At 45.6% G+C, this 57,671-nt stretch carries 38 protein-coding genes (1 of these 38 running past the window's edge); 23 read left to right on the top strand and 15 right to left on the bottom strand.

Going from position 1 to position 57,671, the window contains the following annotated elements:
- Together RF007C_RS01595 and pfkB are read left to right on the top strand one after the other, a co-directional pair.
- Positions 1 to 2,303, top strand: partial view of a glycoside hydrolase family 9 protein gene (locus RF007C_RS01595; protein ID WP_037296598.1) — the 3' portion only. The gene continues 202 nt to the left of window position 1, outside the view; 2,303 of the gene's 2,505 nt are visible here — the last part of the coding sequence; its start codon lies beyond the left edge, outside the window; its stop codon occupies positions 2,301 to 2,303.
- Positions 2,304 to 2,482: 179 nt separating this feature from the next.
- Positions 2,483 to 3,382, top strand: coding sequence for a 1-phosphofructokinase (gene pfkB / locus RF007C_RS01590; RefSeq protein WP_037296597.1), 900 nt, complete (start codon positions 2,483 to 2,485; stop codon positions 3,380 to 3,382).
- A 47-nt stretch (positions 3,383 to 3,429) separates the two neighbouring features.
- On the opposite strand, the gene RF007C_RS01585 is transcribed toward pfkB, so the two are convergent.
- The 6 genes from RF007C_RS01585 to RF007C_RS01560 all read right to left on the bottom strand — a co-directional run bounded on the left by RF007C_RS01585 (position 3,430) and on the right by RF007C_RS01560 (position 12,765).
- Positions 3,430 to 6,183: an ABC transporter permease gene (locus tag RF007C_RS01585; protein ID WP_037296596.1), complete on the bottom strand. Its 2,754-nt coding sequence runs from the start codon at positions 6,181 to 6,183 to the stop codon at positions 3,430 to 3,432.
- A gap of 12 nt (positions 6,184 to 6,195) precedes the next feature.
- Positions 6,196 to 6,870: an ABC transporter ATP-binding protein gene (locus tag RF007C_RS01580; protein WP_019679381.1), complete on the bottom strand. Its 675-nt coding sequence runs from the start codon at positions 6,868 to 6,870 to the stop codon at positions 6,196 to 6,198.
- An 87-nt stretch (positions 6,871 to 6,957) separates the two neighbouring features.
- Entirely contained in the window at positions 6,958 to 8,163 is a 1,206-nt protein-coding gene (locus RF007C_RS01575) for a sensor histidine kinase (protein ID WP_037296595.1), read from the bottom strand.
- Positions 8,148 to 8,747, bottom strand: coding sequence for a response regulator transcription factor (locus RF007C_RS01570; protein ID WP_037296594.1), 600 nt, complete (start codon positions 8,745 to 8,747; stop codon positions 8,148 to 8,150). Before RF007C_RS01570 ends, RF007C_RS01575 begins: the two co-directional genes overlap by 16 nt.
- A 137-nt stretch (positions 8,748 to 8,884) precedes the next feature.
- A complete protein-coding gene (locus RF007C_RS01565) occupies positions 8,885 to 10,894 on the bottom strand; it encodes an Ig-like domain-containing protein (protein ID WP_037296593.1) in 2,010 nt (669 codons plus the stop codon).
- 107 nt (positions 10,895 to 11,001) lie between these two features.
- Positions 11,002 to 12,765, bottom strand: a complete 1,764-nt coding sequence (locus RF007C_RS01560) for a choice-of-anchor X domain-containing protein (protein ID WP_037296592.1) — start codon at positions 12,763 to 12,765, stop codon at positions 11,002 to 11,004.
- Positions 12,766 to 13,230: 465 nt separating this feature from the next.
- Here RF007C_RS01560 and RF007C_RS01555 point away from each other — a divergent pair, with 465 nt between their 5' ends.
- The 3 genes from RF007C_RS01555 (at position 13,231) to RF007C_RS01545 (ending at position 15,912) form a co-directional block, all read left to right on the top strand.
- Entirely contained in the window at positions 13,231 to 13,548 is a 318-nt protein-coding gene (locus RF007C_RS01555) for a WXG100 family type VII secretion target (protein ID WP_037296591.1), read from the top strand.
- Positions 13,549 to 13,584: 36 nt separating this feature from the next.
- Positions 13,585 to 13,899 (top strand): hypothetical protein, encoded by a 315-nt coding sequence (locus tag RF007C_RS01550; RefSeq protein ID WP_037296590.1) that lies wholly within the window; start codon positions 13,585 to 13,587, stop codon positions 13,897 to 13,899.
- Between the two features lie 72 nt (positions 13,900 to 13,971).
- Positions 13,972 to 15,912, top strand: a complete 1,941-nt coding sequence (locus tag RF007C_RS01545) for an Ig-like domain-containing protein (RefSeq protein WP_152537126.1) — start codon at positions 13,972 to 13,974, stop codon at positions 15,910 to 15,912.
- A gap of 55 nt (positions 15,913 to 15,967) precedes the next feature.
- Here RF007C_RS01545 and RF007C_RS01540 read toward each other — a convergent pair whose 3' ends face one another.
- Positions 15,968 to 16,573 (bottom strand): hypothetical protein, encoded by a 606-nt coding sequence (locus tag RF007C_RS01540; RefSeq protein WP_037296588.1) that lies wholly within the window; start codon positions 16,571 to 16,573, stop codon positions 15,968 to 15,970.
- A gap of 412 nt (positions 16,574 to 16,985) precedes the next feature.
- Here RF007C_RS01540 and RF007C_RS16190 point away from each other — a divergent pair, with 412 nt between their 5' ends.
- From RF007C_RS16190 to RF007C_RS01500, 9 genes are all read left to right on the top strand, one after another.
- Complete coding sequence (locus RF007C_RS16190; protein ID WP_051456469.1) at positions 16,986 to 18,377, top strand: FHA domain-containing protein; 1,392 nt, start codon at positions 16,986 to 16,988, stop codon at positions 18,375 to 18,377.
- A gap of 17 nt (positions 18,378 to 18,394) precedes the next feature.
- Positions 18,395 to 19,171: a PP2C family protein-serine/threonine phosphatase gene (locus tag RF007C_RS01530; RefSeq protein ID WP_037296587.1), complete on the top strand. Its 777-nt coding sequence runs from the start codon at positions 18,395 to 18,397 to the stop codon at positions 19,169 to 19,171.
- 24 nt (positions 19,172 to 19,195) lie between these two features.
- A complete protein-coding gene (locus RF007C_RS17400) occupies positions 19,196 to 19,342 on the top strand; it encodes a hypothetical protein (protein WP_019679390.1) in 147 nt (48 codons plus the stop codon).
- Positions 19,343 to 19,381: 39 nt separating this feature from the next.
- Positions 19,382 to 20,314 (top strand): hypothetical protein, encoded by a 933-nt coding sequence (locus RF007C_RS01525; RefSeq protein ID WP_037296586.1) that lies wholly within the window; start codon positions 19,382 to 19,384, stop codon positions 20,312 to 20,314.
- On the top strand, positions 20,314 to 21,288 hold the full coding sequence (locus tag RF007C_RS01520) for a RepB family plasmid replication initiator protein (RefSeq protein WP_019679391.1): 975 nt from the start codon (positions 20,314 to 20,316) through the stop codon (positions 21,286 to 21,288). The genes RF007C_RS01525 and RF007C_RS01520 overlap by 1 nt, the downstream gene beginning before the upstream one ends.
- 83 nt (positions 21,289 to 21,371) lie before the next feature.
- On the top strand, positions 21,372 to 21,623 hold the full coding sequence (locus RF007C_RS01515; RefSeq protein WP_026052911.1) for a hypothetical protein: 252 nt from the start codon (positions 21,372 to 21,374) through the stop codon (positions 21,621 to 21,623).
- A gap of 22 nt (positions 21,624 to 21,645) precedes the next feature.
- Complete coding sequence (gene essC / locus RF007C_RS01510; RefSeq protein WP_019679393.1) at positions 21,646 to 26,346, top strand: type VII secretion protein EssC; 4,701 nt, start codon at positions 21,646 to 21,648, stop codon at positions 26,344 to 26,346.
- A gap of 258 nt (positions 26,347 to 26,604) precedes the next feature.
- Positions 26,605 to 26,925, top strand: coding sequence for a WXG100 family type VII secretion target (locus RF007C_RS01505; protein WP_019679394.1), 321 nt, complete (start codon positions 26,605 to 26,607; stop codon positions 26,923 to 26,925).
- A gap of 38 nt (positions 26,926 to 26,963) precedes the next feature.
- On the top strand, positions 26,964 to 27,281 hold the full coding sequence (locus RF007C_RS01500; protein ID WP_019679395.1) for a WXG100 family type VII secretion target: 318 nt from the start codon (positions 26,964 to 26,966) through the stop codon (positions 27,279 to 27,281).
- Positions 27,282 to 27,690: 409 nt separating this feature from the next.
- Here the strand turns inward: RF007C_RS01500 and guaA are convergent, their stop codons facing one another.
- Together guaA and RF007C_RS01485 are read right to left on the bottom strand one after the other, a co-directional pair.
- Complete coding sequence (gene guaA / locus RF007C_RS01490; protein ID WP_343203226.1) at positions 27,691 to 28,644, bottom strand: glutamine-hydrolyzing GMP synthase; 954 nt, start codon at positions 28,642 to 28,644, stop codon at positions 27,691 to 27,693.
- Between the two features lie 182 nt (positions 28,645 to 28,826).
- Complete coding sequence (locus RF007C_RS01485) at positions 28,827 to 29,444, bottom strand: hypothetical protein (RefSeq protein ID WP_037296584.1); 618 nt, start codon at positions 29,442 to 29,444, stop codon at positions 28,827 to 28,829.
- A 286-nt stretch (positions 29,445 to 29,730) separates the two neighbouring features.
- On the opposite strand from RF007C_RS01485, the gene RF007C_RS01480 reads away from it, so the two are divergent.
- The 5 genes from RF007C_RS01480 (at position 29,731) to RF007C_RS01460 (ending at position 44,677) form a co-directional block, all read left to right on the top strand.
- On the top strand, positions 29,731 to 30,723 hold the full coding sequence (locus tag RF007C_RS01480; protein ID WP_037296583.1) for a hypothetical protein: 993 nt from the start codon (positions 29,731 to 29,733) through the stop codon (positions 30,721 to 30,723).
- Positions 30,716 to 40,510: a polymorphic toxin-type HINT domain-containing protein gene (locus RF007C_RS01475; protein ID WP_037296582.1), complete on the top strand. Its 9,795-nt coding sequence runs from the start codon at positions 30,716 to 30,718 to the stop codon at positions 40,508 to 40,510. Before RF007C_RS01480 ends, RF007C_RS01475 begins: the two co-directional genes overlap by 8 nt.
- Before the next feature lies 1 nt (position 40,511).
- Complete coding sequence (locus RF007C_RS01470; RefSeq protein ID WP_037296581.1) at positions 40,512 to 40,829, top strand: hypothetical protein; 318 nt, start codon at positions 40,512 to 40,514, stop codon at positions 40,827 to 40,829.
- Positions 40,830 to 40,977: 148 nt separating this feature from the next.
- Positions 40,978 to 41,757, top strand: a complete 780-nt coding sequence (locus tag RF007C_RS16185; protein WP_051456468.1) for a hypothetical protein — start codon at positions 40,978 to 40,980, stop codon at positions 41,755 to 41,757.
- A 280-nt stretch (positions 41,758 to 42,037) separates the two neighbouring features.
- Positions 42,038 to 44,677, top strand: coding sequence for a CotH kinase family protein (locus RF007C_RS01460; protein ID WP_037296580.1), 2,640 nt, complete (start codon positions 42,038 to 42,040; stop codon positions 44,675 to 44,677).
- Positions 44,678 to 44,870: 193 nt separating this feature from the next.
- Here RF007C_RS01460 and RF007C_RS01455 read toward each other — a convergent pair whose 3' ends face one another.
- Complete coding sequence (locus RF007C_RS01455) at positions 44,871 to 46,487, bottom strand: CotH kinase family protein (RefSeq protein WP_037296579.1); 1,617 nt, start codon at positions 46,485 to 46,487, stop codon at positions 44,871 to 44,873.
- Between the two features lie 28 nt (positions 46,488 to 46,515).
- Entirely contained in the window at positions 46,516 to 47,349 is an 834-nt protein-coding gene (gene nudC / locus RF007C_RS01450) for an NAD(+) diphosphatase (protein WP_037296578.1), read from the bottom strand.
- A 143-nt stretch (positions 47,350 to 47,492) separates the two neighbouring features.
- Here nudC and RF007C_RS01445 point away from each other — a divergent pair, with 143 nt between their 5' ends.
- Positions 47,493 to 47,762, top strand: coding sequence for an acylphosphatase (locus RF007C_RS01445; protein WP_037296577.1), 270 nt, complete (start codon positions 47,493 to 47,495; stop codon positions 47,760 to 47,762).
- 82 nt (positions 47,763 to 47,844) lie between these two features.
- Positions 47,845 to 48,858 (top strand): hypothetical protein, encoded by a 1,014-nt coding sequence (locus tag RF007C_RS01440; RefSeq protein ID WP_037296576.1) that lies wholly within the window; start codon positions 47,845 to 47,847, stop codon positions 48,856 to 48,858.
- A gap of 52 nt (positions 48,859 to 48,910) precedes the next feature.
- Here RF007C_RS01440 and RF007C_RS01435 read toward each other — a convergent pair whose 3' ends face one another.
- The 3 genes from RF007C_RS01435 to RF007C_RS01425 form a co-directional block, all read right to left on the bottom strand.
- The gene (locus RF007C_RS01435) at positions 48,911 to 49,360 is read right to left on the bottom strand and encodes a low molecular weight protein-tyrosine-phosphatase (protein ID WP_037296575.1); all 450 of its coding nucleotides are present in this window, start codon (positions 49,358 to 49,360) and stop codon (positions 48,911 to 48,913) included.
- Between the two features lie 318 nt (positions 49,361 to 49,678).
- Positions 49,679 to 50,062, bottom strand: coding sequence for a hypothetical protein (locus RF007C_RS01430; RefSeq protein ID WP_152537125.1), 384 nt, complete (start codon positions 50,060 to 50,062; stop codon positions 49,679 to 49,681).
- Between the two features lie 169 nt (positions 50,063 to 50,231).
- On the bottom strand, positions 50,232 to 50,708 hold the full coding sequence (locus tag RF007C_RS01425; RefSeq protein WP_343203225.1) for a tyrosine-type recombinase/integrase: 477 nt from the start codon (positions 50,706 to 50,708) through the stop codon (positions 50,232 to 50,234).
- 272 nt (positions 50,709 to 50,980) lie between these two features.
- Between RF007C_RS01425 and RF007C_RS01420 the strand changes: the two genes are divergently transcribed.
- On the top strand, positions 50,981 to 53,776 hold the full coding sequence (locus RF007C_RS01420; protein ID WP_037296573.1) for a CotH kinase family protein: 2,796 nt from the start codon (positions 50,981 to 50,983) through the stop codon (positions 53,774 to 53,776).
- Between the two features lie 198 nt (positions 53,777 to 53,974).
- Here RF007C_RS01420 and RF007C_RS01415 read toward each other — a convergent pair whose 3' ends face one another.
- A complete protein-coding gene (locus tag RF007C_RS01415) occupies positions 53,975 to 54,724 on the bottom strand; it encodes a site-specific integrase (protein WP_051456467.1) in 750 nt (249 codons plus the stop codon).
- A gap of 940 nt (positions 54,725 to 55,664) precedes the next feature.
- Between RF007C_RS01415 and RF007C_RS01410 the strand changes: the two genes are divergently transcribed.
- Positions 55,665 to 57,671: dockerin type I repeat-containing protein (locus RF007C_RS01410; RefSeq protein WP_037296572.1), on the top strand; the 2,007-nt coding region annotated here is incomplete at its 3' end.

Below are 57,671 nucleotides of genomic sequence, written 5' to 3'. Positions count from 1 at the left end.
TTGCCCTTACAGTAACAAATGTGGGCAAGGTAAACTATGCCGTACAGGTGTTCTATGATATAGTTCCCCTGTACAAGAACGGCGTGTATCGTCTGAAGTACGATATATCATCTACCGAGGACCGCTATATCGAGGCTATGATACAGCAGAACGGCGGTACATACCAGGCTTATACATGGAAGGGACTCAACCTCACCTCAGAGCCTCAGACTATTGATTATGAGTTCACCATGAAGCAGGATACCGACATCATGGCAAAGCTGGTATTCAACTGCGGTATCCAGGAAAAGTACGAGGGAGAGCTTCCTGAGCACAAGATCTATATCGACAATGTATCACTTGAGCTCGTTGACGACAGCAATGTGGACTATGCATCGAGCCGTCCCTATGCTCCTTCCATAAATATCAACCAGGTGGGCTACAGGACAGATGCCGAGAAGATAGCTGTATTCCGTGATGTTACAGATCAGACGGAGTTCAAGGTAGTAAATGCGGATACTAAAGAGGCAGTATATACAGGTAAGCTTGAGAACAAGAAGGAAAACAGCACTGCGGACGAGATAAACTGGACAGGTGATTTTTCTTCCGTAAAGACAGCGGGCAAGTACTATATTTCCTGCGAGGGGCTTGACGATTCCTATACCTTCGAGATCGGCGGCAAGGTATATTCAGACCTTATCGAGGACAGTGTAAGGATGCTTTATCTCCAGCGCTGCGGCGTAGAGATCGAGGACGAGAAATTCGGCCACGCAGCCTGCCATACCAAGGAGGCTACGATCTACGGCACAAGTGATAAGATAGACGTCTGCGGCGGCTGGCATGATGCAGGTGACTACGGAAGATACGTTGTTCCTGCCGCAAAGACCATTGCCGACCTGCTCTATGCATACCAGGCAGCTCCCGACCTTTACGGCGATAATACAAATATCCCCGAGAGCGGAAACGGCGTTCCCGATATTCTTGACGAAGCACGTTTCGAGCTCGAATGGATGATGAAGATGCAGGCTTCCGACGGCGGCGCTTACCATAAGGTATCCTGTGAGACCTTCCCGGGATACGTAATGCCTACAAAGGAAACAGCTCCTCTTATCGTTACTCCCGTAAGCTCAACAGCAACTGCCGATTTCTGTGCTTCAATGGCTCTTGCAGCTGAATTCTATGAGAAGTACGACAAGGACTTTGCAAAGAAGTGCATGGACGCAGCTGAAAAGTCATGGGCATGGCTTGAAGCAAATCCCGACTTCCTGTTCACTAATCCCAAGGACATCGTAACAGGCGATTACGGCGACAAGACTGACAAGGATGAGCGCTACTGGGCAGCTGTACAGATGTACCGCGCAACAGGCGATCAGAAGTATATCTCCGGCGTGAGCAAGGCTTACACAGGTCTTGACTGGTCAACAGTGGGAGATTACGGAAATATAGCTATCCTTACAATGAAGGGCGCAGACAAGAACTCCGATCTGTATAAGAAAGCTTATTCGGCTGTTATAAGTCAGGCCGATTCGATGGTAAAGACCATAAATGATTCAAGCTACGGTTCTGCTCTCACAAAGTATAACTGGGGAAGCAATATGACTATCGCCAACGCAGGTATAATCCTCGGACTGGCAAATGAGCTCACAGGACAGGAGAGCTACTTCAATGCAGCAAATTCTGAGCTTGGCTATCTCCTTGGCATAAATCCCGTAGGAACCTGCTTCGTATCAGGCTACGGTACAGTTTCACCCGAGCATCCTCATCACCGTCCTTCTATGGTGGTAGGCCATGCTATGAAGGGTATGCTGGCAGGCGGTGTCAACCAGAACCTTGAGGACAGTGCAGCAAAGGCTTACTGCCGTGATCTTCCCGCAGCAAAGTGCTATATCGACAACTCAGAGAGCTATTCCACAAACGAGATAACCATATACTGGAATTCACCTCTTACCTATCTCCTTTCTCTCACAGAGAAAGCTGCATCTTCGGGAGAGCAGGGCGGTACTACAACTACCACAACAACTGTCACCACTACGACAACATCAACTACAACAACTACTGTTGTTTCATCAGAGAGCGGTTATAAGATGCAGCTTCCCGGCGACTCCAACTGCGACGGCATAGTTGATCTGGCAGACGCTATCCTTATAATGCAATCACTTGCTAATCCCAATAAGTATGGTGTTACAGGAACCTATGAGCGCCATATCACAGAGCAGGGACGTGCAAATTCAGATGTTACAGGCAATAACGACGGTCTTACCAATGAAGACGCAGCAGCTATACAGAGATATCTGCTCAAGCTCGTTAACAAGCTCCCCGAGTGAGCCGAAGAAAGTTCTCATAAATTATCATAACAGAAAAGCTCCGATGTATATATTCATCGGAGCTTTTTTCAGTACAGCGCGGAGGAGTGCATAAAAAGAAAGCTTGATTTTTTTCTGTTCAGGTTATATAATTAGTATACAGGAAATCAAGATGTCAGAAAGCAGAAGGAGAAAATGAAATGATATATACAGTGACTTTTAATCCCGCTATCGACTATGTCGTTCATACAAACGGCATGAACTGGGGAAGCGTTAACCGTTCCTCCCGTGAGGAGATATACTTTGGCGGCAAGGGCATAAACGTATCCATAGTTTTAAGAGAGCTGGGAGTTACCTCAAAGACCATGGGCTTTACGGCAGGCTTTACGGGCAAGGCCATCGATCAGGGCGTATGTGCAATGGGTATCGAAGCGGATTTTGTAAGACTCGGACACGGCAATTCACGTATCAATGTCAAGATAAAGGCTGACGAGGAAACGGAGATAAACGGTCAGGGGCCCGATATTGACGCCGATGCTCTGGAAAAGCTGTTCGGCAAGCTGGACAGGCTTTCGGACGGTGATATACTAATACTTGCGGGAAGCATACCTCAGAGCCTTCCTTCGGATATTTACGAAAAGATACTGGAAAGGCTCTCGGGAAGGGACATTAAGACGGTGGTGGACGCCACGAACGACCTTCTCATCAATGTCCTGAAATATCATCCCTTCCTTATAAAGCCAAATAATCATGAGCTGGGCGAGATATTCGGAGTTTCCGTAAATACTCATGAGGAAGCCGCTGAATATGCTGCAAAGCTCAGGGAAATGGGGGCAAGGAACGTTCTGGTATCAATGGCGGAAAAAGGAGCAATACTTCTCGATGAGAACGGAAAGCTCTATGAGTGCGGCGTATGCAGGGGCTTAGTGAAGAATTCGGTAGGAGCAGGCGACTCTATGCTGGCAGGCTTTGTGGCGGGCTGTGAGAAAGGCGACTTCGGATATGCCCTGAAGCTTGGAACAGCCTGCGGAGGAGCTACCACATTTTCTGAAGGACTGGCAAAGAAGGAACTTATAGACGAGCTTATGAAGCAGCTCTGAAATAAAAAGCTCACGGAGTGGAGAACGTCCGTGAGCTTTTTGTTATATCATATGGAAGCCTGTGCAATGGATTCGACCTTTCCGAGACTTTTTACAGCCGGTAAGGCTGCTGCCAGAGCTATGATTATGTTGAGTACGACTGAGAGCACAGCTACTATGATGACAGTGCTTATTATCAGCAGTGAGCCCTGTTTTGTAAGAACGATTATAAAGAACAGGAAGCCTCCTACTCCTATGGCTGTTCCGAGTATGGCAGCTGCTGCGGAGAACATCAGCGTTTCGAGTATCACGCTGTTCCTGAGCTGTTTCCTTGTCATTCCCACACTTCTCAGCATCATCAGCTCGCGGCTCCTGTTGAGAACGCTGGTATTGACCGAGTTTATCATGGAGAGTATACCTACCAGCCATATGGATACAAGGAATACAAGAACTATCTTTATTATGGCTTTTATGAACTCGTTTACGCCGGTCCCGTTCATGTACATATTCTGATATGAAGAATAATAAGCATTATCCAGGAATTTGTCCATAATAGCCTGTGCTTCCTCATATTGCTCCCTGCCGTTTACCTGAAGTTCAATATCAAAGCCGAGGCTGAGAATACTCATGGCGTTTTCAGAGGGGATGACCACACAGCCGTCAAGCTGTATGGGGCTTGAAATAACTCCGATTATGTCAGCATCAAAGTCTGTCAGCGTATTCAGACGCAAAGCACGTTCAAACCGGTCAAATGAGCGCGGTCTTGCTTCATAGGGCTGCATTGTATCAATGTTATGGGCAATATTGCTTCTGCTGATAAATGCGAGCTTTTCGTCTCTGAACTGAGCATAGTCTATGCCTGTTATTTCTTCGATGAAGTATTTTTTGTACAGGTCTTCATTTATGGCGTATACATTGATATTATGTACGTTTTCGATCTGGTTGCGCAGAATTTCGTCATTTATCTGATCTGAATTTTCTGCTCCCATGATCGTTGTGGAATTATAGCAGCTGATATAGCAGAATGAGAATATCTCCTTGTTACCGAAGTATTCTTCGGCTTCACCGAGAAGATCGTCTGTGTCGGACGGGTAATAATAATCTATTCTGTAATCAAGGTAATCATTGTTTCTGTAGCGGTCAATGCCTGATTTGACAAAGCTGCTCAGCAGTATGGAAAGGGTAAACATGACCACGCCGAGAGTCATGGTTATTGTAGAGATTATGAAGCGGCTTTTTGAGGCCATTATGTTCTTCCGCGTATATCTGCGCAGGAACTTTCCTGAGCTGAGATCCAGCTTTGACCTGTATCTGCGGAGCTTCCGCTTTTTGCTCCTGGGCTTGCCGAAGTTGAGCGCTTCGGCAGGGGAAAGCTTCCTTGAAGCCCACATTGCCGAGGTGTAAGCAGAGATTATTATGGCAATAAAGCATAATGCTGCGGCAATACCTATGAAATAGGGATTTGCCGAGAATTCAAACATACTCAGTCCGACTCTGCGCAGGGAATTGAATGTGGTACGGCATATGATAACAGCCGTTATTATTCCCAGGGGTATGGCTGTAAAGCAGTAGAACAACGCTTCTGTGAGCACTACTGCCGCGATCTGTCCCTTGGATGCACCTATTATTCGCAGAGACGCAAAGTGAGTGCTTCTTTCCTGAACTGCCATCTCGAAGGCATTGTCGATGATAAAACGGGCAATGAACCATGCTACTATAAGTATGATGAGCATGGGGATTATATAAGAGGGGAGTATGCTGTATATCGCATACGGGCTCTTCCATTCAAGTCCGAGAAGGTCGTCATTTTCAGGATGAGGATAATCATAGCTGTCATAGAAGTCCTTGTCATAATCGTGGCCGAGGTCGGTGAACAGGAGCTTCAGTGCTTCGTCATAGTCGTAATTGTCTATGACACGGATAAAGAAGCGTTTTCCTTTGTCAGCGAAGATACCTGGATTTTTCTCATGAAGTTCTGACATATCGGCGGTTAAATTAGATATTACGAACCAGTCATACATAGATCGGTATGTGTTTGAAAAGCCTGCGATCTTAAAGGTATATTCCACAGGTTCGCCGTATTCTATATCCGTAAGAGGGTATTGTTCCAGAGTCAGACCTCTGAACCTGAGAAGCATATCGATTGACGTGCTTTGAGCTTTACTTTTTGTTTTTTCGTCCAGCTCATCAAAGCCTTCGTCGGTGCTTGTAAGCTCTGTACCGTTCTTTTCCTTGAGTTCTTTGCGGATGGACTTCATTATCTCGCTGTTCTCGTCCAGCTTTGCGGTGGCGGGACGAAAGGTGAGGGTTATGGTATCACCTTCGGAATAGCCCATATCCTTTATGCTGACGGGGAAATAGCAGCCTTCCGCGGCAGTGTTTTGGGGAAGTATGGTCGGGCCCGTAGTAAATTCATTTTCGAGCTCGGGATTTCCTTCCTTTCCCGATAATGTCAGTCCGTTTACTCTTAAAGTTTTTTTGCCGTCGGATATTTCAATCAGTCCCATCCCCGCCGGAGATTCCGATCTGACCTCATAGGTTGCCCATGTTTCCAGCAGGTAATCGTCAACTGAGGGATGGTTTTCAGCTTTATCTATGGCCTTTTCGGGATCCTTTGAACGCTCTATCCATGAGGTTATCTCTACCTCCCATGTACCTCGTTCGTAGACGAGATAGTTGTAAACGGTAGAATATATGCTGCTTCCGTAGGTGCATACCGTTGCCAGTATGAAAGCCGAGAGCATTATGCACGTGAAAGTGAGGAAGGTACGCAGCTTCTGGCGGCGTATATACTTCAGAGAAAGCGATATGAGATGTTTCATGCCCTCACCTCCTTATTCGCTGAGAACACCGTCGGTTATACGGCAGATACGGTCTGCCTGTGCAGCTATGCTGCCGTCATGGGTGATGAGTATGAGCGTCTGATCGTACTTCTTTATGGAGTTTTTAAGTATGGATATTATCTCGCGGCTGTTTTTGCTGTCGAGGTTTCCTGTGGGCTCGTCAGCCAGTATGATCTGCGGCTTGTGTATCAATGCACGGGCAAAGGCTACACGCTGCTGCTGACCGCCCGAAAGCTCATGGGGGAAGGAGGTACGCTTCTTGTCGAGCCCCGTAAGCTTCAGGAGCTCCTCAAGGTACTCCTTGTCGGGGGAAGTATTGTCAAGATTGAGCGGGAGAACGATGTTTTCTTCCACATTGAGTACGGGAATAAGGTTGAAAGCCTGGAAAATAAAGCCGATGCTCCTGCGGCGGTAAGCTGAGAGAGCATTGTCGTTCAGCTTTGTTATGTCCTTACTGCCGAAGAATATGCTTCCGCTGGTGGGGCGGTCAAGAGAGCCTATGCAGTTGAGCAGGGTGGTCTTGCCGCTGCCGCTTTCGCCTGTTATGGCTATGAACTCGCCCTTGCGCACTTCAAGGTCTATATTATTGATAGCAAGGAGCGCATTTTCGCCTTCGCCGTACTGCTTTGTCAGTTTTTCTGTTTTAAGTATGATTTCGTTTTCCATAATAAGACCTCCGTTCTTATCTACTGGCTATATGATAACAGGTCAATCTTACATTAAAGTTACAAAAAGAAAAACCGAGAAAAAATCTCAGTTTTTCAGAAATACAAGTTCAAATCTCGTACCCTTGCTCTCCTCGGAGTATACAAGTATCTCGCCGCCGTTGTCCGTTACTATCCTATGGGCAATGGACATACCCAGTCCCGAGCTGTACATGGTCCTGTCGTTTGAGCCCGATGAGAAGCGCTCGAAAAGCTTTGGTATATCGCTCTGAGGAATACCCTTGCCGTTGTCGGAGAGGGCAATAGTGATCATCAGGGGATCGTTCTTTGTTTCTGCTGAGATCTCTGTACATTCCGAATGATCGGCAGAATTTTTGATGATATTTTCAACTGCCTCGCAAAGCCAACCCTTGTCGCATATGAGCCTCACGCTGCTGTCAAGGTCGGTGCGGACAGATATATTATTCTTCCTCAGCATGGGAGCCAGACGTTTCAGCACAGTATTGCATATATCAGCAGGTGAGTTGTCCTCCATACGGTATTCTACCGCATCAGCATTCAGCTTGGCAAGCTTGATTGCTTCGATTACCAGCTGTTCCATAGCGTCAAGACTGATCTGTATCTCCTCGGAGAGTTGCTGACGTCTTTCCTCGGGGATATTGTCCAGCTCGCTGAGCATATCCGTATTAAGCCTGACTACTGCAAGTGATGTCTTTATCTGGTGTGAAAGGTCGGTGAGGAAAGTGCGCAGGAACCTCTGCTCCTGACTGAGCTTTGAGTTGAGATGGTTTATACGGCGCAGAAGCAGCTCTGCTCCCTCGGATACTCTTCTTACCGAATCGAGATCCCGTCCGTAAAGACCAATGTGGTGATCGCTGTTGTCAGACGCGGCTATGCAGTCGGTGCGGAGCCTTTCAAGATCGCGGCATATAGCCGCGAGTTCACGCAGGCTGACAACGAGCCATAAAACCGAGATAAGCGCCGTCAATGCGAATAAAGAGGTGAATACGGTCATTCTCACCGAGTTGTAGCAGCGCATTATCTTAGGTTCGAGCTCACGGTTTATGCCGTATTCCTTCATTATCTCCTCTCCTGCGGCGATTGACGCCTCATCGGGGAGAGCTGAGAATTTGCCCCCTCCTATGGCAGAGAGCTCCGCTTCTATCTGTGCGGAAACGATCTTTTCCGCGCATTTATCCGCAATAAGAAAAGACAGACCTGCCGACAGTGCAAGGAGTAATATGAATATCAGCAGCAGTCTTCGCATAGAGCCGTTTCTTACGAATCCGTCCATTTGTAGCCAATACCTCTTTTCGTTACTATCTTTCCGCAGCCCTCGGCCTCATTAAGCTTTTCACGGAGCCTGCTTATATTTACCGAAAGCGTATTGTCATTGACGAATATGCCCTTTGAGTCCCAGAGAAATTCCAGTATCTGTTCACGGGTGAGATACTGCTCACGGTTCTGCATGAGATAGCTGAGGAGCTTCTGTTCAACGGCTGTAAGATCAAGCTCGTGAGTATCGGGAATACGGCGGAGATTGGCGCGTATACGTGAAAACAGCTCCTTCAGGCGGAAGGGCTTTGTGATATAATCGTCACCGCCGCTGTCGAGACCGCGGATTATATCGGCTTCGTCATCGCAGGAGGTAAGGAATATTATGGGCGCCTTTATGATCCTGCGCAGCTTTCTGCAAAGCTCTACGCCGTTTCCGTCGGGAAGCATGACATCGAGAATTATAAGATCTGCCGAATTTGCAGAGGCCTCGGCTTCTGCTGCGGTACTGGCTGAAATTACATTGTAGCCCTCGGCTTCAAGGGATAGTGCTATGTTTTTTCTGAGAGTTGCGTCATCTTCGGCAAGAAGTATAGTGTTCATGGTCCACCTCGTTCGTTTTTTTATATTTTATCACATTACTTCGGATTTGACAATATAAAAAAACAGCTTTTAAATACAAACAGGCGGAGCTGCCTTTAGCAGTCCGCCTGTGAGTTTATCATCTATAATTTACTATATCATTCTTTCCTTACGTGTATAAAGCATTTCTGCGTATACAGACCGTCCTTCGTCACTGCTGATATTCGTGTGCTTCCGCCTTCCTGTATTCCAATGACGATGCCGTCTTTATTTATCACGGCTATATCTTCATCATCTGTAGTCCAGATTATGTCTTCGGGACCGTAGCCATCGGGGTAGGATGTGATCTCCACCTTTCTGGGCTTCCGGTAGTCTACGTTTATATATGTTGCTTCCAGACTCAGATAGCCAAGTCTTATTTCAGCGTCCTCACGGGCGTTGAAAAGGTCGTCCGCGATTGCCTCCGCAAATTTGTAATCCTTGTTTCCGAATGCTATCAATCTGGTCTTGAATGCAGGTCTTCTGTTTGTTGCGGCATGATAATCAGTTCCCCAACTATCTAAGAATTTGCTGACAGGCTGATAATCCGATGGTGTTCCCGAGGGTCTTGTACTGGGAGTACACATATAATCGACAAGAGTGGTTATCGTCTGTTCTGCAAAATCGATATGTACTGTATCATCAAAGCCGACTACGACATTGCAGTTCTTGTTTATGAAGCTTGCCGCCAGTACGGAATCCTTAAGGGGACTGCAGGCTGAGAGGAAAACAAAAGAATTTGTCATATCTCCGCAGTGTGCCGATATGTATTCTGCCGTTATGCAAGGGTGATATACCACACCCGGAGTCAGATAATCGCCGGGAGTCATAGTGCTGTCTGTTGGTTGAGTGCTGCCGAGCTGACGTATATAGCTTTCACATTCGTAAGGATCAGACATATTCTGCCTGTAAGACAAAAACGAAGGGCCTGTGGGAATTTCGGGCTTTGTAGGATCGATGCTATCCCTTATCAGATCGTCAAGATTGTCACCTGTACAGGCCTGAAGTATTATTCTGTCTTCAAAAATGTCATCGTCAGTGTATCTCGGTGCGCCATCATTGATATCATTGTTCGGATCATCATCATAGTTTTCGGCGTGAAGCTCCTCAACTGTGCATAAAAACGAATGTACTACACCGTCAAAACCGCCGTGGCTCGCCCAGAATATGACCTGGTCACGGCCGAAATCCATGACAGACTGGGGACTTACTTTTTTCCCTTTATCGACATCTTTATCGATGATACAGTTATGAAAATCAGGAGTTCCTGTTATCTTGCGGAAGCATCTCTCCAGTACTTCACCTATCTTATAGGAATAGTCGTCATTATCATAATCTGCAAAGGGACGGTAGCCCTTCAGCGTCAATTTCTTTACGGCATAATCGGGAGTATTCGGGGACTGAGCGCTTCCGCTGTCCAGATCTTCCCTGCCCGGAGTGGAATAAACCAGAGTAAAGCCGCTGTTCAGCTTCATAACGATATTATTGTACTGCTGGTTTACCCTGTATTCTAAAACAGCTCCGTTGTTGTAAAGCTCCTTGACGTATTCGCCTGCTTCGGTGAGTGCATCTGCTTTTTTGTCGTCGGGGATATAGCCTTCACTGTCAGTGTATGCAGACTGGATAACAGCTAAGCTGCGGCTTACATCGCCCATATCCTTAACGTCCTGAGTGGTGATCTTATCGAAATATCTTACGGAAGCAGGCTCTGTTGAGATATTGCCTATCCTGGCAGTATATGAAAAGCTTGCTTCGATTTTGGGATTGGGCTTGTAGCTGCAGGTGTAGATGCCATCGCCTGCGATCCTGTCCATGTGGGTTCCGTCATCGAACATCTTTGAGATCGTCTTGCCGCTGCTGTCAAGGAGCTCCACGGGAGTACCGTTACTTGCTTCCTCGGGGGTAACGGCAGTCTCAAAACGGAGAGCTTCCTTGTTATCCAGTGACTTGTAGCGATGATTCGTGATGAGCTCATGCACTCCGGGATCAAGCTCCGGAGCGTATACCATCTGCTCAGACTCTGGATTAATCCTTTTCTCGCCGTCTTCGGGAGGATCCAAAGTGCAGCTTGATGAAGCTGTAATTGCTGCTACCAGCAAAGAAGTGATAAGAAGTCGACCTTTTTTCATTTTTTCAGCCTCCCTGTATATCTTTTTCCCTTATATATTTACATCATTTTATATCGTATTCAGGCGGACATACTTTCAGCAGTCCGCCTGTTAATTTTTATTTTGGTTTATCTAACATATACAAAGCAAGCTTGTGTGTATAAACCATCGTCGGTTCTTACAACTACTCTTGTATGTTTCTGTGATTGAATTCCGTGAACAATACCATTATTTACTGTTGCAACTTTGTCATCATCGATGGTCCAGATAAGTCTTGATTTGTCATAACCATCAGGAAATGACTGAATTCCTATTGTGGCGTTTGAACCTGCATCAACATATAGCGCTACTGTGTCAATGGTAAATGAACCAAGAGTAAGTTCGGCTAAATCACTTGCGTTGCTGTTTGTACCAGCAATCGTTTCTGCAAACCTGTAGTTTCTGTTACCCATTATTACGGGTTCTGCTGGATCTCTAGGATTATCTCCAGCAAATAATACCATATCGTTCTCGCCACAAATCATTTTTGCTTTTTGCAGTGCTTCATCAATTGAATAGTAGTCTACAGGATAACCTGTTAGATTTGAAGTGCGTTTTTGACACATAAGAGATGTAAGAACTTCCATCATTAAATCAGTATAAGCAATTCTGACAGTATTTGAAAAACCAAAAACAACATTGCAGTCTTTGTTTATAAAACTTGCAGCAAGTACGGAATCCTGCAAGCTATGACAGCTTCCTAAATAGACATAACTATCAGTCATATTTGGGCAATGGGCGTTTATATATTCTGACGTAATACGAACAGTATTGGATTTTTTTAGTTCAACCAATAATCTGTCTTCAATAACATCATCTTCTGTATAATCATCCTTATTAAATTCACTTGTTGTACATAAGTAAGAATGAATATTACCATCATAACCACCATGTCCAGCCCAGAAAATAACTTGATTAGCACCAAATGTTTTGACGACTTGCGGACTGGCATCTTCACCTGAAGTGACACCATTGCTTTTAATATCTGAAGAAAACTCTGAAGTGATGTTATTTATAACATCAGGAAGATTGTCTCCAAAATGGGGGTCGGTTTCAGAAAAAGGTTGGTATCCTTTGACATTTAATTTTTGTACGGAATATATTCTGCCTCCTGAAGTGTCGCTTGTAGAGCTTTCACCACCGGCATCTTCTTTTGTTGGATTATCATAAACCATGGTTATACCGCTGCTGAGTTTGATTATAACATTATCATACTGTTTGTTTACTCTGTACTCGACAGCTTCGCCGCTTTGTTTGAGTTCTTCTGCGTAATTACCAATTTCATCGAGGACATCTTCCTTTTTATCCTCAGGAACATAGCCTTCGCTGTCAAGATACTTTGATTCTATATCAGAAGCTTTCTGGCTGATGCCCTGCATATCCTTAATATCCTGCTTGGTTATCTTGTCAAAGTATCTTACTGAGGCAGGCTTGGTTTCCTCGCCGCCGATATTGGCTGTATAAGAGAATGTCTCCTCGCCGTTGGGCTTGGGCTTGTAGCTGCAGGTGTAGATGCCGTCTCCTGCGATCCTGTCGCTGTGAGAACCGTCGTCGTACATCTTTGAGATAGTCTTGCCGTTGTTGTCGCGGAGCTCAACGGCAGTACCGTTTTCAGCCTCCTCGGGAGTAACGGCAGTCTCAAAACGGAGCGGTTCGTCGCTTTCCAGTGACTTGAAGCGCTGGTCTGTGATGAGCTCATGCACTCCGGGATCAAGCTCGGGAGCATATACCTGCTGTTTTGCACCGGCCTGCGGATTGTTTGTCTTCTTTGCGAAGAAGTCGGAGCTGCAGCCTGTTGAAGACGTAACAGAAGCTATAAGAAGAGTTGAGATTAGTATTCGTTTGAATTTCATTGAATTGACCTCCGTAAAAGAGCGGTATTATCTTGCGAGCATATTATATCATAATGTGAAAAAAGCAGGACCTGCATACAGCGAAACTTTATATTTTAAATATTATAGGCGCGGATACGGTACGTAAACGACGAAATAAAGGAGAAAAAATTTTTTGCTGCTGTTTCTTACCACTCAAAAAGCTGTATAATACCCTCTTGATTGCTGTTTTTTACTACCTTTTTTTAAAAAGAAAAAGTGGCTTTTTACAGCAAAAAGAGTGGAAAAAGTCAGCAAAACAAGTGGTAAAAAACAGCACAGTAAAGAAAAAACAGTTTTAAATGCCGCAGACAGGCTGTTTGAATAATTATTATCATTTTAAAATAACTAAAATTTTAACTCGTTGCTTTTTATGGTATCATAAAAGAGTTTTGTGATATAATGTATATGATTACAAGTGTTTTTAACACGGGGGAGGATATTAAAATGCCGGGGAATACTATTCGTTACAGCGAAGGTACCGAACAGATTATCAGGACGGCTGCTGAGATAGATATGCTCAGTGATGATTTCAACAGCGAATATACTCAGATGTACGCTATGATAGAAGGTGAGCTCTCTTCATGCTGGAAGGGCGAGGATTCTGAGGCTTTCAGGGGAAAAGTAGGGGATATGAAGCATTTCTTCGATACTATGCGTCTGGCCATGAGCGATTACGCATCATTTCTGAGGAATACCGCCAACGCACATGAAGCTCGTATGGAGGACAGCAGGGCGCAGGCGGATCAGAATTGCTGTTTTTGACCTGAAAGCTCATAGGTGGTGAAAGGAGCGGCGTATATGGCTAACCGTGAGATATTTGTTGATCCCGATGGGATAAGGGTATGTGCTGACAGACTCTGTCAGTATGCAGCGGGTATGAATGAGACTCTTGAAGATTTCCGAAAGAAGATCAGGAGCACGGAAAGTATCTACCAGTCACAGAGTGCTACGGATATGAGGGATAAATTTGCGGTTCTTGAGCCGGAGCTTGAGAAATTTACCGCATACCTTAGAAAAGTATCCGCATATCTTGTTCAGAACGTTGCAGAACCGGCAGCAGTAGTGGATCAGATAGCTTCACAGAATGTTGTAAACATCAGGAAGCCTCAGTAAAAGCTTGTTTTTCTCGCTTATTCTTTCATGTGAGGAATAAGCGAGAATTTATTAAATGTATAAAGGTGGTTTATGATGAAGATTAAGCGTATAATATCATCAGTAATCGGAGCAGCAGTGCTTGTTTCATCTCTGTCGTTAACGGCAGGCTGTTCACTTCAGGAGTTCTTCACGGGAGAAAAAATAGAGGAGCCGGCAAAAAAGGTACTGACTAACCGTGAATGGCTCAATATGGTAAATGACGCATACGGTACAGGCAGCGATGACGGCGATCCTGTTGATGAGGCGAAGGAATGGGGAATAATCGGAGAGGATGAAGAGATCGACCTTGATGCGCCTGTGAACGATAATTTCGTATCATCAACACTTGCAAGAGCCGCAGGCTACGCAGACGCCGATTCCTCTCAGGAGGAGATAGAGCGTGCTGTGCAGGAGCACGGACTCAGGACAGATGGAGAGGATCTTTCGGATCCCGATAGTGCGATGAATGCCCTTGAGAATATCCGTGAGGATATGGTACATCCTCATTTTGAAGATCACCGTGAGATAATACTGGCGGACAATGTGGTGGATATGAGCAGAAGTCTGCGTATTGATGATATGAGGATAATAGGTGATACGATAACGATGCCCCTTGATTCTGCCGACAGGCTGGACAAGGATTCGGTATTTGTACTTCCCGGGGAAAAATACGGCGATGAGGCTGCATACAAGGTAATAGCAATAGTTGACAACGGTGATGATACAGCAGACATTAAGTGTGTGCCTGCTTCGCTTTGCGAGGTATACAAAAGCGTGAACGTTTCGGGACATTTTCCTGCCGATCTGAACGGTTTCGAGCCTGCACAGAACGGATTTGTCACTGTTCTCCGCAAAAACAGCGGTTCTGTAAACAACTTCAGCGGCTATGATAAGGAAAAGCTCATGTCGGAAGAGAATGACAGCATTGACTTCAGCGCACAGCTGGGAAGCGGCTGTACCGTGAAGCTCTCTCTGAAGGACATCATACTCAACACAAAGATAGACTGGTGTGACAACGGCAGCGGAGCTCCCGATATAAAGAGGATATTCTTATCGGCAGATTATATTTCCGATGTGAGTCTTGAGACTACAGAGGACGAAAGCAGTGAAAAGTATTCAATAGCCGAAGCAAGAAGCTTCCTTACCGAGCTTCCGATGGAGATAGGCAGAGTCCCTGTACATATATGCGACGGACTTACACTTAATCTCGACCTTTCCCTTGCAGTTAATGCAGAGGGCGAGCTTTCCGTAAAGGTAAAGACGGGAGAGACCAACGGCTTTGAAATGAAGGGGGCTAAGTTCCGTACCGTAAATTCTGTTCTTGACCTTACCGACATCAGAACAGAGAGAAGATCATGGGCATATACCACTATGAATATAGCGGTAGGAATGGATTATCTCCTCAACGATGAAGATTTCGTAAGTCTTGATATAACCAGCGGCCCTGATGTGAACGGCGAGCCTGAGGTGCATAACGGAGCTGCCGAGGACGGCGAAAAGCTTGTCTGCATCGATGTGAACGGCTTCATGAAGGTGCTTATGAATGCTCGTTTCTGCAATGCGGTCACTGCTACAACAGGTCTTGATCCCGTTATGAAGCTTCTTGATCTTGAGGGAGAAAAGAGCAGGATAAAATGGGAAGGCCTGCACTATGAGAACGGCAAGAGAGTTGCTCACTGTACGTTTGAGGAAAACAAGGAGAAGGAGACCTCCGACGAAGAGACTACGACTCTTCCCAAGGGAATATTCTCATTAAAGACCACCTATATCTCCATATGCGAGGGCGAATCGGCTGCAATTGAGCTCAGATCCCTGCCTTCGGGCTATACAGAGGCCGATCTGGAATGGAAGTCGATGGATACCTCTATTGTAACAGTGGACTCCAAGGGCAACATCATAGCAGTGGCACACGGCAACTCAGGTGTTTCCGTATCAACAAAGGACGGAAAATACTTCGCAAACTGCGCGGTAGTAGTCAAAAATGCGGGTTGAAGATAAAAAACAAGCGCTTACTTTTTCAGTAAGCGCTTGCGATTGGATATAAGGCTCAGAACGCACTGCTTGCCCAGATGCGAGAGGCATTCTTGATAAATTCTGCGGTGTTGTTCATATCGATCCTGCTGAGGTCGGTATCCGTGATGATGCCCTTCTCAACGGCTGTCTTTATGATGTCGTCGAGAGAGGCGTCCTTGTCTACGAAGGAAGCAGCTTTCATGCAGAGAGTAAGGAGAAACTCGGGAGTCGCCTTACTGTCGGCACTGATCTCCTCGTCCTCTCCGATGAGCCTCCAGCTGCGTGCGCTCTTTATATCGTCCTCAAAGGACTTGTCACTGATTATGCCGAAAGCTTCGTTGACTGCTCTGAGCACCTCTTTGTTTGTGGGAGCCGAGAGATTTTCGCTGCCGGCAGTACCTTCTGCGGGAGCCTCTGTGGCCTCGGCAGCGGCATCTGTTGTCACGTCAGCAGAGGTGGTCTCTTTGCTGTCAGCCTCCGAGGTGATCTCTGCTTCGGAGGTTATCTCTGCGGAAGAGGCTTCTGTAACTGCGGCAGTCGTTTCAGCCGTATCCGAAGGCGCATTGTTTGAACTGCAGCCCATAGCCGTAAATGCCATGGAAGACATAACAGCAGCAAGAATAATGTTTTTTCCTTTCATGTTTATCACCTTTTGTAATTATTATATCGTGATCGTGATACTGACAGTATTATAGCATAACAATTAATTTAATTCAATATACAAATAATCAGAAAAAAAGCAACTTTATATTTTAAAAATATGTATGTTGACAATCAGTAGACTTTGACGTATAATATAACTAATGTATAAATAACGCAGAGACAGGCATTTGAAGGGGCACGGGCAGTTGTTTTACTATGAATTTCCCTGACACACGATGTAATATTTCGGCAGGATAAATCCGGCTTTGTACCTTTTCGGATCAGGCGATCCGGAGATGATGATCCTATCGGAGTGTGCGGGGAAGTGTCCCCGCATTTTTTGTTAACGGAGTGAATTCCGCCCGGGGCATACCTACGGGCTTTTATAAGCATATCAGGAGGTTTTTGTGATGAATCCCATAAAGAGTTTATTAGCATTCAAGACAGTATATTCGGAAAACAAGACTTATCTTGTGTTTTCAGTCGGAAGAAAAGAGGCAATAAACTATACTCAGGTACAGACTCTCGAGAGCGAGGCGTACCGTGAATACTTCTTACCGTTTCAGTGTACGAAAACAGCCAATACCAACAAGATAGGCTATGATATAAGCGGCCTTACCGCCCTTTCGGAGTACCTCAAGACCGAAATGCGCCAGGATCAGTATTTTGAGATAATATCGGGGATACAGAAGATATTCTCCTTCTGTCAGAAATCACATTTTTCCTATGACAACCTCATATGCGATCCGAAGTATATGTATTATCACAACGTGCTGAAAAAGGTGATGATGATATACATTCCCCTCAACAATCAGCATTATGTGTGCGATGATGTGCCGAAATGCCTTATGAAGATGCATAAGTGCGCAAAAAATCTTATTATTACCGACGGAAATTACATGAATAACTACGAGAAGTACCTTGCGAGCTTCCAGGGATCTTCCAAAAAGCGGGGCAAGAATTTCTTCTCGCCCGATTCGCTGCTGCATTTCTTCAATTCAAATCACATGAACGGCATTGAAAAGGGTACGGGCATCAATCAGAGCAGCGCACCCGAAAAGGCCGAAAATGCTGGCTTCCCGATAAATGCGCAGATAGCCCGCCCTCAGCCTGACGATATGGAATCCTCAAGCAATACGGTAGTCCGCCTCAGAAAGGCAGAGGCTTTTCTTACTGATGAAAGCGGAAACAGGTACGACATCGAGAACTTCCCCTTCAGTATCGGCAGAAACAAGAAAAAAGACCTTGTCATAGAGCAGCCTACCGTATCTGGAGAACACGCTGTCATAAGCGAGATGGGCGGAAGATACTATATAAATGATACTTCCTCTAACGGTACATATCTCAATGACGAGAACAACAGGATAACTTCGGAAGAGATCAGAAACGGCGACAAGCTGTACTTTGACCGCTTCTGCTATACCTTCTACGTAACAAGGAACGACGGTTCCGACGATGAAGAGTCATCCAGAACTGTGGTCGTAGCGAGAAGACACGACGGCAGCAGTCCGGCGCCCGCAAAGGCCGAAAGCAGCGGAAAGGCTCTGGCATACCTTACAAAGAATTCGGATAATTCCATGATAAGGATAATGAGCTTCCCCTTCAGAAGCGATGATGTGGCGGGTATGGTGATAACCTGCGAAGCTGTCGGAGACAGAAAGGGTTTGTTCGTGGAGAACATTTCGTGCAGCTCCCTTGATTTTGAGGGGCTTGATATAACTGCGGGCAGCAAGGCAGAACTGTTTTCCGGCTGTTCGCTCATAATTTCAGGTGAGAAGTATACGTTCAATATAGAGAACTGAGTCCCGGAGGATACAGGATGTTTGAGTATTCTTATGCGACCACTGAGGGAGCTGTCAGAAAGGTGAATCAGGACGCTCTGATGATAAAAACTGCCAGATATAAGGGCAGAGAGATCCTTTTTGCCGCGGTCTGCGACGGCATCGGCGGACTGGCTGACGGAGAGAAGGCAAGCTCCTGTGTGATAGGCTCGGTATCGGATTGGTTCGAGAACGTCTATCCGTCCCTGCTGCGTTCGGGCAGCGGAGCTCTTGATATAAGGAGTAGCCTTGACAGGAGGCTTCACAGTATAAACAATGATATAAACAAGGAAAGCGTCAACGGAAAGGTAATGGGTACTACCTTTACCTCTCTGCTGATAGATACCTATCTTGATACGGCCATGATAGCCCATGTGGGCGATACTCGGCTTTACAAGATATACGATCATACCGCCGAGGTGGTAACAATGGATCATTCTGTGGTCGGCGAGGAGATCAGGAGAGGCATAATCACTGAGGAATCAGCACGCTTCGATAAGCGTCAGAACCAGATAACCAACTGCATCGGCGCAGGAGCGAGGGACAGGATGTACGATTATATGCTCCATAAGCCCGAGACGGAATGTGTTTATCTTATATGCTCGGACGGCTTCCGCAGGCAGATAACCAAAGAGGAGATATGCGGAATAATGTCTCCGTCGCGGGCAGATGACAGTGAAAAGATGAAGGCAGGTCTTGAATACCTTATGAGGCTGGATATAGAACGCAGTGAGGAAGACAATATCACGGCTCTGGCAGTGAAGTATTCGGACTGACGCAATTGCAACAGGAGAAAAATTATGGAGATCAACAGCTGTACAGGTATCCATATCGAATCCGACGCTTCGTGCACCGCAACGGTGCCGGCGGACAGTACGGATGATTTTGTAATAACAGATGATATGACAGTCATGCACGGAGATCCTTATTCCGTAAGGATACAGTAAGGTCAGGAAAGGCCCGATAATGGGAAAACAGGTGATGAAATGGTTTTTATTGACGATCTTTTGAAAAAAAACGAAGTAACAGGTGAAGACATCGGCAAGCTCATAATCTCCAACGATATTTGTATGTTCAAAAAGCAGATAGGCGAGGAGGGCTTCGAGGACTATACCCCCCTCTCACAGGAGGAGCTGGATTCTCTTACGGAGAATATAGACTCATACGAGGAGGCTGACGACCTGGAGTGCTATGTTCAGCTCCAGAATTTCGTGAAGTATGCTCAGGCCATGTCCTATGCCTATAACCAGCAGGCACAGAACGGCTTCTGCCGTCTGCTCATGTATATGACACAGGCTCAGCAGGTCGAACACGCCAGAAGGATGATAGAGCTGCTGCCTATGATAATGACAGAGACACAGTTCAAGGAAATGCGTGCTCCGGGAGAGCTTGCAAGACTCAGAGGAGTCGCCATAGTTGCGAATAATTTCCCATGCAGACCCAAATGTCTCGATGTGAACGATCATTTCATCGAGCCGGAGATCGACTGCTTCCAGGAGATGATGAGCCTTGAACACGCCGAGACCATGCAGGACAAGCTCAGCTATTTCCGGAATGACCTCATGCTCGGAGGTCTGAGATACCAGAACGCTTACAATAAGCTCTTCGAGCTTATCGCTGACAGGATAGATATACCCGAGTTTACTGTATTCTGCACGGATACACAGGAACTCATATCACAGCTCAAGGATCTTAACAGACAGCGCGAAGCAATGGAAAATGAGATCGCAGGTGAAGGAGAGGAATACGAGAACAAAAAGCGTATACTTTCGCTTATTTTCCGACCCATAGATCTTGACGAGCTCACTATCTCGGAAGAAAAGATAGAGATCGTCAGGAGCGAGCTCTTTGATCTGTCGGTATTCCGCACGTCAATGAACGAGCTCATAAAAATATTGTTGTCCGATAGGAGAGAATAATGGCTTACGAAAAAGGAATTGACGGTATATCATCATCTGTCGGAAAAGTCTTAGAGACCAGTCTGCAGGTCAATTCTGTTTCAAGAAACGCTTTCAGGATTATGAAGCAGTCTTCAGCAATGAACAAGCTTTCCACACTGAAAGTGACTAAAAAGACGGTGGAGGATACCGAGGACGGTACGATCTGTATAGAGAAGGACAATCTCAAGCTGTCCTTCGCACATATCTCGGATCTCGGTTCCGGCCTAAAAACCACCACTCACCGACTTGCCGACGCACTGATGATAAAGTTCACGGAAATGGGATCCAAGGAACAGAGCGTATCCCTTTCCCTTGATGAATATATGAGGATGTGCGAGCTGAAAAATACTACAGAGATGCGAAAACAGGTGAATTCCGACCTGAAAACGCTGCTTAATATGCGCGTCAGCTTCCAGAAGTCCTCGAACAGAGAACAGAGTATGCAGGATATAAAGCTGTGCAGTGACGTTAAGATAAAGAACAATATCATTTTCTTTACGTTCAGCCCCGAGTTTTTCATAATAATGAAGACCATGCCGGTCATGCACTATCCCGAAAAGCTTTTCAGGATCAATCTTAAGAAAAACCCGAACAGCTACTATTTCCTGAAAAAAATAGCAGAACACAAAAAAATGAATTACTTCAAGAAGAACGCCGATACTCTCAGCGTGAAAACTCTTCTTAGCTGTACGCCGGAGCTGCCTTCCTACGAAGAGGTGGTCAATTCCGACCGTGCGGTGGGACGAAGGATAATCGAGCCCTTTGAAAGGGATATGAACGAGCTTTCGGACATACTCAGGTGGGAGTACTGCCATTCCAACGGCACAAGGCTTACCGATGAGGAGCTTGAGAACTTCAATTATCATATCTTCTACGGACTGCTGGTAAAGATAAAATGGTATTCTTATCCTGAGCTGAAAAGGAAGAAAAACAAAGCCGTAAAAAGCAAGTAATCGGAAAGAAACTGTCAGCACAGGCGTTGCCGCGAGGCTTTGCGCTCCTGACAGTTTTTCTTTTACGGAAAGGAATCATGATAATGAACAAGATAATTGTACAGGTGTATCTGCCTGCAAACGGCAGGACCTATGATGTGCGTCTTCCCGAGGATATGTACGTTCGTGACGCGGCCGACGTGCTGGGGGATCTTTTTTCGGATGTTGCAAAGGGACTTTACTGCAAGAGCGAGGTAAATATACTCTGTCTCAGGGACAGGGGAGAGAGCCTGCCACAGGACAAGACTCTGAAGGAGCTGGATATCTGCAACAGATCACAGCTCATGTTTGTCTGAATAACGGGATAGAGGTGAAGAAATGCTTCTTATAACATTTTTGCAGAATGATTATATAAATACCACGGTACTGCCCGACAAGAAAAAGGGACATTATAAGCTCAATCACAGTATCAGCGGTTTCAATGAGGATATAAACATCGACGGTATAGACAACAAGTGGATCATTTCCTCGGGAAATGACTATAAGCTATACCGCTACGACTCGGACGACGAACTCATCGAGGTCGAGCAGGCTGCGGTGGACAGCAGCGAGGTCATAGTCATTGAGGCAGGGGGAGTAAAGTGTACCCTTATCGTTGACAGCATAAAGGACGAGAAGAACAGGTATACCAAAATATGCTTCAGCGATCCCGAAGAGAACGACAAGACCATCAATATAGGAAAACGCAGGGAAAATGACATAATGCTTGATGATTCCTATATCTCGGGAAATCATGCAGTCATAGGCTGCCGTGACGGGAAATGGTACGTTATCGACCGCAACAGCAGAAACAGTACCTATGTAAACAACAGAAGGATAGCCTGCGATACAGAATACGCGCTGAACATAGGCGACGTAGTGTTCATTGTGGGATATAAGTTCATAATATGCGCGGATTTCATAGCTGCGAACGTGGATTATGAAAGGGCAGTTGTGGGCAAAAAGCTGCGTAAGGTAGTTTTCCCTGTCCATGAACGTACCGCAAAGAAGACGGTATCGGAGACGGAATATTTTTACAGGACCATTGATCTCGGTGAGAAGGCTCCCGATATGTCAGAGGTGCAGCTCCTTGCTCCCGAGCACGAGGATACAAGAGACGATCAGCCGCTCATACTGTCAATGGGCTCGTCGCTGACCATGAGTGCGGCTACGGTGCTCGTAGCAGGCTATGCAGCCATCGCAGCCTATTACAGAGGCACTAACATATCCTACGTAGTGCCCCAGTTCATAATGGCGGGAAGCATGGTTATGTCGTCACTTCTGTGGCCTTCCATCATCAGAAGATACCGCACAAAGGAGAAGAACACAAAGGAGACAAAGCGCCGCAAGGATTACCGCGAATATATCATGGATCTCCGTGCCTCAGTCAGCGTAATGATGGATAATGAGAAGGAGTACCTTTGCAGAAAGTATCTCACTGTTGACGAGTGTATGATGAGAGTCATCAACCGTGACAGGTACCTGTGGAGCAAGAGCATAAACGACGAGGACTTTATGACGGTAGTTCTCGGAAAGGGAAAGCGCGAATCTGCCATAACGGTGAAGTGCGCCGAAAATAACGATGCCTTCTTCAAGGACGATCTTCGCTATGATATGATGCAGTTTGCCCTTGACGAAAGAGTGCTCAGCGACGCTCCCATAAATATGTCTCTCAACAACGGCTGTATATGCGGTATCAACGGCGAAAAAAAGGACTCTCACGAGCTCATAAAGGAGATAGTGGTGCAGCTTGCAGCCCTTTATTCCTATGACGAGCTCAAGCTCATATTCATATTCAGTGACGAGGACAGAGATCAGTGGGAGTATGCAAAGTGGCTGCCGCATACATGGAACAGCGACGGCTCATTCAGGTATATAGCCTCCTCCCCCGATGAGATGAAGGAGCTTTCCGCAGAGCTTGAAAAGGAGATAGACAGCCGCCTTGACAACAAGGACGGCGATTTTCCTAAAATGCTCATCATCGCCTCGGACAAGAAGTCTATGGACAGCCTTGATATAATGGCTGCCGTAATGAAGCACAGGGAGATGCTGAACATCAGCTTCCTTACCGCATTCGGTATGTACAATTATAATAATTCCGACCTTATCATAGAGACGGAAGGGGATAAGTGCAAGCTCTATGACCGCAGGAACAACAAGGTCAACGAGATAGTGCCCTATCATGTCAGCGACGGTTCGGATCCTGCCGCACCGAGCTTTGACAGGTATCTTGACACGATTTCGAATATAAGGCTGGATATACTCAACGAGAAATATCAGCTCCCGACCATGCTGACCTTCCTCGATATGTTCAAGGTATCGAAGGTCGAGCATCTCAACAGCCTTACAAGATGGGCAGAAAACAACCCCATAAAGAGCCTCAAGACCGAGATAGGCGTTTCGCCCTCGGGAGATACATTCTTTATGGATATGCACGAGAAATATCACGGTCCTCACGGACTTATCGCGGGTACTACAGGCTCGGGCAAGAGTGAATCCATTATCACTGTAATACTGTCTCTTGCCGTCAATTACAGCCCCGAGGAGGTAGCCTTCGTCATAGTTGACTATAAGGGCGGCGGACTTGCCGACGCCTTCAACGATGTGAAGGAGGAGATAATAGACGGAAAGAGCGTTGAGGTAAAGTATAAGCTCCCTCATGTAGTGGGAACGGTTACCAACCTTGACGGTGCTACCATCGAAAGAGCCTGCATTTCCATTGAGACGGAGATAAAGCGCCGTCAGGTCCTCTTCAAGAAGGCACGAAAGATCTCCAATGAGGGTACCATGGATATTTACAAGTACCAGCAGCTCAGACGAGAGGGCGCCGATCTTGAGACGCTGCCCCATCTCTTTATAGTCTGCGACGAGTTCGCAGAGCTGAAGGCGGACAGAGAGGACTTTATGAACCTTCTTGTCAGTGCGGCGCGTATCGGTCGAAGCCTCGGCGTACACCTCATACTTGCCACCCAGAAGCCCGACAGCGTTGTAAGCCCTCAGATCTGGAGCAACTCACGTTTCAAGATCTGTCTCAAGGTACAGGGCAAGGAGGACAGTAAGGCAGTTATCCACTGTCCCGACGCAGCGGAGATCTCTACCACGGGACGTTTCTTCTTCCAGGTAGGCTATAACGAGGTATTCAGCATGGGACAGTCCGCATGGTGCGGCGCGGATTACATCGAATCCGATGATTTCGTCAAGAAGGATGTGGAATCCGTTGAGATCATCAATAATACAGGCACGGTTCTTTACGAAAAGAGCAAAAAGAACAGGATCAGGAACGAAAGCGGCAAAAAGACGGTCTCGCAGCTGGTTGCTGTCAGAAACTACCTTATCGATATAGCAAAGGACATAGAGGTAAGACCTCTCTGGCTCGATCCCATACCTGCAAGGCTGTCTCTCAGGAGCCTCTATAACGGCCGTGAGAGTGTGTTCGGCAGGGGAGGGTATACACCGCTCAGACCTGTCGTGGGCAAGCGTGACGACCTGTATAACCGCATACAGGAGCTTATGACGGTGCCTTTTTCCGAAAAGGGCAATCTTATCGTTTACGGAGCTGCCGGCAGCGGTCTGGATATGTTCTTCATAACACTTCTCTATTCATTGATATATTCCTACGATGCGGAGCAGGTCAATATCTATGTTCTGGACTTTGACGCAGGCTTCCTTAAGACCTTCAGCGGTGCTCCTCAGGTTGGAGACGTAGTAATTGCCGAGGAGGAAGAGGACGTCAGAACGGTAGTTGGAGAGATATACAACGAGATCAACAGAAGAAGCAGGCTGTTCTCGGAATACAGGGGCGAATACTCGGAATACTGCAAGCATTCGGGCAAAACAGTGCCGAATATCGTGCTCATGCTCAATAATTACACGGATTTTGCGGAAAAATTCGATGACAGCATAACATCTCTCATTATATATATAGCCCGTGAAGGCATAAAGAGAGGAGTATACCTTGTAATAGGAACAGGCTCTGTGAATACCAATTACCGCCTGAGGCAGTACATACAGCAGACATTCATGCTGAAGATGAACGACGTCAACGACTACCTGGGAATACTGGGCAGAACAGGCGGCATCACTCCTTCGGACTGCGAGGGAAGCGGTATCGTCAAAGAGGACGATGTCACCTACAAGTTCCAGACCGCAGGTATATTCGAGTACCTGTCCCAGAACGAGGAAGGCGACGAAACAGACTATGACGCAGGCAAGGAGGTCAAGCTCCTCTGCGATGAGGCTGCGGAAAGATGCGGAGACAAGAAGGCCGTTTCCTATATCCATGCCGAAGTCAAGGTCGAACATCTTATTACAGGAGATATAAGTATGTCAAATATCCCCATAGGCTCAGCTGACGGGGAAGTGGTATATTATGATTTCTCAGACAAGTATATCACATTCATATCCTCTGCTTCCGTGAAGAATCTCAGCGCCTTTGCAGGTTATCTCGCCAAAGCGCTGGCCTCCGACAGGAACATCTCCGTGGCGGTACTTGACACCTCGGGAGAGCTTGCCGGTGAGGGCAGCGGATACAGCTGTTATTCATCTGTGGAGGAGTTCAACCAGTGGAACAAGCGATATAAGCAGGACGCAGAGGAAAGATGCAGCAAGCTTGTCAAGAACAGTGACGGCACCTATTCTCTCAGCTATGACGCACAGCACGTATATGTCATCATCAATTCCTTCCAGAAGGCTTCCAGCATAGCCGACGGAAATGTTACCTTCAATAATCTCAAGAGCATAATAAACAATCTTCCCGAGATACACTACCATTATATAATACTTGACACTCCTGATGATATGAATGGTGCAAGAGGCGCATATATCCATATCGTCAAGAATATTGAGGACTATACCTCCCTTTCCAATTTCGATGTGGAGAATAACAGGGAGTGGTTCGATGCATCGGGAATATGGCTTGGCGGAAGTCTTTCCTCCAACGGCCTGTTTGACATAATCAATGCCGCACCGATGCTGACGGAGCGTGACGGAGCTCTGATAAGGAACAGGAAGACAGAGAAGAAATTCGCATATTTCACTTGATATTTGCGAAAAAAAGGTGGCTTTTTACAGCAAAAAGAGTGGGATTTCTCAGCAAAAAAGAGGGCAAAAAACAGCAAAAAAATTTTTCACCGCAGTTTTTTACCTGTTCTGCGTTGTTTTAAAATACCTCCCGATTTAAAATAACTAAAATTTTAACTCGGCACATTTTTGAAACCTCCAAAAAACAAATGTGATATAATATACTCAACAAAGCGAGAGAGCTTTGAAACGTAATATTATTTTTAGGAGGAAACCAAAATGGCAAATTCTATCCGTTATAGTGAAGGAACAGATTCCGTTGTTAATACAGCAGCAAAAATTGATTCTCTGAATGATGATTTCTACTCGGAATACACCGAGTTTTACAGCACTATCGAAGGTGATCTTATGAGCAACTGGAAGGGTGAGGACTCCGAGACTTTCCGTCAGAGAGCAAACGATGTAAAGCCCCATTTTGAGTCCATGAAAGATGTTATTTCCGAGTATGCAACATTCCTTCGCAACACAGCAAACGCTCACGAGGCACGTATGGAAGACAGTAAGGACCAGGTTGGTTCAAGCTGCGCATTCGGTGACTGATCCCGTAATAACGAATAAAATTTCAGGAGGAATTAAAAATGGCTAATACAACAGAATTATTTATTAATCCCGAAGCTGTCAGAGCCCTTGCTAATCAGTTCCAGGCTCTTGCAAACAGAATGAACAATACACTCATGGGTATATCCAGTGAGATAGCAAGCACAGAGTCTACATATCAGGCTCAGAGTGCTACAGATATGAGAGAGAAATTCGAAGAGGTAAAGCAGAAGATTGAACAGTTCGTAGAGTACCTCAGAAAGGTTGCTACATACCTCGTTCAGAACGTAGCTGATCCTGCTGACGTAGTTGATCAGATCGCTTCACAGAACGTGGCTTCTATCAGCAAACCGCAATAATTAAGCCCATACAATAACTCTTCAATACAGCGCCTGAACGTTTATCGGTCAGGCGTCCTTTTTTACACGAAGGGGAACGCTTTTCGGGGGATAAAAAAAGAGGCAGGAGCAGCAGCTGTACGGGAGAAAAGCTCCGCAGCTGCCAACACCTGCCGTTAGTATTTTGTTTTGTATCAAGGGACGTGTGTCAGTCTCTGAGATCAGCAGCGCTCATTTGGGCAGCTGAGGCTTTTCGCATCGAATATTCCGACCGCTGCGCAATAATTCCCTCGCTGTATCCGCCACTGGCAGCGCTATATTTAGCGGTACCCACTTGCGGTTCCCGAAATCTCTCTCGCTTTTTCTCGGAGATTCCGATCGCTGCGCAATAAACGCCTTGCTGCATCTGCCGCTGGCAGCGCTGCGGCGTTTATTCCCATTCTATAGTAGCGCTGGGCTTTGGTGTCAGATCATAAAGCACACGGTTTACGTTTTCAACTTCGGCTGTTATACGTGCTGTTATGTGCTGGAGAAGTTCAAAAGGCACATTCTCGACAGTTGCTGTCATGGCGTCCTTGGTATTTACGGCGCGGATTATTACAGGATATGCAAATGTACGCTTGCCGTCCTTTACACCTACCGATCTGAAATCGGGAACAGCTGTGAAATACTGCCATACCTTGCCCTCAAGACCGTTCTTGGCGAACTCCTCGCGAAGGATAGCGTCGCTCTCTCTTACCGCCTCAAGACGGTCACGGGTTATAGCACCCAGACAGCGGACACCCAGTCCGGGACCGGGGAAGGGCTGACGGTATACCATATTATCGGGCAGACCCAGAGCCTTGCCGACTACGCGGACTTCGTCCTTGAAAAGAAGCTTTATGGGTTCAACGAGTTCAAATTTCATATCCTCGGGCAGACCGCCAACATTGTGATGTGCCTTTACGCCGTCACTTTCGAGTATATCAGGATAAATAGTTCCCTGTGCAAGGAACTCTATATCGTCCAGTTTTCTTGCTTCCTCTTCAAATACCCGGATAAACTCGGCACCGATGATCTTGCGCTTGCGCTCGGGCTCTGCAACTCCGGCCAGCTTGTCGAGAAAACGGTCTGCTGCGTCAACATAAACGAGATTGGCGTTCATCTTGTTGCGGAAAACTTCCACTACCTGCTCGGGCTCGCCCTTGCGGAGAAGGCCGTGATTAACGTGAACGCAGACTAACTGACGGCCTACTGCCTTGATAAGAAGTGCAGCTACCACGGAGCTGTCAACGCCGCCAGAAAGTGCCAGCAGCACCTTTTTATCGCCGATCTGCGCCTGAAGCTCTTTGATCTGTTCGTCGATAAATGCGTTGGCAAGTGCTTCGTTTGTTATTCTTTCCATGCTTTCGGGTCTTACATTTGAACTCATAATGATCCTCCTGTTCATATGCTGCCTCATAGCAGCAATTATTCTGTCTGCATTTTGCAGCATAGTAATATTTTATCAAATTACCTATGGCTTGTCAATATGATCAGATGGCTTTGAGGAGTATGATAATGCCTGTACGGCATTATTTCAGGGGATCAGCCCACGCGGTCCATAAACAGCTCGAGGAGGCTCTTGCCCTGATCCTTTGCGTCCAGATCCACATCACGGGTGTCTTCCTTCCATCTTGAGCTCTCGGGCAGCAGGTAATACGCGATATTATGCTGTTCCCACTCATACGCCATATCCTCGGCGGTACGCATACTCTGCATATCCGCACTGTGTATGGGGTGTTCGGTTATGAGCGCCTGACAGATGAGGACTATATCATTGTGGTCCTCTATCATGCAGGAGTTGTATATATGCCAGTTATCAGGCTCATACAGGGCTCTGAAGGTCTCTTCGCCGTAGGTGAAGGTGTAGTTCTGTCCGAGGCCGTCCGTATCGGTAAGAGAGATGTCACCGGGGGAAGAAAGCAGTGAGACGGCACTGACGGCTGTTTCGGCGGCTGTGGTCTGAACAGTTTCGGAAACAGCTGCTTCTGCTGTTGCCTTCACAGTAGTTGCAGGCTTTGCCGTTACGGTAGTTGTCACCGTGGTGGTCTCTGCTTCGTAAGCTGAGCTCAGAGGCTCAAAAGATGTATTGTTATCGCTGCAGCTGCACAGGGATACGGCGGCGATTACGGTAGTACAGATGAAAGAGATGATATTTTTCATTTTTTTCTCCTGTTTTCAATAGATTTTCTGTAATTATAGCACATTTTCACTGCAAAAGCAATTTACATGAAAAATGCCTGTTCATACGCCTGCGGAAGGGTGGAAAAACACGGGCTTTGTGCCAAAAAATCGGCCAAAAACCTTAATTTGTAATTAATCTACAAAAAAATACGCCATGTAGTCGGCAAGTTCGTTTAGTGTGCGGATAGGTTTTTTCATCGTAATATGGTAAAATAATCATGGATGGTTATCACACTTTATATTATAATATGAAAGAAGGAGTTTAATGAAGAAGAACAGGATAGCGATATTTGCTATGGCAGCTGTTTCCGTGCTTTCCGCTTCTGCGGGAGCAGTGGCATTCGCCAAGGCAAATGACGCGGCCATGAAGGGTTCGTCTCTTGAAAACGATTTCATCAGGCTGACTGTTGAACAGGACAGTGCCCAGCCCGAGTATCTTCGTTTCAGTCTTGACACCAACAACGGTCAGACAAGCACCAAGGACGACGATCAGAAAAACCTCACTTACAAGAATTTCTATTCCGGGTATACTACTCTCAACATCAACGGTGAGAAATATATCTACGGAGAAGGTGAAGATACTTCCGAGCCTTCCTATGACGCTTCAACAGGAAGCCACACCTCGTCGCAGAGGTTCGGCAATGTGGAAGTGAAGCAGACTCTTACCTTTGCCGAGGGCTTTACCAAGGGATATAACGATATGCTGAAGATCTCCTACAAGGTGGTCGATGCAGGCGAGAACGACAGTATCGGCGTAAGGATACTTCTCGATCCTATGATCGAAAAGGACGACGCGCTGAAGCTTTCGGTCAAGGACGTAAATGTAGACAACGAAACTGCCTTCAACGAGTCGGTACCCGATGTCTGGAAGGCTGATATAAAGTCAGACAAGTCGATAACTGCTTACGGAAAGAACAATACCGCTTCTCCCAAGCCCGACAGTCTTACCTTTGCAAACTGGAACAGCCTTTACGACGAGGTATGGGACACATCCTTCGATAACGGCAAGGCTATCGACGATTCGGGCGTTGCTGTTAAATGGGAGCCTGTTCAGGCTGCCGACAAGGAATTCGTTTCCTACTACGGCATAAAGAACGATGCTGTCAAGGACAAGGACGGCAGCGGCAAGAACAAGGTGTCCGCACCAAAGACTTCCGCTTCTACCGTTGCAGGCATTGCAGCTCTCTTCGCGGCTTCTCTGCTCTCCGCAGCAGGCTGTGTGATGATAGGCAGAAAGGAGAAGAAGGAAAATGAGTAAGAAATTCTTTACCAGATCCCTCACCGCTATCCTTTCGTCTGTTATGACTCTGGAATTCGGCGTATTCAATATGCCGCAGGATGTATTCGCAATAGATAATACCACAAGTTATGCGGTATATTCCGACGGAGACATCATAGTCAATACCGAAAAGGGCGTATTCAACGGAAATGTTTACTCGGGAGACGATTTCAGATACCTGGGAAGCGATCTCTGCTATGTAAACAAGACTCTTAATGCCGACAGCGTTTCTGACAAGGTACAGGTACTCAACAAGGAGGACTCAAGGGTATCAAAGCCCGATTACAGAGAGCTTCTTTCTTCAAGAGTAAGATACAGCGACCAGCGCAGCGGAAATGTTTCCCTTGACGGCGGAGTTTACGACCTCAGCGGTTCGTTCAGGACCGATGGCGGACTTACCGTAAACAGGACTGTATTCAGCGGAAAGGGCTATGTTACAGCCGCAAAGGACATAAAGTACAATGCTCTTCAGAATGAAGAGGGAACAGAGCTGTTCCTCACATCTACCGAGGGAAATATCACCATTATGGGCTCTGATCTTGTGATGACGGGCGTTATCTACGCTCCCAAGGGCAAGGTCGAGATAAATGCAAAGAACTTCACCTTTAATGGTACGATCGTAGCCGACGAAATAGAACTTAACGGTACGAACCTTACCGTAAATGAGCTGAGTGAAGAGGAGAATACGCTTCTTCTGTTCAATCCCGAGATAAAGATCAGCGGTGCAAGCGAGACACATAAGCAGAACAGAAAGGTGACTCTTGATATTTCCGAGAGCTTCGGCCTTTCGGATATTGACGAGAGCTCTCTTGCATGGGATTTCGTTCCCGAGGATCCGGGCAGCTTCAGCGCCGTAAAGATCGACGAGACAGCGTCCACACCTCTCCACAGGGAGCTCATAGTATCCAAGCCCGGCGAATACAATATCAGGATCACAGGTAAGGATACCGACGGTGTTCCTTTCGTACATAAGGAGAAGCTTACCATAACAGAGGACATTGCTCCCGTAGCCGATTTCTGGAAGGAATTCGAGGTAACGGGAAGAGACAGCGACGGCAAGGCGAAGATCACCCTTGAGGATACATCCTACTCTCCGGACGGTGACGAGATCGGAAGCCGTGTATGGTCCGTACAGTTCGACAGCGATAATGACGGCGACTTCTCGGACGAGAAGGAAGAGATCTTCTCGGTAGGAAATGAGACCAAGGTCACATATGATGCCGAATCCGTCGGAAAGTACAAGTTTGATCTCCACGTTACAGAGATATTCGATGATACGATCAAATCGCTCCTTTCCGATGACGCTTATCTGGTATCGGATACCAGCGGCAAGGAGAACAAGGACTCTGTCATCGAAATAACCAATGATGCTCCGAGATCACATTCGGGCATAAGCAAGGCAAAGAATGTTGATATCGTAATTACAGCCGGAAATACCGACATTGATGACATCAACACCCTGAACCGCAATATAGAGGACGTAAAGAAGACTCTTGAGTCAAAGGGCTTCTCCGTAAACCTCACTACATTATCCACATCTACCTTGACTGCAAAGGATACCTTTGCATGGAAGGAGTACGATCATTACAATTACAAAGACTCTTATCTTCCCACTCTTGACAAGCACATCATCTATGAGGATAACTCCATCAAGATGCTGGGTTACAGTGTTTCACCGCTCCGTGACTGGCTCTTTGTTGATGACGGCATAAGCGCCAAGAGAGTTCTTTCCTTCGACATGGTAAGAGACAGGACCGACTGGCACAGTATGGAGGGCGGCGGCTTCCTGTTCAATACTTCCATAAAGAAGGATGAGCCCAAAACTGATGAGAACGGCAACGAAATTGAAGCAAGAGAAAAGATGAGCGGCTACTGCATCATACTTACTAGCGGCGGCTTCAGACTCATCCAGCTCACGGATGTTGACGTTGAGAACTTCAGGAACGGCGGTATCAGCGGAGCTGTACAGAGCGTCGGAAAGGTTCTCACAGGTGTGCGTGTTCCCGATGTTTACGCTGATTACAACGTAAAGATCGTTGCAAACAGACACGTGGTATCCGTTTATATCAACGATGAGAAGCTCATAGACAACTTCGTGCTTCCCGACAACGATACGGGTACAGGCTTCGGTCCTATCATATGCCATGCTTCACACGCGTGCTCACAGCAGTCCTACTTCACATTCAGCAACATCAGGATGTCAACTGTTCACGGAAGCGAACTCAGCGACGTCCTTGACAATCACGAGTGGAGAAAGTCCTCAGAGAGATTCGTGCTCAACCTCAGCCAGGAGAGCCTTTACGATCTCAACGACGATGCTTCCGTAGGCCACGCAGTAAAGTCTCTTATAGAGAACAATGCACACTTCGTGGGTATAGGTACGGTAGAGTCGAAGGACGAATATCAGTCAATACTTGATTCCACTGACGGAACATATATGGACTGGTACGACCTTATCAAGGACAATGACCTCACCAAGAAGTACTTCCTCAACGCTCTCGGCGAAAAGGATTACTCTGTTGATGATATGATAACTACCTCTGATGAGATAGTTTACGACAATTACTACGACGACAGCGAGAACGATCCCATAGGCGAGCAGAACTGGACATACGACCTCGACGCTTCTGTTTACGAGAACAGCAAAGGTACAACAGGCGTAAGCCAGTCGGCAGAGCCTCTGACATACCTTGAGGCAACAGGTCTGTACAAGATCACATCGCTCCTCAGGGACGATCCCACAAACAACAACAAGTACCTTGACAGCTACAAGAAGTGGTCAAACGAGGTACAGTGGACTGACGGACTTTATGTACACAGCAAGCCCGTTGCAGAGGTAAGCTCCGAGATCTTCAAGACCGACAATGCAAACAAGTACGTATGCGAGCTTTCGTTCAATGCTTACGACACCGATGCTCTCAGCAAGGCTGACAAGGGTATCAAGGAAGAGCTGAAGGAATGGAAGCGCATAAGCGATAAGGAATGGATCAAGGGTACTGTTCCCAAGACGATAGATGCAGGCGAGGTATACCTCCAGAAGTACGCAGTACGCGACGAACAGGGCGCGTGGAGCGATACTGCTGTTGAGATAATCTACGGCGAGAAGAACGAGAATACAGATGTATTCAAGGACGATAAGCCGCCTGTAGTAAAGCTCACATTATCAGACGAGAATCCCTGTCTGGGAGATACGATCCTTGTTACCGTAACCGCGACCGATGATACTGAGATCGCTACAGTAAAGACCTCAATGAACGGAAATGTACTGAGCAATTATCAGGGAAGCTTCGTTTATGAGTGCAAGAATGTCGGCGAATTCGTTTTCACCTCAGTAGCAGAGGATATAGGACATAATACATCAACTGCCGAGGTCAAGCTGGTAGTTGAGGACAGACGCGATCTTATCTGTCCCGAGATCAAGATCGACACAAAGACAGGTATTGCCGCAGAGGACGGAAAGGTCACTGTAAAGGGCAGTATCACAGATAATGTAAAGCTCGACAACTATTTCGCAGAGCTCAAGGCTCCCGACGAGACCGAGTACACAAAGATATACACCTCCGACGAGGAAGTATCTGAAGATACGGTAGTTACCTTCGATACAGACGGCAAGGCAGGCAAGTATTCGCTCAGGATAACAGCTGTGGATACAGCAGGAAATGCTTCATATTCAAATATTGACATAACTGTTTCCGAGGACGAGAGCTGCAAGTCGAGCCAGAGTGTATCCAACGAGAAGGCTAAGCCCGAGCAGTGGACAAATACTCCCGCAGACATCAGCATCACCGCTTCAAAGGACGTTGCCGAGGTCGGTGAGGTAGTAACACTTACAATAGACGCTGAGGATAAGGACGGCCTTACAGCTGTAAAGATCTTCAAGGACAACAGACAGGTAGCAGAGGGAACAGGCCAGATCAGATTTACTGAGACAGAGCCCAAGACAGTTGTTATCAAGGTAGAGACCACTGACAGATTCGGCAGACATGATACCGCTACAAAAGAGATCTCATTTGCTGATTCTGCCGACAGAACACTTCCTATCGCAGAGATAACCTCTCCCGAGGCAAGCTCTGAGGTATCAGGCAAGGTAAGCATCAAGGGCTCAGCATATGACGAAGAGGGTCTTAGAGGCTATAAGCTGGAATACAAGCAGCAGAATACTTCGGCATATAAGCTCATTACCTCATCTCTCAACGAGAGAAAGGACGCAGAGCTGGGCGTATGGGATACATATGCTCTTGACAACGGCGTTTACGACATCAAGCTCACCGTTACAGACAACGGCGGCAATATAACCGAGTGTACAGGACAGTATACCGTAAAGAACGGCAAGGAAGCTCCTGCCGAACAGGTAAACGAGGAGCTCATAGTCTTCAGCAAGCCGGAATCCTCCGTAACGGCAGACGGTGTCATCAAGATCGAAGCCAAGGCAGATTCTTCACTTAACGGCAGAGATTATGAGGTCACTGTAAGACGTGCAGACGGAAATGGTGCTCAGAAGGAAGTAAAGAGCGGCAAGCTCGACGGAAACGGAAATATCTCCGCATCAGTTGATACTTCAATGTTCGATGAGGGTGACTATATCGTTACCGTATCCGTAAAGGTTCCCGACGGCGATTCAGTCAAGAAGGATACCAGAGTTACCGTAAAGCATGATTACGAAAAGGCTGATGAGGACGTTGTATGCACAATAGTTTCTCCCAAGCACAATGACGAGATCACGGCACCTGCCGAGATCAAGGCAGATGTATCGGAAAATACATTCATAAGATATAAGTTTGAGTATGCACCCGTAGGTACAGAGGACTTTATCCTCTTCGAAAAGGGCAGTGTATCGGGCAGCGAGATCATCGGCAAGCTGGATCCCACACTTATGGAGAACGGCTTCTATGATATACGCCTTACAGCATACGGCGATGGCATAAAGGCAGAGGATACCGTTACTGTTGAAGTTTCGGGCAACATGAAGATTGGTAACTTTACCATCAGCTTCGCTGACCTTGATTTCAAGGCAGGAGAGGTGCCTGTTACCATGATCCGTACCTACGACAGCCGCCGCAAGGACATCAAGGGCGAATTCGGCTACGGTTGGGATCTGTCCTTCGAGAACGTAAAGCTCTATATCAACAGCGACCAGAGCGACTTCTGGGAAGAGGCAAGGTCTTCGTCCTTCTTTGTTACAAAATATGTTATCCAGGAAACAAAGCAGCACAAGATCAAGATCGACCTCGGAAACGGTATATCCGAAGAATTCGTAATGCAGCTCTCACCTGCACAGCAGGTACTTATCCCCCAGCATTACGGACTTACTATGACTTATGTACCCACAAACGGTTCGGGTTCAACTCTCGTACCCTGTGATATGAGTCCGAGCGAGCTGTTCTATGACAGCGGCAGACTGCTCAATTCAGAGTTCGAGGATTACGATCCTCAGAGATTCGTATATACAAGACCTGACGGCACACAGTATGTTATCGACGCTAAGCAGGGACTTATGAGTGTTACCACTACAACAGGTGAGACCATAAGCTTCGGCAAGAACGGCGTTACATCATCTGACGGAAAGTCTATCAGCTTCCTTTACGACGAAGAGGGCAGGATCGCAGAGGCTTCGGACAGCACAGGAAAGAAGCTTACCTATGAATACGATGTATTTGGCGATCTTGTATGCGTAACAGATCAGACCGGAAGCACTACCAAATTTACATACAAGAAGCACTACCTCTCAGAGATCTATGATGCAAGAGGCGTTATGATCTCGAGAAACGAATACGACAATGAAGGTCGTCTCACAAAGTCTGTTGACGCCAACGGAAACGAGATAGCCTACGAACATGACATCGACGGCAGAGAGGAAGTCGTCACCGACAGAAACGGCGGAGTTACACGCTATATCTATGATGAAAAGGGTAATATCCTCTCACAGACAGACGCAAACGGCAATACCGTAAAGAATACCTACGACAGCAACGGCAATCTTGCTTCAAAGACAGATGCACTTGGCAATACTACAAACTATAAGTATGACACAATGGGCAATATGCTCACCCTTACAGACGCTGAGGGACACACGATCACAAATGAGTATAACTCAAAGGGTCTGCTCACATCAATAAACTCCACAGGCATTGATGCTTTGAAGATCAGATACACTGACGACGGTCTCACATCAGGCACTACGGACGCTATGGGCAACGAGATCAATTACGAGTATGACTCAAACAAGAGACTGAAGTCCGTTACAGACGAGATAGGTACATATATGAATATGACCTATGACAGCAAGGGCAACGTCAAGTCAGTTACAAACGGCGCAGGCGCTGTTGCAGAGTTCAGCTATGACGCTGAAGGAAAATGCATATCCAAGACACTTTACTATACCTCTGACGGAGCTTCAAAGTCCGTTACCGAGAACTATGTCTACGATGACAAGGGTCACCTTATAAAGACTATCGACAGCGAAGGAAATATCGTTTCAAACGAGTACAACTCTATCGACAAGATCTCCGTAGCTACCGATGAAAAGGGCAGACAGACGTCATATGACTATGACAACCTGGGCAATCTCACAAAGATCAGATACAGCGACGGTACCACCGAGATCTTTACCTACGACAAGGAAGGCAATAACCTTTCAGCTACGGACAGACTCGGCAGAAAGGTAACAATGGAATACGACAAGGTAGGCAACCTTATTTCCAAGACCTACCCCAACGGAAAAGCAGTTACCTATGAGTACGACGCTAACTACAATCTTGTTTCTTCTACAGATACAAGAGGTGCAGTGACCAAGTATGAGTACGACAAGATAGGCAATAATACCGCTATAATTGATGCTCTCGGCAACAAGACCTCATTCGCATACAATGAGCACGGTCTGCTGGGTTCAATGACAGATGCAAAGGGCAATAAGTTTACTTACAGCTATGACGACAACGGAAACCGCACAAAGACTGCTTATCCCGACGGCTCATCCGTATCAACAGAGTATGACGCAAGAGGCCGTGTAACAAGTCAGACAGATCAGAACGGCTACGTTACATCATATAAGTACGACGGTGCCGATAACCTTACAGGTGTTACAGACGCTGCCGGCAAAACTACTTCATATGAATACGACGAGCGCAATTATCTGGTCAAGGTCATTGACGCAAACGGCAATGCAACAAGCTATACCTACGACGACCACGGCAGAGTAGTTGCTACTACAAATGCTATGGGCAAGACTGCTACGGCTACATATGATATATGCGGCAATATCCTTACATCTACCGACTATGCAGGTAAGCTGACTGAATTCACCTATGACAATCTTGACAGACTTACACGCAGAAAGAACGATGACGGTACAGTATCCTTCAGCTATACACGTGACGGAAAGGTTTCATCTGTAAGCGCTAAGGAAGGAACTACACAGTATTCGTACAACAATATGGACGGTCTTACAAAGGTATCTTATCCAGGCGGTAAGTATATCGAGTATAACTATGATGAGAATGAAGTCCTTACAAGCATCAACACAAACTTCGGTTCAACATCATATGATTACGACCTCCTTGGCAGACTTACAAGAGTTGTTGACAGAAACGGCTTTGTTACACAGTACGAATATGACGCAAACGGCAACCGTACAGCAGTAAAATATGCAAACGGCATTGAGGTTACATATTCCTATGACGAAGTCAACCGTCTTGTCAGCGAGAAGGTGATCGACAGCAACGGCGAGACTGTGGCTCAGTATGATTATACTCTCGGCGCAGCAGGCGAAAGAACTAAGGTTGCAGAGCTTGACCGCACAGTTGAATATACATATGATGAGCTTTACAGACTTACAGGTGAGAAGATCACTTCTTCCGACGGCAAGGTAACAGAGTATACCTATACTTACGATGCAGTAAGCAACCGTATTAGCAAGACAGAAAACGGCAAGGAAACTGTTTACAGCTACAATGCACTCAACCAGCTCATTCAGGAGAACAATACAGTCTATACTTACGACGATGCAGGCAACCTTATCTCAACAGATTCGGGAGTCAAGTCATCTACATATGTATACAATGCTTCAAACAAGCTTCTCCGTGCTACTGTAATGGCAGGCGACGAGGCATATGCCGAGGAGTACACCTATAACTATGACGGCATGCGTCTAAGCAAGAAGACTATAAAGGGCGCAGAGACAAGTGAAGTTAGATACTTAAACGATGATGATGAATTCACAAATGTAATTGCTGAAACCGACAAGGACGGCAATGAGCTCTGCCATTATACTATTGGTGATGATCTCATCTCTATGGAGCGTGATGGTCAGACATATATCTATCTCTATGACGGACACGGCACTGTAAGAGGACTTATCAATGCTGACGGTGAGCTCACAGACACCTATAATTACGATGCTTTCGGCAATATGCTTGAAAGAACAGGTGAGACCGAAAACAGCTATCTCTACTGCGGCGAGCAGCAGGACGACACAACAGGTCTTTATTATCTCCGTGCAAGATATATGGATCCCTCAACTGGAACATTTACTTCCATGGATACATATGAAGGAGACGCCTTTGATCCCGTTTCACTGCATAGGTATCTCTATGCTAATGCAAATCCTGTTACATATGTTGATCCGAGTGGTCATATGTCACTTCCGGAATTGTCAGCTTGTATGTCGATAGGAGAGATGCTTGAAAAATCTGCAGCGTATATTTTGTTCCATGAAATAATGGGAGCAATAACAGGCTTTATCTTTGGAACAATTGATGCTTTACTCGGTGGAAAAGGCTTTGGTGAAGCTTTGATTGCAGGCCTTGAGGGCGCAGCATGGGGCGTTATTTTGGGGGCTCTTATCAGTACGCTTATGTGCTTTGGAACTGTATATGCCGGTTGCGTTATAGCATTACAGATATTCAGAGGAGCTTTCCTTATACTTGGGGGAATAGGTACATATATTTCAGCAAAGGAAGGACATCCTGCTCAGGCAGTATTCAGAGGTATCTTTGCACTTATTTCATTCCGTCAGATGGGTAAAGCTATTAAAGATGTTAATCTGATAAGAATGAGTCAACCCGAAAATCCTGCATGTTTTACAGGTGATACTCTTGTTGCAACAGAAGACGGACATAAACGAATAGATGAAATTAAAATCGGTGATAAGGTTTGGGCTTATGATATTTATACAGGAAAGACAGAACTTAAAGAAGTTTTAAATGTATATGTTCATGAGGAAACTGAAATACTTCATCTTCATACATCAGTGGGCGATATTGATACAACACCAACACATCCGTTTTATGTTCCAGATTATGGTTGGGTAGCGGCAGGTGATCTTATTAAAGGTGATGAGGTTTATCTTATTGATGGTTCATCTGCATTGATAACAGGATCAGAACTTGAAAAACTGTCAGAACCTATCCTTGTATACAATTTTGAAGTTGCTGGTTTCCATACATATTTTGTAGGTGATAAGTCTGTTTTAGTACACAATCAGTGTGTTCCTCGTGCTTGGATCAAAAGGTCTGCATTTAGAGAAGGAATGAAAAAATTAGGCTTTAAAGGTATGGAAAAGTTTATAAATGCAATGAAAAAAGGATTTGTTGGAAAGGAAGGAGCAAACGGAATTAAGGTGACCAAAGGCATGACATTGGGTAATGGAAAACAATATAATTATGAGTTAAAAGTCAAAGGTGCATTTGGTGATTATCGCTTCTTTGGAAATTATGATGAAGAAAGTGGTCATATAATTTTTGATTACTTTGGAACTGGAGAGCACTAATATGAACTCCTTTGAATCTAATTTACAATCTTTCGTTGATGAATATAAATTAATTGATGAGACATGGAAGTCTTTTTGGAAAAACTATAATAGTTATATCATAGAAGATAAAGATGAAGCTCTTGAAATGGGAATGATTAATAAGGAATCAATAGTTCCAGATTTATATTCTATCGCATATAAAAAAATACGTGAAACAAAAGAAGTTATAGTTGTTACAATTGAAATCCATGATACTTCTTATCGTTATTTGGGATACTATGATGCGGTTTATAACATCAACGGTGAGTTTGAGGACGATTTCTTTGTTATAAAATGAAGAAATATCTTCGTTCTTAATAATTTTGCATTTTATATTATTTTCGTATGTTTTATTTTCAGCGGACTCTTATGAGTCCGCTTTTTTCTTGACAAAACAGTGAGAATATGGCAAAATAATAATATCCTGATTTCAGAAAGGAGCTCTTATGGGTACATGGGGCACAGGCATATTTCAGAATGACATCGGAGACGATATAAAAACAGCATACGTAAACAAGCTAAAACTCGGCAGAAGCAATGAAGAAGCATTGAATGAATTGCTGTCCGAAAATCAGGAACTGCTGAAGGATACAGAAGATTCCTGCGATTTCTGGTTGGCATTGTCGTCTGTAATGTCAGACTACGGTAGATTGACAGAAGAAGTCAAAAACAAAGCATTGGATGTGCTTGACTCGGAAAATGAAATGAGCAGGTGGTCAGGTGCAGAGCTTAATAAAAGAAAAAAAGAGCTTGACAAGCTGAGAGAAAAACTGCTTTCCGAACCTAAGCCCGAAAAAAAGGTAACTGTACCGAAGAAATACGTAACGAGCTGGTCGGCAAACGAGATATACTATGCCAAGGTTTCGGATATATGCAAGTCGGATAAGGAAGGCTTCATAGTATTTTTAGTACATGACATTATAGAATATGATGTCAGGTTGGAAGGACTCGGAGACACGCTTCCTGTTACATATCTTAAGTATGTAAAAACAAAACCGGAAAGTATTGAGGATACGGATAATGAGCCGTTTATGCCATGTTATTCTGTAAGGGATGATGCAGCATATAAATTCCTCTGGCTTAGCAATGGCTTGAAAAAGGCAGAGTCGAAGGCCGTTCTCCTTGGCAGGAGGGATTTTTCAAGACCTGACGGAGGCGGAAAAATGTCTTTTGATGACAGGCTGCGTTCAATGATGTATATTGAAAGAATTAATGATATGATCTAAAGTATCAAGCGGACTCTTATGAGTCCGCTTTTTTTACTGCACAGAAAGATAATGATATTATCAATACATAAAATATACATATTATTTTGTGTATCATGCTATATTCAGCTTCTGCCAATTATTCATATCATACAATAAACATACTGAGATTTCGTTACCGCATAAAGCGGTTTTTCGTTGATTTTTCGTCAGGGATTATGCTATAATTAGTGTATACTTAATAACTGCACCGTCAGAAGGTTATTGATCAGTGTAAACGATTACAGAGAGGGGTAATCCTATGAGTTTTACAAAAAAGATCGTAAGTCTCGTTTCGGCAGCTTCAATGGCTTCGGCACTTGTCTCGGCAGTTCCTTCTGTGTATGCGGAGGACAGCTCGGCTCTGCTGATAAACGAGATATGCACTCAGAACAAGACATCTTATACCGACAGCTACGGTAAGGCATCAGACTGGATAGAGCTTCTCAACGCAGGAAGTTCCGCAATGGACATAAGCGGTTACGGATTGTCCGACGATCCTGCCGCAGGAGCCGTTTTTTCATTCCCATCGGGTACAGTTCTCGGAGCAGGTCAGCGTATACTTGTGATAGCTTCAAAGGAGCCATCAGATGGCAGCGAGCTTCATACGGGCTTTTCTCTGAGCAAATCGGGAGATACGGTAATACTCTATGATAAAAGCGGAAATGCTGTTCAGACCGTGGAGATCCCTTCACTGAAGGAAGATGAGACCTACGGCAGAGCTCCCGACGGAGGCAGCAGCTTTGCTAAGATGGAGGCTACTCCATTGGCTGAGAACAAAAGCGCAGTTGCCGAGCCCGTATTCTCAATGACTTCCGGTTTTTACGGAAATACTGACAATCTTGCGCTGTCGCTGAGCTCTGAGGATACCATATACTATACCCTTGACAGTACCGATCCCACCACCTCGGAGACCGCAAAGGTGTATTCTGCTGATATTCCGCTCTATGACAGGAGCTCGGAGCCCAATGTGTACAGCAAGTATCAGCATGACAATACGGCGCAGTCCATAATACTTTCCACCAATTACAAAGCAAGCAGTGCGCTGTTTGACAAGGCGACCGTAGTTCGTGCGGCGGCAAAGTCTGCGGACGGAAGGTTCAGTCCCGTAGTTACAAATACCTATTTTGTTATGCCTCAGGACAAGCTGAAATTCTATACGGATATACCCGTGGTATCTATGGTGACCGATCCGGACAATCTCTTTGATCCTGATAAGGGCATATATGTATGCGGAAACCAGTTCCTTGAATGGAAAAAGAATAATCCCGGAGCTTTCAAGAGCGAGTGGGATGCGGATAATGTTGCCAATTTCTTCTCGAAGGGCAAAGCGTGGGAACGTCCCGCAAGCATTACCCTTTTTGAGAACGGTGAGCTCGGATTCTCACAGGAAATGGGCATACGCATCAAGGGCGCTTCCACAAGGAACAGTCAGTCAAAGAGCTTCAATATCTTTGCAAGGAGCGAGTACGGCGATTCCAAGCTGAATTATACCCTCCTTGAGGATAATGTCTCAAAGATAACGGGAAAGAAAGTGAAGAAGTACGATTCCTTCAGTCTCCGTGCAGTGGGCTGGGTTGACCGTATGCGTGAGCTGGCGGTTACGGATCCGCTGAAAAAGCTGGACGATCTGGCTACCTATGACAGCAGAAGATGTATGCTCTTTATTGACGGCGAGCTCTGGGGTATGTACGACCTTATGGAGAAGTGCTCCGATTACTATATACAGTCCAATTATGATATACCTGCCGAAAATGCTGCCATAATCAAGAACGGCGAGCTTGAGGAGGGAACAGATGCGGACTATGACGAGATAGAAGATATAAGCGATTACTGCGAGAAAAATGACCTCAGCAGGAAGGAAGCCTATGAGTATGTTGCTTCCAGAATAGATATTGACAGTATCATTCTTCATTACTGCGCAGGCCTTTACCTCGGAACGTGGGACTGGCCAAACTATAACTATATGATGTGGAAAAACAAGGGTGAGCCCATAGAGGGAAACCCTTACAGTGACGGAAAATGGCGCTTCGGTACATTTGACCTTGACTATTCCGCAGGCCTTACCTATGCCAGCTTCGGCGGAGTGCAGGGGTATGCCCATGATTCCTTCAGGAAGATGGACAAGTCAGTGAATGATACTCCTACGACCATATTCCATGCCCTGCTGGATAATGAAGAGTTCAGGAACAGATTTGCCGCCACATTCTCTTCCTTTGCCACAGATGTTTACGAGCCCGAAAAAATGGTCGCTATAATCGACAGTCAGGAACAGCAGTATATGCCCTATATGGTCATGATGAGCTGGCGCTGGAACAGCGGTACTCCCAAGAAGGATTACAGCGGTTATTCGGCTGATGAGACAGCTTATTACCACAAGGAGCTCAATACCATGAGGGATTTCTTCAGGAACCGTCCCGAGTACGCTATGAAGTTCATGAAGGAGTATCTGGGCTTGAGCAGTGAGACCGCTTTCCTTACTGTAAAAGCGGATAAGGGCGGTACAGTGAAGCTTAACGGCAGTATCCTCAGCCTTTCCGATGGCAAATGGGCGGGAAGCCTGAAAAAGGGTGATAAGGTCACGGTAAGCGCTGCGCCGGATACAGGCTATACCTTCGGTGGCTGGACAGGTGCGGTGACTTCCTCTGATACTGAGATAAGCTTTACCGTTCAGAATGATTCCGTTATCAGCTGTGCCTTTATGAGAAACTCCTTTGAAAAGGGTGATCTTAATTCCGACGGTTCGGTCAGCGTGGCTGATATGCTGCTCCTTCAGAAGCATATCCTCGGTAATCAGAGCTTTGATGAGGAGATCTGGAACAGAGCGGATATGGACGGGGACAGCTGTGTGGATTCCCTTGATATGGTGCTGCTCAGGAAAAAGGTGATCGCTGGCAGATAATGCCGTGGAGGAGATCATCTGCGTACATCTTTCTGTATAAGGGGCAAAAACAGATGAAATTCAACGGAAAAACATTGAATTTCAGAATAAAAAAATTTCGGTTCTGTGTTTTGCATAAAATAAAGCGTCTGCATTTGTGAATTATCACTATGCAGACGCTTTTTTGCCGTTATGAATCTTGTGGCATCTTGATCTATTTGTGCCACTTGCTGTTGAGGAAGTCTATCCTGCTTCTCAGCCAGTTTGCAAGGAATTCAGCCGCTTCTGCTTCGTTATGGCAGTTTGCGGCAGGCTCGGAGAGCTCGTTGACAAAATCAAAATTGATGATGATATTGTTCCACTTGTCGTAGTTCTTTGTGAATTCTTCCTCGAGAGACGCGCTGGTATTCTCTATCAGCTGACAGGTGCGGTCGAATACTCCGTCGTCATATGCTATGGTCCATGTTTCCTTTATTATGTCCTGATACCAGTCCTCATAGGCAAGAACCGTCAGCCAGGGATTGACTGTTTCATACATTCCGTTGCCGGAGGGACCGCCGTCCACGTCGGGTACAAGGCCCGATGCGTAGAAGCCCGTTCCGTCAATACATCTGTCCTTGTTTCCCATTGACGAGTCAAAGTCCCAGGGAGCCTGGAAGGTGAGCTTCTTGTTGCCGTCTGCTCCGAAATCGGCGGTCATATAGAAGCTTGACCAGTATATATCCGCGTCGCAGGTCAGATCGCTGATGATATACATATCCGCAAGGGACTGTATGTCCACAACGTTTTCTACTGCCTGCTGAGGTGTGACTGAGGTGCTTTCGCTGATGGTCTTGTAATCCTTGTCGAAAACGAATGCCTTATGGTTGTAGGCTGCCTCATACATTATATTATATACGTTGTTTACGAAGTTTTCGATGAAATCATGCTGATCCTGAGAATATATGCTGCTCTTCAGAGTGATGCCAAGCTCTCTTTTGGGATCCATGAAGGAGGTCGGCTGTACCGTTACTCCCTCGCCCTTATACTCTGTGTCGCTGAAGGGGGTCAGAGGTGCATTGTCATGGAGACCGAGCCTGAAGCTGTGAAGCTCGTCTTCGTTGTAGAAGTAGCCGTCATATTCCATGAAATAGCCTATGTCCGTGCCCTGATAGTCCTTTTCGGGATCTGTGATGTTTATTCTGCCCTCGTTTACCTGCTGCATATCCGAAAGCAGGTACATACCGTAGTATTCGCCGTTTATCTCTACCTGCACGAAGTCGCAGTCTGCTGCGAAGAGCCCGTCTTTGCCAAGGATCTCACGGGAAGCATAGAGTGCGGCCTTGTTTCTCAGCATGGAGGCGTCCTTATATTCCGCAAGGAGCAGCCAGTTCCGGAAGGCTGTTCCGCCGTTGAGCCCGAGAAGGCTCTGCTTTTCGTTGAATTTGAGCCTCAGAGGCTTCTTGTCGTAATTGGTGGTCCAGTTGCCTCTGACCTTGACCTGTGCGTCGGCAGGCTCAAGAAGTGTTTTTCCACTGCCGTCCTTCAGTGTGACGGTACACTCTTCATAATAGGGCTCGGGAGGCATTTCGTAGTCGGGAGTCCATGAAGCTATGGCTTCGGCAACGTGCTTTGCCACAGGCTTTTTCACGAAGTCCATGACATCTGCGTCCTTGCTCTTTGTCTCTATTGAAAGAACGGGGAGCACAGAGGTCTCTGCTGAGGGGACAGACTGTGCGGAGGAGCTGCTGTCTATTTTTGAGCCTGTTCCTGATTTAGTTGATTTTGATGTGCAGCCGAACAGCATGACAGCTGCCATAGCTGCCGAAAGACATTTAAGTGCATTGTTCATAGCGGTTTCCTTTCATGCAAGCCTCTTTTCAGAATGTCAGGCCTTTGCAGAAGACCTTCATCATCTCGTTTGTAAGGCTGTAATTGTCGGGCTGGAGCTCGATCTCGTCCTTGCTCAGCCATTCTGCATATTTAAGCTCCGAGGCGTCCATCTTAATGTCACAGCTGCCGTCGGCTTCACAGAAGAATCCCATAAGAATATCACTGGCGGGACCCCAGGGCTGTGATCTGTAGTAGCGTATATTCTTTACCTTCAGTCCTGTTTCCTCCATGACCTCTCTCTCCACGGTCTGCTCCAGCGTCTCGCCGATCTCGGTGAAGCCTGCCACAAGGGCATTATGGGCATAGCCCACGCGGTAGCGGGTGATAAGTATCTTATCGCCGTGGACTACTCCGATTATTACCGCGGGATTTATCCTCGGATATATTGTGTTTCCGCAATCGGGACAGACCATTGCGCGTTCACGTCCGCTGTGTGCTGTCCTGCTGCCGCATACGCCGCAGAAGCGGGATGAATCGTACCATTTCCAGAGATGATATGCCGTAAAGGCTGCAAAAATGCTGCGTGATGTGCTGAGAGCAAGTCCGCGCAGCTCCTTTACCGTCATATATCCGTACTGCCCGAAGGGCTCTGTATCCTTGCCGAATGACAGAAAGTATCTGTCATTGTCCACCGAGAAAAGATACTCGGTTTCGGGAATTTCATCAAGCTCCTTCATCTTTGGGAAAACGATGTCTTTTTTGTCGCTGTCGAAGTATGTGAGAAGAGCGCCGTTCCTGAATATCATTATGAAGCTGTCAGCATCGGCGGTCTCTTTTTTGTATGCGTTGTTAAGTCTGCTCGGAAATATGTCCTGTATCATCTGATGACCTCGTTTCGAAATGTTTATTTATTCAATTATAGCATATATATTGTGCTTTTTCAAGTCAAAATACGCGGTATCTTGACCAATTCTCTTTTATGAGATATAATATTTATATAAAAAGGTTATACGGAGAAGGTATTATGGAAAAAGTACGCAGACATATCATCTTTTACGGCTATGTTCAGGGAGTAGGCTTTCGCTGGAAGGCTTTGCATACTGCTCGTAGGTTCGGTATAAGCGGCTGGGTGAGAAATCTTGACGACGGCTCTGTCGAGATGGAGGCAGAGGGCTTATCAGGGGACATCGAGGACCTTATCGCTGCCATGGAAAACCATTCATGGGGCAGTGTGGAGCGGATAAGCTCTGAGGATATCCCGCTTCACGGAGACTATGAGTTTGAAGTGAGGTAGGGCCATTTGTTTCGATATTTGACTTTTGACGGTTAAGGTGATATAATATTTAAAAAAACATATAAAGGAGCAACTTATATAAATGAAAAAAATATCAGTTATAATCACTGCCGCTGTTATGGCTGCTGCATTGTTTTCGTGCAGCATGGCGGAAGATGATGACAAGGTAAGCGGGACAGGTTCTGTTGCAGAGGTCTCAACCGAATCTGTGACTGAGTCTTCCGAAGCACCCTCGGAAATAAGTATCAGCACAGAGGACGAGAGTATACCTTCATTCAGACTGCCCTTCAAGGCTGAGGATTTTGACGGCATAATCGACGGTCTGTCTGTTGCTGTCGGCGGTTCGGATATTATCCAGAAGGGAACTGTGGACGGCATGAATTACAGCATTACATTCCAGCTGGGAAAATGGCACAGGTATACTTCCAACGATCAGATCGTCACTCTTTCAAAGCTCTTCTGGCAGTGCTATCCGAAAATGTACAAAAGATTCGGCTTTGTGAAGGGATCTCCAACAGATGTTTCCATCGCTGTCGAGGATGATGATTATGCGATCTCATGGACCTCGGGGACTCATATACATCTGAATGACAGATGGCTGGGAGAGAATAAGACCGATTTCGACTGCATCACCCATGAGCTCGTTCATGTCATCCAGAACGGCTGGGATGAGGCTTATCTCGAGTACGGTGCATATATAGAGCGCTTTGCGGATTATTGCAGATTCCTCTATGCTATGGATAACGGCTACTATAACGACGCCTGCTGGGATCTCTGGACTCCTGAGGTGGAGAACAACCGTGAAACCTCCGTCAGATTCATGGTGTGGCTGGATTATTTCTACTCAACACCCGATAATGACCTGATGAAGAAATTCTTTACGGTGTGCAGCGAGTACAAGTACCCTGCCGCTGAATGGGACGCTGCATGGACTGAGATACTTTCAGGCTCGGAGCTGGAAGGCCATGACATAGATGATATATGGCAAATGTATACCTCCTCTGATTTTGCAAAGCTTAAATCTGAGGTCAGAAATGAAGGCGAAGTATCTGAGCTTCTGAATGCGTATGACATAAGAGGCAAGCTTACAGATTGATATAAGTGAAAAAAGCCCTGAGGCAGTTTCATTACCTGCTTCAGGGCTGTTATTATATAAGCTTTGCCATAAGGCCGCGGCAGCCTTCCAGAATATCATTGTATGCAGCTGTAAAATCTTTGCTGTACCACGGATCGGATACGTCGTCGCTCCTGCCTGCAAAGGTGAGGAGCTTATATATCTTCTCTTCGGGATCACTACCGAAAATACGGTTCATGCCGCGGATATTGGAGGTGTCCATGCCTATGAAGTAATCATAGCTGTCATAGTCGGAGCGCTTCAGCTGAACGGCGCTTTTTCCCGAGCAGCTTATGCCGTGCTTTGCAAGCTCGGCTCTTGCGGGCGGATATACGGGATTGCCCAGCTCCTCGGAACTTACAGCACATGAGGCAATATAAATATCATCGCCTATGCCGTTTTCGCAGGCAAGCTTCTTCATTATAAATTCTGCCATGGGGGAGCGGCATATATTGCCGTGGCATACGAACATTATTTTTATCATACGTTTTTTCTCTCCGATTTGCTTTGTATTGCCGTATTTTGCGCGGTATATCGCGGCTTATTTTTCTTACTACCAATTTGGCAGAACGGGGCGAAAACTACAAAACGCGGCAAGTTTTTGCAAACTGCGGACATCGTTAGTAGTAAAATAGTAGTAGAAATCGGGGTGTTTTACTACTAAGGATTTTTGCGCGTGTTCCGGATAATCGCCGGTTGTTTTTTTAGCTGTTTAGTTCTGCTTCACATCAAGCTGCTCACCGAGAATCGCTGTTGCAAAGTGGGTGGTGATGAGTGCGACCTCCAGATCCGATCTGATTTCTTAATGCCCTTCGATATTATCAGCGAATGGTGCACGCTTACGCAGGAAGAAAAGATACTCTCCTGCTTTGTTCGTTTCTTCGACATAGCAGCTCAGATCGTTCCATTCATAAGTGTCATCCATTTTATCACGCACATCAGACAGAGAAAGATTTGATGTAAAAGTGATCTGTGTCAGACAGTCTACATGATTTCCCGTACCTGTAGTATTGCCTGTCTGCGATTCGACAGAAATGATCTCGGTATTGGGGATTGCATCAACAATGTCATGGCGCAAACGGTTTGTCTGGATACAGGTCGAGGCGTGATTGATGATCATACCGAAGATTTCAAACAATATCAGAAACAGTGGGACGGCAAGGATGCCGATCAAAACCTTTTTCATCGTTTTCATAATAACCACCTAAAACAGAAATGTTTTTGCAACAAAGCATTCATAATTCCATTGAATGCGTTTTCATGCCATATCATTATACCATAATCCTTCCATTTCATCAAGTCAAAACGGGCAAAAAAAAACGGCTCACTTCAAGTGAGCCGCAGCCGGAAGCATATCATACTGCTTCATCCTTTGTTCTGTTCATCTCCTGACGGGCGTTCTGGACTTCCTCCATGCGGTGAAGCTCCGCAGCAGCGTCCTCCAGCCCCAGATGCGTATAAACGTCAAGCGTAACGCCGATTTCGCTATGCCCCATCAGATATTGCAGTGTTTTCGGGTTCATACCTGCCTTCGCTTGATTGCTGCAGTAGGTATGGCGGCAGACGTGAGGAGTAATATTCGGCATCTGCACCCGATAAATCTCGTTGTACTTGCTGACCATGCGGTTGAAGCGATGTTCCCAATGCAGCGCTACCAACGGCATACCTTCATCGTCGAAGTACAGGAAACCGCAGTATCCGTCCACAAACTTTTCCTTCTTCGGTTTGCCCCTGTCCTCGATGATTGCCTGAAAGCACCGGGCGTCCTCCTCGGTGATCGGAATCTGCCGCTTACCGGCATTCGTCTTGGTAGTCTGTATCACATACTCCATGTCAGAAGTGCGCTGAAGCTGATGGTCGATATTGACGATATGCCTAAATAAGATTTTTTATGCATACGGATACTAAAACGAAGACTTCTTAGTATAAAGCATAATAAATAATATCTGTTTGCTTTATACGCCTTTGTATATTTGCACATTATGTTTTTAATTCAGCACAAAATGTACTATAAAGTCTCTTGACATACAGCGTAAAATACCATATAATTACGGTGTAATCGTGCACGAAATGTAATACATAATTTTTCAGGAGGTGGAAACCCATGAAGCATAATAAGCTGTTGTCCGGTCTGATAGCTCTCTTTCTGACGGCATCTGCCGTTCCGTATCAGGGAACTGATGTTCATGACGGCACAAAAGATGCTTCTCACAGAGGAGCAGACAAATTCACACTGACAGCTGCGGCGGCAGATAACTGTCAGATATTCCGTGAACAGGATCTGAAGAATTTTCAGAATTATTTGCTCGGAAAAAATACTGATGAAAACTTTGACGGAAAACAGTATGATCTTAATAATGATGGTGTATGGGATGTTTTTGACCTGTGTCAGATGAGAAAAAAGGTCGTATCCCATCAGCAGAGCGGTACATCGGAACTATATATCAACGAAGTATGCTCTACAAACAAAAAATCAATAAAGGCAGCTGATGGAACATCACCCGACTGGATCGAATTGTATAATGCGGGTGACAATGTCTGTGATCTCAGCGGAATCGGAGTTTCAGACGGTGACAAAAACCGTTACAAGTTCACATTTCCACAGGGAACGACGCTTGGCGTCGGTAAATATATCATCATTTTCTGTGATGATACCGACTCAGCAACAGGTGAGCTTCATGCTGCTTTTAAAATTAGCGCAACAGGAGAAACCATATACCTGACTTCACCTGACGGTACGGAGCTTGACAAGCTTGAGCTCCCTGAGCTTGATACTGATGTTACCTTCGGAAGAACCCCCGACGGCTCTGACAGTCTGGCATTACTGAAGCCCACACCCGGAGCTTCTAACAGCTCAGCTGAAGTGGTATACCGTGTTGAAAAGCCTGTATTCTCATCAGAAGGAGGCTTCTATGATTCTACATTCGATCTTGCTATTTCAGGCAGCAGCGGCTCCACTGTGCTTTATACACTTGACGGTTCGGATCCGCGCACCTCGGGTTCAGCAAAACAGTATCAGGGAAGTATCAGCATACGCAATAACTCCAATGATACCAATCAGCTCGCTTCGATCCGTGATATTTCTCTCAGAGGCTATGAGCCTCCGAATTTCGCAGTGGATAAGGGCATGGTAGTTAGAGCGGTATGCAGGGACAGCAACGGACTTTACAGCGACGTAGCAACAAACAGTTACTTTGTCGGAAAAAACGCCTCATATTACAAGGATATGAAAGTGCTTTCAATCTCCACTGACAGCAGTAATTTCTTTGATAAGGAAAAAGGTATATATATGATCGGTGATCAGTATTACCGCTGGAAGAACAGTGGCAGCTTTGATCCCAATCTTGATGTGGGAAGCAACGAAAATCCGACGAATTACAACTCGGAGGGCAAGGAATGGGAGCGCCCCTGCAATATACAAGTATTTGAACAGGGTAAGCTCAAGTTTACAGAAGATGTTGGAGTCCGCATAGCTGGAAACTGGTCTGCCGCATTCCCTCAAAAGAGCATGACGTTCTATGCACGCCGTGACTACGGTGCAAATAAAATGCAGTATGATTTCTTCGAGGGCGGTGCCACAGATATTGACGGCGCAAAGATCAAGGAATATAAAAAGGTAACTATCCGAAATGGCGGAAATGCTTATGATAACTGCCGTTTCCGTGATGACCTGAACCAGTCCCTCGCAGAAGGACTATCACTCGGTAAACAGGCAAAGCAGGATTATATTGTCTTCCTTGATGGAGAATTCTGGGGTACCTATTCAATGCAGGAAAAGCTTGACGAGAACTATCTTGAATCACATTATCATGTGGATTCCGACCGTATAACTACTGTAAAGAATGGTTACGAGTATTCGGGACTTGATTCGGCATATCAGGATTTCAAGCAGTTCTGGAACTGGGCTATGTCCGCAAATATGTCAGATCCTTCAAATTATAAAAGGGTATGCGATACTCTGGATATTAACGGCTTGATCGACTTTATCGCTTTTGAAAACTATATCGCAAACTGGGACTGCATTATTAATAGCAATAACTGGATGATATGGCGTTCAGACGAGAACGATAGCTCAAATCCATATATGGATGGTAAATGGCGTTTCCTGCTATTTGATACGGAGTATTCTTCAGGCTATGACGGACAGTGCTCATTCCGCCGTGACTGCTTCAAGGATATGGACAAATCAGGAAAAATCACCAGTATTTCCTCACTATTCAACAAGCTGATGAACAATAACGAATTCAAGCAGCAGTTTTATAGCCGATACAAGGAGATAATGAATGATAACTTCGATAATTCTAAGGTATCAGCAAAGATAGACTCATATGCTGCCGCAACAAAAGATGCTGTTAATGATACTTTCCGCAGATTTGGCATAAGTTCAAACTATGACAGTTGCATTAAAATGATCCGCAATTTCTACAAGAACAGAGCGAAATATGCAGAACACCATCTCAATCTCCTCTATGGAATAAATGATAACTGGCAGGACGATCCGAATATGATAGATCAGTTCGGCTGGAGCGTCTGGATGAATGATGGTGTCGGCTCTATCGAGTACAATGATGACGGAAGCATAACTGTCAATGTATCAAAGACAGGGCAGTATGCGCAGGTAAGCAGCAGCACAGTTTCACTTCAGGCAGGAAAGACCTACCGCATGACTTACAAGATCAGTACTTCACAGAACATAAACACTTATACGATGTTCCAGCAGGGCTACGGAGAGTATAAGAGCTATTCCTACCATGAGCATACGTTCACTCCTAACGTTCAGACTATCACTGACACAGTAACTATGACTCAGTCAGATGACAATGTCAAGTTCCTTATCGGACTGGATAAGGGAACCGGAATATATCGTATTTCTGATTTCTCACTTATTTGCATCAATTGATATGAAAAAACGGCACTTCTCTTTCTGAAGTGCCGTTTTTGATGCTATCATTATATTCACTTTTCAATGCCGATCGTTACAACTAACTTGAACTGGAACTCCAAGTAGTCATCATGGAAACAATATTTTTATTACTTACAAGAACAACAGCTCCCTCGCGGGAGCTGCTTCTTTTATATTGTTATACTTTATTTTTATCTATTCCTTATTCAAAACTTCAAGTAGACTGTTGAAGTAGTCATCTATCTTTTTATCGACCTGCTTGCGCTCGTCAGAGAACGTGTGCTGATATACTGATTTCAGAGTGGAGTTAGTAGACCAGCCCCCGCGTTCCATAGCGTACTTGTCAGGAATGTTAAGCATCAGCATAACGCTTGCTGATAAGTGGCGGAGATCGTGAAAGGTTATATGATAGCCGCGCTCTTCGAGCAGCTTATAGAACTTACTGCGAAGCGTTTGGTATTCCATCTGGACGATAAACTCGTCTTCCTTCTTATGAGGCACTGCCTCAATGAGTTGTTTTATGTAGTCTGGTACTGTCAGCCTCCTAGTTGACTTGTAGGTCTTATTAACATCGCGAACAATGTTGCGACCGTCGAAGTAAATGTTGCTGCGACAGACAGTAAGTACATTTCCATTTAGGTCGCGGAATTGCAATCCCCTCACTTCACTCATACGAAGTGACAGCCACATTGCAAGCAGGCAAGGCAGTTCAATATCTGTACCGCGAACCATACTCATTACCTGCTCCGCTGTGGGAAGATCCTTCAACTTTGGTTTTCTTGCCGGGCATGTAACACTCAGGACGGGAGCTATATCGTATAATTTCAATGCCGCACATACAAGATGAACGCCTTCTTTAATCGTTTTTGCACCTACCTTTGCAGCGCCTTCGTTTATGGCCTGCTGTACTGTATAGCTGTTAACCTCACTTACATCGAGCCGCATTAAGCTCTGTAAACGGTTTCTGCGAAGAATACCGTATCCTCTCAGTGTAGACGGTGCAAGCACGTTTTGCTTTGGGCGTTTCCTTGTCCTCAGTGTGTCAACTTGCTGAGTTACGTTAACTATGAAGACATTCTATAACTTACGACCGCCTGCGAGGCGGTCTCTTTTTTTATGCAATCGACAGTTTTCACCTAACCTCAATTATTTACCATATTGCTTCTGAAGCATCAACCAAGCAACTCCACCCAAATATTGTTAAATTCAATGTGTAAATAAGGTGATTACGGATTTTGAGCAACGCTCGAAGCATGAAGTATTCAAAATAGGTGGTTTTTGATACTATGCTACTATTACTTTTTCAAAAATCCGTAATTGATATGTACGGTGGTTGCATATCACTCTCGACTGAGAGTATGCCACAACCGCTTGAAAGATTCAAACAATAATCATTATATTACCATTAGGAATGAGAAAAGGGAGATTTGTAACCAGCATATGTTGTAACGTTCAGTTGGTTGCAGCAACGGTCACTCTCGTGATAGTTATACTCTCAGCAGATATAACAGCCGCCTCAAGCCATGCCGGCAACAGTAAAAAAGAAGCACCGCCCGTAGGCGGTATATTTATTATCACATATCAAAAAGTTTATCTGCTTCATCAAGGTCAAGAAGATAATACTTTCTGCCTTTTTGATGGTTTTCAATGAGCAGCGTATCAAGTATCAGCCTTAACCTGCTCCGTAATGAATTCTCTGAGAGTTAAAAAGATAAGAATGTGTGTTCACAAGAAGTTTACGATTTCAGCCGCACATTTTACCTTCCTCATACGTTAAAGCCTATAAGACTAAAGTACAATTATCTCTTGCATTCAGCGAGATATCGCTGTATAATGAAATAAAGCAGTTATATACTGTAAATCAGAAGAATGGCAGGTGAATATTATGAAATTCAAGAAGATAGCTGCTGCAATTGCCGCTGCTGCAACCGCAATTATCCCTTTTTCTGCAGATAATGCAGATGTGAGCAATACATCAAAAGTATATGCAGAAGAATTCATGACAGAAAGCTCTATTCCTGACTGGATACCCACAACCTTTGAGGAAGCTGTCAGCTTCCGCAATAAGTACGGTGCAACTCACATCGGTTCGGGAAATGAAAGCAATCTGATCTGTCTTGTTTTCAAAGAGCAGTATCGCAGCCAAGCAAGGTATGAGATAAAAACTTCAGGAGCATTGGTAACCGAATACTGCCATGATGTATTTGTTAATGAAGACATCGATGTTGCATATGAAGTTGTGGTATATAAAAGCGCATGGAAAACGCCGCCTGATTTCAAGGTCAAATTCAGTCGTGATTCTGTATTGCAGCAGGAATACTCCTTTACAAGTTTCGGAACGCAGGCTGTAGAAACCGATATCTACGGCTGGCTTCCCGACTGCATCGAGGAATACATGGAGTATGAAAGTATTAATTCCTGTATATCAGCAAAAGACAATTATGTTGTATTCTGCCTTGATACTGATATCGGTACAGGGCATTACTGGATCCTTAACCGTGAAAGTGATTATGATAGTACTGTCATATCGTCTCGGTGCTCAACAGATTGCAGTGAGGAAACAACCGAACCTCTGGACGGCGGTACAAAACATGAGATCCGGGTATTTCAGGCTGAAAAAGACGGGTATGCAAAGATAGCGTATGACTATACCGAAAATTACTTTATTTCCAATTCACCCACTGCAATAGAAAAGACATTACTTGCCGACTGTGTGGTTATAGATGATGCACAGACCGTACTGCTTAAGGGAAATATGAGATATACACTTGTTGACTATGATACCGGCAAGCCTATTTCTGTTCCCGAAGATGACGCTCCTTATATATGGACAAATGTAAGCTATGACACACCTGAAGGTGAGTGCATTATGAACCGTCAGCCATTCTGGCTTTATACAAATCCGGCAATTGACAAGAGCACAGGTTTTCACCTTGACGCAGATAATTTTTCATTCGGATTGAGTAATCCGCCAAAAGGATATTTGATCCCTGAAACGGCCGATCCTCATCCGAGATATGAAAATGGCAGAATAATCCCTGAAGATTATATGACCGTCACAAAATACGACAATGGAGCTGCCGATGTTGTAATAAAACTAAAAAGCCGTAAAAAGACCACATCATATTCAACAACTATCACTCTGTATGATAAGGATACGGGTGAACTGATCGGTATTCCTGAATGTGATGATGCGTTCCGCATTATGAAGGTCACTGCAAGCGGTAAAACAGAGTATTATGGTATAACGTCAAACCCCTGTACAGTCGATGATATAAACGTATACGATCCCGACAGCTATTATTACATCATATCTGATATGACCGGAGGCGGCTATTGCGAACCTGAGTTTGAAGTCGTAAATGAAGGGAACAACAAGGTCGAACTGTCATGCAAACTGGAATGGGTACCGAACGGTGATGTCAACGGAGATGGCTGTCTCACTGTTTCAGATGCTTTGATAATGCAAAAGTGGCTTCTTTCTGCGTCAGATATTACACTTACCAACTGGATGGCAGTTGATTTCTGCCGTGATAACAAGATAGATATATTTGACTTTGTAATGATGCGAAAAGAACTTATAAATCAGAATGCTGCAGAATATTTAGAACCTGATCACCGCAGCTTCGGCGGACCAATACGTACTGTTACAGATTATCTTAAATTATATCTTGGCCCGGATGAAAGCTATGAGTATGTAGCAATTATTTATAAAGGTACTCATCTCTCGGAATTAGGATATCAGGATAATAACGATAAATGGATATTTACCGAATACTGCGGTCAATATGGCTGGATCAGAACAGCAGAAGACGATGGCAAAACTCCGACGATCGTTTATGAGGTATACATGGATAAGCCAGTCATCTATCTCTATCCCGAGAAAGAGACC

It is taken from the genome of Ruminococcus flavefaciens 007c, assembly GCF_000571935.1.
In the GTDB taxonomy this organism is placed as follows: Bacteria; Bacillota; Clostridia; order Oscillospirales; family Ruminococcaceae; genus Ruminococcus; species Ruminococcus flavefaciens_F.
This window is presented reverse-complemented; position numbering and strand designations above follow the sequence as displayed.

Excerpts from the sequence above, each read along its gene's own strand:
- guaA (WP_343203226.1), bottom strand. The coding sequence starts at position 28,644 with ATGGAAAGAATAACAAACGAAGCACTTGCCAACGCATTTATCGACGAA.
- RF007C_RS01460 (WP_037296580.1), top strand. The coding sequence starts at position 42,038 with ATGAGTTTTACAAAAAAGATCGTAAGTCTCGTTTCGGCAGCTTCAATG.
- RF007C_RS01430 (WP_152537125.1), bottom strand. The coding sequence starts at position 50,062 with ATGAAAAAGGTTTTGATCGGCATCCTTGCCGTCCCACTGTTTCTGATA.
- RF007C_RS01570 (WP_037296594.1), bottom strand. The coding sequence starts at position 8,747 with ATGAACACTATACTTCTTGCCGAAGATGACGCAACTCTCAGAAAAAAC.
- nudC (WP_037296578.1), bottom strand. The coding sequence starts at position 47,349 with ATGATACAGGACATATTTCCGAGCAGACTTAACAACGCATACAAAAAA.
- RF007C_RS16190 (WP_051456469.1), top strand. The coding sequence starts at position 16,986 with ATGAATCCCATAAAGAGTTTATTAGCATTCAAGACAGTATATTCGGAA.
- RF007C_RS01525 (WP_037296586.1), top strand. The coding sequence starts at position 19,382 with ATGGTTTTTATTGACGATCTTTTGAAAAAAAACGAAGTAACAGGTGAA.
- RF007C_RS01550 (WP_037296590.1), top strand. The coding sequence starts at position 13,585 with ATGGCTAACCGTGAGATATTTGTTGATCCCGATGGGATAAGGGTATGT.
- RF007C_RS01565 (WP_037296593.1), bottom strand. The coding sequence starts at position 10,894 with ATGAAAAAAGGTCGACTTCTTATCACTTCTTTGCTGGTAGCAGCAATT.
- RF007C_RS01530 (WP_037296587.1), top strand. The coding sequence starts at position 18,395 with ATGTTTGAGTATTCTTATGCGACCACTGAGGGAGCTGTCAGAAAGGTG.
- RF007C_RS01415 (WP_051456467.1), bottom strand. The coding sequence starts at position 54,724 with ATGCGGCTCGATGTAAGTGAGGTTAACAGCTATACAGTACAGCAGGCC.
- RF007C_RS01585 (WP_037296596.1), bottom strand. The coding sequence starts at position 6,183 with ATGAAACATCTCATATCGCTTTCTCTGAAGTATATACGCCGCCAGAAG.
- RF007C_RS01445 (WP_037296577.1), top strand. The coding sequence starts at position 47,493 with ATGGAAAAAGTACGCAGACATATCATCTTTTACGGCTATGTTCAGGGA.
- RF007C_RS01560 (WP_037296592.1), bottom strand. The coding sequence starts at position 12,765 with ATGAAATTCAAACGAATACTAATCTCAACTCTTCTTATAGCTTCTGTT.
- RF007C_RS01475 (WP_037296582.1), top strand. The coding sequence starts at position 30,716 with ATGAGTAAGAAATTCTTTACCAGATCCCTCACCGCTATCCTTTCGTCT.
- RF007C_RS01420 (WP_037296573.1), top strand. The coding sequence starts at position 50,981 with ATGAAGCATAATAAGCTGTTGTCCGGTCTGATAGCTCTCTTTCTGACG.
- RF007C_RS01440 (WP_037296576.1), top strand. The coding sequence starts at position 47,845 with ATGAAAAAAATATCAGTTATAATCACTGCCGCTGTTATGGCTGCTGCA.
- RF007C_RS16185 (WP_051456468.1), top strand. The coding sequence starts at position 40,978 with ATGGGTACATGGGGCACAGGCATATTTCAGAATGACATCGGAGACGAT.
- RF007C_RS01505 (WP_019679394.1), top strand. The coding sequence starts at position 26,605 with ATGGCAAATTCTATCCGTTATAGTGAAGGAACAGATTCCGTTGTTAAT.
- RF007C_RS01470 (WP_037296581.1), top strand. The coding sequence starts at position 40,512 with ATGAACTCCTTTGAATCTAATTTACAATCTTTCGTTGATGAATATAAA.
- RF007C_RS01580 (WP_019679381.1), bottom strand. The coding sequence starts at position 6,870 with ATGGAAAACGAAATCATACTTAAAACAGAAAAACTGACAAAGCAGTAC.
- RF007C_RS17400 (WP_019679390.1), top strand. The coding sequence starts at position 19,196 with ATGGAGATCAACAGCTGTACAGGTATCCATATCGAATCCGACGCTTCG.
- RF007C_RS01480 (WP_037296583.1), top strand. The coding sequence starts at position 29,731 with ATGAAGAAGAACAGGATAGCGATATTTGCTATGGCAGCTGTTTCCGTG.
- RF007C_RS01515 (WP_026052911.1), top strand. The coding sequence starts at position 21,372 with ATGAACAAGATAATTGTACAGGTGTATCTGCCTGCAAACGGCAGGACC.
- RF007C_RS01425 (WP_343203225.1), bottom strand. The coding sequence starts at position 50,708 with ATGGAGTATGTGATACAGACTACCAAGACGAATGCCGGTAAGCGGCAG.
- RF007C_RS01545 (WP_152537126.1), top strand. The coding sequence starts at position 13,972 with ATGATGAAGATTAAGCGTATAATATCATCAGTAATCGGAGCAGCAGTG.
- RF007C_RS01520 (WP_019679391.1), top strand. The coding sequence starts at position 20,314 with ATGGCTTACGAAAAAGGAATTGACGGTATATCATCATCTGTCGGAAAA.
- RF007C_RS01540 (WP_037296588.1), bottom strand. The coding sequence starts at position 16,573 with ATGAAAGGAAAAAACATTATTCTTGCTGCTGTTATGTCTTCCATGGCA.
- RF007C_RS01575 (WP_037296595.1), bottom strand. The coding sequence starts at position 8,163 with ATGGACGGATTCGTAAGAAACGGCTCTATGCGAAGACTGCTGCTGATA.
- essC (WP_019679393.1), top strand. The coding sequence starts at position 21,646 with ATGCTTCTTATAACATTTTTGCAGAATGATTATATAAATACCACGGTA.
- RF007C_RS01435 (WP_037296575.1), bottom strand. The coding sequence starts at position 49,360 with ATGATAAAAATAATGTTCGTATGCCACGGCAATATATGCCGCTCCCCC.
- RF007C_RS01455 (WP_037296579.1), bottom strand. The coding sequence starts at position 46,487 with ATGAACAATGCACTTAAATGTCTTTCGGCAGCTATGGCAGCTGTCATG.
- pfkB (WP_037296597.1), top strand. The coding sequence starts at position 2,483 with ATGATATATACAGTGACTTTTAATCCCGCTATCGACTATGTCGTTCAT.
- RF007C_RS01485 (WP_037296584.1), bottom strand. The coding sequence starts at position 29,444 with ATGAAAAATATCATCTCTTTCATCTGTACTACCGTAATCGCCGCCGTA.
- RF007C_RS01555 (WP_037296591.1), top strand. The coding sequence starts at position 13,231 with ATGCCGGGGAATACTATTCGTTACAGCGAAGGTACCGAACAGATTATC.
- RF007C_RS01500 (WP_019679395.1), top strand. The coding sequence starts at position 26,964 with ATGGCTAATACAACAGAATTATTTATTAATCCCGAAGCTGTCAGAGCC.